General features: G+C 69.8%; 59 protein-coding genes and 2 tRNA genes (2 of these 61 only partly in view). 38 read left to right on the top strand and 23 right to left on the bottom strand.

All coding sequences use genetic code 11. The features are described from left to right. The 6 genes in view from cysT to AXK60_RS16020 are tightly spaced (at most 58 nt apart) and all read left to right on the top strand, a layout consistent with a single transcriptional unit that may run on beyond the window. Nucleotides 1–2, top strand: partial view of a sulfate ABC transporter permease subunit CysT gene (gene cysT, locus AXK60_RS15995; RefSeq protein ID WP_068572474.1) — a 2-nt sliver only. The gene continues 790 nt to the left of window position 1, outside the view; just 2 of its 792 coding nucleotides fall inside the window; the start codon falls outside the window, past its left edge; its stop codon straddles the left edge of the window (only 2 of its three bases are visible, at nucleotides 1–2). 58 nt (nucleotides 3–60) lie between these two features. Continuing rightward, nucleotides 61–879 (top strand): sulfate ABC transporter permease subunit CysW, encoded by an 819-nt coding sequence (cysW, locus tag AXK60_RS16000; protein ID WP_068572476.1) that lies wholly within the window; start codon nucleotides 61–63, stop codon nucleotides 877–879. Next, entirely contained in the window at nucleotides 869–1,870 is a 1,002-nt protein-coding gene (locus tag AXK60_RS16005) for a sulfate/molybdate ABC transporter ATP-binding protein (RefSeq protein ID WP_068572478.1), read from the top strand. Before cysW ends, AXK60_RS16005 begins: the two co-directional genes overlap by 11 nt. Nucleotides 1,871–1,921: 51 nt before the next feature. Beyond that, nucleotides 1,922–2,806 (top strand): DUF1707 SHOCT-like domain-containing protein, encoded by an 885-nt coding sequence (locus AXK60_RS16010; RefSeq protein ID WP_175400042.1) that lies wholly within the window; start codon nucleotides 1,922–1,924, stop codon nucleotides 2,804–2,806. A 33-nt stretch (nucleotides 2,807–2,839) separates the two neighbouring features. Continuing rightward, a complete protein-coding gene (locus AXK60_RS16015) occupies nucleotides 2,840–4,087 on the top strand; it encodes a GNAT family N-acetyltransferase (protein ID WP_068572484.1) in 1,248 nt (415 codons plus the stop codon). Next, nucleotides 4,087–4,494, top strand: a complete 408-nt coding sequence (locus AXK60_RS16020) for a hypothetical protein (RefSeq protein WP_068572486.1) — start codon at nucleotides 4,087–4,089, stop codon at nucleotides 4,492–4,494. The genes AXK60_RS16015 and AXK60_RS16020 overlap by 1 nt, the downstream gene beginning before the upstream one ends. A gap of 147 nt (nucleotides 4,495–4,641) precedes the next feature. Here AXK60_RS16020 and AXK60_RS16025 read toward each other — a convergent pair whose 3' ends face one another. Genes AXK60_RS16025 through AXK60_RS16040 form a run of 4 tightly spaced genes read right to left on the bottom strand, consistent with a single transcriptional unit; the run spans nucleotide 4,642 to nucleotide 9,282 of the window. Next, entirely contained in the window at nucleotides 4,642–5,919 is a 1,278-nt protein-coding gene (locus tag AXK60_RS16025) for a sulfate adenylyltransferase subunit 1 (protein WP_068572488.1), read from the bottom strand. After that, nucleotides 5,919–6,845: a sulfate adenylyltransferase subunit CysD gene (cysD, locus tag AXK60_RS16030; RefSeq protein WP_068572490.1), complete on the bottom strand. Its 927-nt coding sequence runs from the start codon at nucleotides 6,843–6,845 to the stop codon at nucleotides 5,919–5,921. Before cysD ends, AXK60_RS16025 begins: the two co-directional genes overlap by 1 nt. After that, the gene (locus tag AXK60_RS16035) at nucleotides 6,842–7,564 is read right to left on the bottom strand and encodes a phosphoadenylyl-sulfate reductase (RefSeq protein ID WP_068572492.1); all 723 of its coding nucleotides are present in this window, start codon (nucleotides 7,562–7,564) and stop codon (nucleotides 6,842–6,844) included. The genes cysD and AXK60_RS16035 overlap by 4 nt, the downstream gene beginning before the upstream one ends. Next, on the bottom strand, nucleotides 7,561–9,282 hold the full coding sequence (locus tag AXK60_RS16040) for a nitrite/sulfite reductase (RefSeq protein ID WP_068572494.1): 1,722 nt from the start codon (nucleotides 9,280–9,282) through the stop codon (nucleotides 7,561–7,563). The genes AXK60_RS16035 and AXK60_RS16040 overlap by 4 nt, the downstream gene beginning before the upstream one ends. A gap of 259 nt (nucleotides 9,283–9,541) precedes the next feature. Here AXK60_RS16040 and hemW point away from each other — a divergent pair, with 259 nt between their 5' ends. Continuing rightward, nucleotides 9,542–10,723: a radical SAM family heme chaperone HemW gene (gene hemW, locus AXK60_RS16045; RefSeq protein WP_068572496.1), complete on the top strand. Its 1,182-nt coding sequence runs from the start codon at nucleotides 9,542–9,544 to the stop codon at nucleotides 10,721–10,723. A 27-nt stretch (nucleotides 10,724–10,750) separates the two neighbouring features. Here the strand turns inward: hemW and AXK60_RS16050 are convergent, their stop codons facing one another. From AXK60_RS16050 to AXK60_RS16060, 3 genes are all read right to left on the bottom strand, one after another. Next, nucleotides 10,751–11,491, bottom strand: a complete 741-nt coding sequence (locus AXK60_RS16050) for an SIMPL domain-containing protein (protein ID WP_068572497.1) — start codon at nucleotides 11,489–11,491, stop codon at nucleotides 10,751–10,753. 67 nt (nucleotides 11,492–11,558) lie between these two features. Then, a complete protein-coding gene (locus AXK60_RS16055; RefSeq protein WP_068572499.1) occupies nucleotides 11,559–12,188 on the bottom strand; it encodes an SIMPL domain-containing protein in 630 nt (209 codons plus the stop codon). A gap of 11 nt (nucleotides 12,189–12,199) precedes the next feature. Continuing rightward, the gene (locus tag AXK60_RS16060) at nucleotides 12,200–12,553 is read right to left on the bottom strand and encodes a type II toxin-antitoxin system VapB family antitoxin (RefSeq protein ID WP_068572501.1); all 354 of its coding nucleotides are present in this window, start codon (nucleotides 12,551–12,553) and stop codon (nucleotides 12,200–12,202) included. A 60-nt stretch (nucleotides 12,554–12,613) separates the two neighbouring features. Here AXK60_RS16060 and hrcA point away from each other — a divergent pair, with 60 nt between their 5' ends. The 5 genes from hrcA to AXK60_RS16085 all read left to right on the top strand — a co-directional run bounded on the left by hrcA (nucleotide 12,614) and on the right by AXK60_RS16085 (nucleotide 17,675). Further along, nucleotides 12,614–13,648: a heat-inducible transcriptional repressor HrcA gene (gene hrcA / locus AXK60_RS16065; RefSeq protein ID WP_068572504.1), complete on the top strand. Its 1,035-nt coding sequence runs from the start codon at nucleotides 12,614–12,616 to the stop codon at nucleotides 13,646–13,648. A 125-nt stretch (nucleotides 13,649–13,773) separates the two neighbouring features. After that, complete coding sequence (gene dnaJ / locus AXK60_RS16070; RefSeq protein ID WP_068572506.1) at nucleotides 13,774–14,940, top strand: molecular chaperone DnaJ; 1,167 nt, start codon at nucleotides 13,774–13,776, stop codon at nucleotides 14,938–14,940. Nucleotides 14,941–14,946: 6 nt separating this feature from the next. Further along, nucleotides 14,947–15,735 (top strand): 16S rRNA (uracil(1498)-N(3))-methyltransferase, encoded by a 789-nt coding sequence (locus tag AXK60_RS16075; RefSeq protein ID WP_068572508.1) that lies wholly within the window; start codon nucleotides 14,947–14,949, stop codon nucleotides 15,733–15,735. Between the two features lie 56 nt (nucleotides 15,736–15,791). Continuing rightward, nucleotides 15,792–16,517 carry an alpha/beta hydrolase family protein gene (locus AXK60_RS16080; protein WP_175400043.1) on the top strand — a complete coding sequence of 242 codons (726 nt, stop codon included), beginning with the start codon at nucleotides 15,792–15,794 and terminating at the stop codon, nucleotides 16,515–16,517. Nucleotides 16,518–16,625: 108 nt separating this feature from the next. After that, nucleotides 16,626–17,675, top strand: coding sequence for a PhoH family protein (locus AXK60_RS16085; RefSeq protein ID WP_068572878.1), 1,050 nt, complete (start codon nucleotides 16,626–16,628; stop codon nucleotides 17,673–17,675). A gap of 4 nt (nucleotides 17,676–17,679) precedes the next feature. Here AXK60_RS16085 and AXK60_RS16090 read toward each other — a convergent pair whose 3' ends face one another. Then, nucleotides 17,680–19,455: a serine/threonine-protein kinase gene (locus AXK60_RS16090; RefSeq protein ID WP_068572513.1), complete on the bottom strand. Its 1,776-nt coding sequence runs from the start codon at nucleotides 19,453–19,455 to the stop codon at nucleotides 17,680–17,682. A 186-nt stretch (nucleotides 19,456–19,641) separates the two neighbouring features. On the opposite strand from AXK60_RS16090, the gene ybeY reads away from it, so the two are divergent. From ybeY to era, 4 genes are read left to right on the top strand one after another with little or no spacing between them, the layout of a single operon-like run. Next, complete coding sequence (gene ybeY, locus AXK60_RS16095; RefSeq protein WP_068572515.1) at nucleotides 19,642–20,181, top strand: rRNA maturation RNase YbeY; 540 nt, start codon at nucleotides 19,642–19,644, stop codon at nucleotides 20,179–20,181. A gap of 3 nt (nucleotides 20,182–20,184) precedes the next feature. Next, nucleotides 20,185–21,501 (top strand): hemolysin family protein, encoded by a 1,317-nt coding sequence (locus AXK60_RS16100; protein WP_068572517.1) that lies wholly within the window; start codon nucleotides 20,185–20,187, stop codon nucleotides 21,499–21,501. Beyond that, nucleotides 21,498–21,821 (top strand): cytidine deaminase, encoded by a 324-nt coding sequence (locus AXK60_RS16105; protein ID WP_068572519.1) that lies wholly within the window; start codon nucleotides 21,498–21,500, stop codon nucleotides 21,819–21,821. Before AXK60_RS16100 ends, AXK60_RS16105 begins: the two co-directional genes overlap by 4 nt. Continuing rightward, nucleotides 21,818–22,774, top strand: a complete 957-nt coding sequence (era, locus tag AXK60_RS16110) for a GTPase Era (protein WP_231855597.1) — start codon at nucleotides 21,818–21,820, stop codon at nucleotides 22,772–22,774. Before AXK60_RS16105 ends, era begins: the two co-directional genes overlap by 4 nt. 22 nt (nucleotides 22,775–22,796) lie before the next feature. On the opposite strand, the gene AXK60_RS16115 is transcribed toward era, so the two are convergent. Continuing rightward, complete coding sequence (locus tag AXK60_RS16115; RefSeq protein WP_068572521.1) at nucleotides 22,797–23,015, bottom strand: hypothetical protein; 219 nt, start codon at nucleotides 23,013–23,015, stop codon at nucleotides 22,797–22,799. A gap of 420 nt (nucleotides 23,016–23,435) precedes the next feature. On the opposite strand from AXK60_RS16115, the gene recO reads away from it, so the two are divergent. From recO to AXK60_RS16130, 3 genes are read left to right on the top strand one after another with little or no spacing between them, the layout of a single operon-like run. After that, entirely contained in the window at nucleotides 23,436–24,233 is a 798-nt protein-coding gene (recO, locus tag AXK60_RS16120) for a DNA repair protein RecO (RefSeq protein WP_068572882.1), read from the top strand. Beyond that, nucleotides 24,211–25,017 carry an isoprenyl transferase gene (locus tag AXK60_RS16125; protein WP_068572524.1) on the top strand — a complete coding sequence of 269 codons (807 nt, stop codon included), beginning with the start codon at nucleotides 24,211–24,213 and terminating at the stop codon, nucleotides 25,015–25,017. The genes recO and AXK60_RS16125 overlap by 23 nt, the downstream gene beginning before the upstream one ends. Further along, nucleotides 25,014–25,424, top strand: coding sequence for a hypothetical protein (locus AXK60_RS16130; protein ID WP_068572526.1), 411 nt, complete (start codon nucleotides 25,014–25,016; stop codon nucleotides 25,422–25,424). Before AXK60_RS16125 ends, AXK60_RS16130 begins: the two co-directional genes overlap by 4 nt. Nucleotides 25,425–25,529: 105 nt before the next feature. Here AXK60_RS16130 and AXK60_RS16135 read toward each other — a convergent pair whose 3' ends face one another. The 3 genes from AXK60_RS16135 to AXK60_RS16145 are packed head-to-tail and all read right to left on the bottom strand — an operon-like array spanning nucleotide 25,530 to nucleotide 27,445. Further along, entirely contained in the window at nucleotides 25,530–26,525 is a 996-nt protein-coding gene (locus AXK60_RS16135; protein WP_068572528.1) for a zinc-binding dehydrogenase, read from the bottom strand. Between the two features lie 34 nt (nucleotides 26,526–26,559). Then, a complete protein-coding gene (locus AXK60_RS16140; protein ID WP_068572531.1) occupies nucleotides 26,560–26,982 on the bottom strand; it encodes an organic hydroperoxide resistance protein in 423 nt (140 codons plus the stop codon). 34 nt (nucleotides 26,983–27,016) lie between these two features. Further along, on the bottom strand, nucleotides 27,017–27,445 hold the full coding sequence (locus AXK60_RS16145; RefSeq protein ID WP_068572533.1) for a MarR family winged helix-turn-helix transcriptional regulator: 429 nt from the start codon (nucleotides 27,443–27,445) through the stop codon (nucleotides 27,017–27,019). Between the two features lie 209 nt (nucleotides 27,446–27,654). Here AXK60_RS16145 and AXK60_RS16150 point away from each other — a divergent pair, with 209 nt between their 5' ends. The 5 genes from AXK60_RS16150 to AXK60_RS16170 are packed head-to-tail and all read left to right on the top strand — an operon-like array spanning nucleotide 27,655 to nucleotide 31,097. Then, complete coding sequence (locus AXK60_RS16150) at nucleotides 27,655–28,917, top strand: alkane 1-monooxygenase (RefSeq protein ID WP_068572535.1); 1,263 nt, start codon at nucleotides 27,655–27,657, stop codon at nucleotides 28,915–28,917. Then, nucleotides 28,914–29,075, top strand: coding sequence for a rubredoxin (locus AXK60_RS16155; protein ID WP_068572537.1), 162 nt, complete (start codon nucleotides 28,914–28,916; stop codon nucleotides 29,073–29,075). Before AXK60_RS16150 ends, AXK60_RS16155 begins: the two co-directional genes overlap by 4 nt. 50 nt (nucleotides 29,076–29,125) lie before the next feature. Further along, nucleotides 29,126–29,314 carry a rubredoxin gene (locus tag AXK60_RS16160; RefSeq protein WP_068521261.1) on the top strand — a complete coding sequence of 63 codons (189 nt, stop codon included), beginning with the start codon at nucleotides 29,126–29,128 and terminating at the stop codon, nucleotides 29,312–29,314. Beyond that, nucleotides 29,311–30,495, top strand: a complete 1,185-nt coding sequence (locus AXK60_RS16165; RefSeq protein ID WP_068572539.1) for an NAD(P)/FAD-dependent oxidoreductase — start codon at nucleotides 29,311–29,313, stop codon at nucleotides 30,493–30,495. The genes AXK60_RS16160 and AXK60_RS16165 overlap by 4 nt, the downstream gene beginning before the upstream one ends. After that, nucleotides 30,492–31,097: a TetR/AcrR family transcriptional regulator gene (locus AXK60_RS16170; RefSeq protein WP_068572541.1), complete on the top strand. Its 606-nt coding sequence runs from the start codon at nucleotides 30,492–30,494 to the stop codon at nucleotides 31,095–31,097. The genes AXK60_RS16165 and AXK60_RS16170 overlap by 4 nt, the downstream gene beginning before the upstream one ends. A 33-nt stretch (nucleotides 31,098–31,130) precedes the next feature. Here AXK60_RS16170 and AXK60_RS16175 read toward each other — a convergent pair whose 3' ends face one another. Further along, nucleotides 31,131–31,538 carry a Fur family transcriptional regulator gene (locus AXK60_RS16175; protein ID WP_068572543.1) on the bottom strand — a complete coding sequence of 136 codons (408 nt, stop codon included), beginning with the start codon at nucleotides 31,536–31,538 and terminating at the stop codon, nucleotides 31,131–31,133. Then, entirely contained in the window at nucleotides 31,535–31,882 is a 348-nt protein-coding gene (locus tag AXK60_RS16180) for an ArsR/SmtB family transcription factor (protein ID WP_068572884.1), read from the bottom strand. The genes AXK60_RS16175 and AXK60_RS16180 overlap by 4 nt, the downstream gene beginning before the upstream one ends. Nucleotides 31,883–32,054: 172 nt before the next feature. Between AXK60_RS16180 and AXK60_RS16185 the strand changes: the two genes are divergently transcribed. Next, complete coding sequence (locus tag AXK60_RS16185) at nucleotides 32,055–33,458, top strand: glycine--tRNA ligase (protein WP_068572886.1); 1,404 nt, start codon at nucleotides 32,055–32,057, stop codon at nucleotides 33,456–33,458. A gap of 55 nt (nucleotides 33,459–33,513) precedes the next feature. Here AXK60_RS16185 and AXK60_RS16190 read toward each other — a convergent pair whose 3' ends face one another. Beyond that, complete coding sequence (locus AXK60_RS16190; RefSeq protein WP_068572545.1) at nucleotides 33,514–33,924, bottom strand: lipoprotein LpqH; 411 nt, start codon at nucleotides 33,922–33,924, stop codon at nucleotides 33,514–33,516. 50 nt (nucleotides 33,925–33,974) lie between these two features. Here AXK60_RS16190 and AXK60_RS16195 point away from each other — a divergent pair, with 50 nt between their 5' ends. Genes AXK60_RS16195 through dnaG form a run of 3 tightly spaced genes read left to right on the top strand, consistent with a single transcriptional unit; the run spans nucleotide 33,975 to nucleotide 37,717 of the window. Further along, nucleotides 33,975–34,439: a cold-shock protein gene (locus AXK60_RS16195; protein ID WP_068572547.1), complete on the top strand. Its 465-nt coding sequence runs from the start codon at nucleotides 33,975–33,977 to the stop codon at nucleotides 34,437–34,439. Then, nucleotides 34,440–35,762, top strand: a complete 1,323-nt coding sequence (locus tag AXK60_RS16200) for a deoxyguanosinetriphosphate triphosphohydrolase (RefSeq protein ID WP_068572549.1) — start codon at nucleotides 34,440–34,442, stop codon at nucleotides 35,760–35,762. A 20-nt stretch (nucleotides 35,763–35,782) separates the two neighbouring features. Beyond that, nucleotides 35,783–37,717 (top strand): DNA primase, encoded by a 1,935-nt coding sequence (gene dnaG / locus AXK60_RS16205; protein ID WP_068572551.1) that lies wholly within the window; start codon nucleotides 35,783–35,785, stop codon nucleotides 37,715–37,717. Here dnaG and AXK60_RS16210 read toward each other — a convergent pair. Continuing rightward, nucleotides 37,714–37,956: a hypothetical protein gene (locus tag AXK60_RS16210; protein WP_068572888.1), complete on the bottom strand. Its 243-nt coding sequence runs from the start codon at nucleotides 37,954–37,956 to the stop codon at nucleotides 37,714–37,716. The genes dnaG and AXK60_RS16210 overlap by 4 nt on opposite strands. A gap of 63 nt (nucleotides 37,957–38,019) precedes the next feature. On the opposite strand from AXK60_RS16210, the gene AXK60_RS16215 reads away from it, so the two are divergent. Then, nucleotides 38,020–38,763, top strand: coding sequence for a YggS family pyridoxal phosphate-dependent enzyme (locus tag AXK60_RS16215; RefSeq protein ID WP_068572553.1), 744 nt, complete (start codon nucleotides 38,020–38,022; stop codon nucleotides 38,761–38,763). On the opposite strand, the gene AXK60_RS16220 is transcribed toward AXK60_RS16215, so the two are convergent. Continuing rightward, nucleotides 38,760–40,184, bottom strand: coding sequence for a cytochrome P450 (locus tag AXK60_RS16220; protein ID WP_068572555.1), 1,425 nt, complete (start codon nucleotides 40,182–40,184; stop codon nucleotides 38,760–38,762). The genes AXK60_RS16215 and AXK60_RS16220 overlap by 4 nt on opposite strands. A 67-nt stretch (nucleotides 40,185–40,251) precedes the next feature. Continuing rightward, nucleotides 40,252–40,614, bottom strand: a complete 363-nt coding sequence (locus AXK60_RS16225) for a hypothetical protein (RefSeq protein ID WP_068572557.1) — start codon at nucleotides 40,612–40,614, stop codon at nucleotides 40,252–40,254. A gap of 147 nt (nucleotides 40,615–40,761) precedes the next feature. On the opposite strand from AXK60_RS16225, the gene AXK60_RS16230 reads away from it, so the two are divergent. After that, nucleotides 40,762–43,338 (top strand): LuxR C-terminal-related transcriptional regulator, encoded by a 2,577-nt coding sequence (locus AXK60_RS16230; protein WP_139057997.1) that lies wholly within the window; start codon nucleotides 40,762–40,764, stop codon nucleotides 43,336–43,338. Nucleotides 43,339–43,422: 84 nt separating this feature from the next. Here the strand turns inward: AXK60_RS16230 and AXK60_RS16235 are convergent, their stop codons facing one another. Then, complete coding sequence (locus tag AXK60_RS16235; protein WP_068572561.1) at nucleotides 43,423–43,872, bottom strand: hypothetical protein; 450 nt, start codon at nucleotides 43,870–43,872, stop codon at nucleotides 43,423–43,425. A 182-nt stretch (nucleotides 43,873–44,054) separates the two neighbouring features. Here AXK60_RS16235 and AXK60_RS27420 point away from each other — a divergent pair, with 182 nt between their 5' ends. Together AXK60_RS27420 and AXK60_RS16245 are read left to right on the top strand one after the other, a co-directional pair. Next, on the top strand, nucleotides 44,055–44,597 hold the full coding sequence (locus AXK60_RS27420) for an Imm51 family immunity protein (protein ID WP_068572563.1): 543 nt from the start codon (nucleotides 44,055–44,057) through the stop codon (nucleotides 44,595–44,597). Nucleotides 44,598–44,655: 58 nt separating this feature from the next. Next, nucleotides 44,656–45,645, top strand: coding sequence for a DUF5685 family protein (locus AXK60_RS16245; RefSeq protein WP_068572566.1), 990 nt, complete (start codon nucleotides 44,656–44,658; stop codon nucleotides 45,643–45,645). 85 nt (nucleotides 45,646–45,730) lie between these two features. On the opposite strand, the gene AXK60_RS16250 is transcribed toward AXK60_RS16245, so the two are convergent. Continuing rightward, nucleotides 45,731–47,239 (bottom strand): glyceraldehyde-3-phosphate dehydrogenase, encoded by a 1,509-nt coding sequence (locus tag AXK60_RS16250; RefSeq protein WP_280512892.1) that lies wholly within the window; start codon nucleotides 47,237–47,239, stop codon nucleotides 45,731–45,733. 448 nt (nucleotides 47,240–47,687) lie between these two features. Between AXK60_RS16250 and AXK60_RS16255 the strand changes: the two genes are divergently transcribed. Continuing rightward, nucleotides 47,688–48,632 carry a WD40 repeat domain-containing protein gene (locus AXK60_RS16255; protein WP_139057998.1) on the top strand — a complete coding sequence of 315 codons (945 nt, stop codon included), beginning with the start codon at nucleotides 47,688–47,690 and terminating at the stop codon, nucleotides 48,630–48,632. A gap of 469 nt (nucleotides 48,633–49,101) precedes the next feature. Here AXK60_RS16255 and AXK60_RS16260 read toward each other — a convergent pair. Continuing rightward, nucleotides 49,102–49,175: transfer RNA gene (locus AXK60_RS16260), tRNA-Ile, on the bottom strand. Between the two features lie 185 nt (nucleotides 49,176–49,360). Here AXK60_RS16260 and AXK60_RS16265 point away from each other — a divergent pair. The 3 genes from AXK60_RS16265 (at nucleotide 49,361) to AXK60_RS16275 (ending at nucleotide 52,183) form a co-directional block, all read left to right on the top strand. Then, the gene (locus tag AXK60_RS16265; protein WP_139057999.1) at nucleotides 49,361–49,558 is read left to right on the top strand and encodes a hypothetical protein; all 198 of its coding nucleotides are present in this window, start codon (nucleotides 49,361–49,363) and stop codon (nucleotides 49,556–49,558) included. 30 nt (nucleotides 49,559–49,588) lie between these two features. Further along, entirely contained in the window at nucleotides 49,589–50,413 is an 825-nt protein-coding gene (locus tag AXK60_RS16270; protein WP_068572572.1) for an adenylate/guanylate cyclase domain-containing protein, read from the top strand. A 147-nt stretch (nucleotides 50,414–50,560) separates the two neighbouring features. After that, nucleotides 50,561–52,183 carry a hypothetical protein gene (locus AXK60_RS16275; RefSeq protein WP_068572574.1) on the top strand — a complete coding sequence of 541 codons (1,623 nt, stop codon included), beginning with the start codon at nucleotides 50,561–50,563 and terminating at the stop codon, nucleotides 52,181–52,183. An 88-nt stretch (nucleotides 52,184–52,271) separates the two neighbouring features. Here AXK60_RS16275 and AXK60_RS16280 read toward each other — a convergent pair whose 3' ends face one another. Further along, the gene (locus AXK60_RS16280; RefSeq protein ID WP_068572576.1) at nucleotides 52,272–53,246 is read right to left on the bottom strand and encodes a GlxA family transcriptional regulator; all 975 of its coding nucleotides are present in this window, start codon (nucleotides 53,244–53,246) and stop codon (nucleotides 52,272–52,274) included. A 113-nt stretch (nucleotides 53,247–53,359) separates the two neighbouring features. Here AXK60_RS16280 and AXK60_RS16285 point away from each other — a divergent pair, with 113 nt between their 5' ends. Next, entirely contained in the window at nucleotides 53,360–53,950 is a 591-nt protein-coding gene (locus AXK60_RS16285) for a cysteine hydrolase family protein (RefSeq protein WP_068572578.1), read from the top strand. Between the two features lie 139 nt (nucleotides 53,951–54,089). Continuing rightward, nucleotides 54,090–54,162: transfer RNA gene (locus AXK60_RS16290), tRNA-Asn, on the top strand. Nucleotides 54,163–54,211: 49 nt separating this feature from the next. Here AXK60_RS16290 and AXK60_RS16295 read toward each other — a convergent pair. After that, a protein-coding gene (locus tag AXK60_RS16295) for a tyrosine-type recombinase/integrase (RefSeq protein WP_175400045.1) crosses the window boundary here: on the bottom strand, nucleotides 54,212–54,384 show its final stretch. Its footprint extends 1,042 nt past the window's final position; only the last 173 of its 1,215 coding nucleotides appear in the window; its start codon lies beyond the right edge, outside the window — the gene reads right to left on this strand; it ends in the stop codon at nucleotides 54,212–54,214.

Genomic DNA, 54,384 nt, shown 5'->3' on the forward strand with positions numbered 1-54,384 from the left:
GATGACCGGATGCCAGACGGTCCCGTGCGGTGGTCCCGAGGGACGCAGGGAGGAGCAGGAGTGAATCTCTCCAGGAAGACGGTGCTGAGCCTGCGGTCCGTCGCGCTGCTGTACCTGCTGGTGCTGCTCGTCCTGCCGATCGGCGTGATCCTGTACCGCTCGTTCGAGCGCGGTCTCGGCGAATTCTGGGCCTGGATCACCACCCCGGCCGCGATCTCGGCGCTGCAGCTGTCGCTGCTCATCGTCGCGATCGTGGTGCCGCTCAACGTGATCTTCGGCGTCCTCGTGGCGCTGGCCCTCGCGCGCGGGAGGTTCCGCGGCAAAGCGGCGCTGCAGGCCGCCGTCGATCTGCCCTTCGCCGTCTCGCCCGTGGTCGTGGGCGTCGCGCTGATCATGCTGTGGGGCGTGGGCGGCTGGTTCGGCGGCATCGAATCGCTGGGCTTCCGCGTCATCTTCGGCCTACCCGGCATGGTGCTGGCCACCACCTTCGTGACACTGCCCTTCGTGGTGCGTGAGGTGGAACCGGTGCTGCACGAGATCGGGCAGGACCAGGAGCAGGCGGCGGCGACGCTCGGCGCGAACGCCTGGCAGACTTTCTGGCGGATCACGCTGCCCGCGATCCGGTGGGGCCTGACCTACGGCGTGGTGCTCACGATCGCCCGCGCCCTCGGCGAGTACGGCGCGGTGCTCATGGTCTCGTCGAACTTCCCCGGCATCTCGCAGACGCTCACCCTGCTCGTGAGCTCGCGCAACCACGACGACTACAACACCTTCGGGGCGTACGCCGCCGCGACACTGCTCATGCTGCTGGCGCTCATCGCGCTGGTGGTGATGTCCCTGCTCGAAGCGACCCGCAGGAGGAACCGCGATGACGATTAACGTGGTGGGGGCCAACAAGCGCTACGGCGACTTCGCGGCCCTCGACGATGTGTCCCTGGAGATCCCCGACGGCTCGCTCACCGCGCTGCTCGGCCCCTCGGGCTCCGGCAAGTCGACGCTGCTGCGCTCGATCGCCGGCCTCGACCGGCTGGACTCCGGCCTCGTCGAGATCAACGGGATCGACGTCACGCACGCCTCGCCGCAGCAGCGGGACATCGGCTTCGTGTTCCAGCACTACGCGGCGTTCAAGCACATGACGGTGCGGGAGAACGTCGCCTTCGGGCTGAAGATCCGCAAACGCCCTGCGGCCGAGGTCAAGGCGAAGGTCGACGACCTCCTCGAGGTGGTGGGGCTCACCGGCTTCCAGACCCGCTACCCGGCGCAGCTGTCGGGCGGCCAGCGCCAGCGCATGGCGCTCGCCCGCGCCCTGGCGGTGGATCCGCAGGTGCTGCTGCTCGACGAGCCCTTCGGCGCGCTCGACGCGAAGGTCCGCGACGAGCTGCGGTCCTGGCTCCGTCGCCTGCACGACGAGGTGCACGTGACCACCGTGATCGTGACCCACGACCAGCAGGAGGCGCTCGACATCGCCGACCGCATCGCGGTGCTCAACAAGGGGCGGATCGAGCAGGTGGGCACTCCGGCGGACGTCTACGACCGTCCCGAGACCGAGTTCGTCATGTCCTTCCTCGGCTCGGTGGCCAAGCTCAACGGGGTGCTGGTGCGGCCGCACGACATCCGGGTCGGCCGTACGCCGGAGCTGGCCCGGGCGGGCGGACAGACCTCCGAGGAAGCGGGCGTCCTGCGGGCCGAGGTCGAGCGCGTGGTGTACCTGGGCTTCGAGGTGCGCGTCGAGTTGAAGAACGCCGCCACCGGCGAGCGCTTCCACGCCCAGATCACCCGCGGCGATGCGTCGGCGCTGGAGCTCTCGGAAGGCGACGCGGTGTACGTACGCGCCACCCACGTCCCCGAGATCGCGGTGCAGAAGGCGTAGCCGCGCAGATGTAATGCCGGCGCGGCGCCCGTGCGATGTACGGTCATGAAGATGACGCCACGGAATGGGGAACTCCGGGCGCGCGACATCGACCGAGTGTGGGTGATGGCGCGGCTCGATGAGGCGTTCACCGACGGTCAGTTGTCGCCGGACGAGCACGAGGCGCGGGTCGGCAGCGCCCGCACCGCGCTCACCGTGCCCGACTTGGACGCGCTGTTGCGCGATCTCCAACTGCCGGCGACGGTGCCGACCGCGCGCTACCGGGCGCCGTGGTACGCCCGGCTCACCCGACGTGGACGAGTGGGCATCGCACTGACGGCGCTCGCCGTGATCGTTGCGATCGGGGCGGGGATCATCGTGTGGTTCGTACCGCCCTCCGGCGATCGCTCCGCAGCTGCCGCGCCACCCGGGGCCGCCGCACCGCCGGCCGCAGCCGCGGACAACGGCGTGACGGAGCGACTCGTGGGCGGGGAGATGTTCACCGAGGCGGGGATGAACGAGGTGGTGAGCGCGCTGCGCAAGCGGTTCGGCACCACCGTGATCGAGGGCGTGCACTTCTACCGGGACAGCGCGGTGGTCCGGGTTCCCGAGGCGGAGTCGCCGGTCGGAGCGGCGTGGTACACCTACTCGCTGGGCGGCGATTTCCACAGCCGTGAGGTGTACGGCGGGCTGTCGGTGTCGTCGGGCGCGGGACTGCGCGTGGACCTCGCGCACCTCGACACCGCTGAGATCGCGGCGGTCATCCGGACGGCCCCGGAGAAGCTGGGACTGACGACCGCCACGATGTCGCCGAACGAGCGCTTCCGTGTCACCGTCGGCGGTGACGGTGGCGGCGAGGTGTGGATGGGGATCAACGACATCGGCATCGATTCGCACCTCGTCACCGGTCTGGACGGCGCGATCAAGGGTGTGCACCGGTGCGGCTGGGGCTGCTGAAATCCGGTTGTGCGCATCGGTAATGTTGCCGCTATGACCGATTCGAGCGGTATCGAGTTCCAGCGTGTGCGTACCCCGGAGCAGTACGCCGGATTCCAGGAGTGCGCCTCCATCGGCTTCCAACAGCGGATGGAGAACGCCGAGGCCTGGACCGAGGCGATCCTCGCCGACCTCGACGCGCTCGATCACCGCGTCGCCGTCGCGGACGGGCGGACCGTCGGGACCTTCCTGTCCTTCGACCAGCGGCTCACCGCGGTCGGCGGGGCGACGGTGCCCGCTCGGGCCGTCTCCGCCGTCACGGTGCTGCCCACGCATCGGCGCCGCGGGATCCTCGGCAGGCACATGCGCGAGTCTCTTACCGCCGCTCGCGTGGACGGTGCGGCCGCGGCAACCCTCATCGCCGCGGAGTACGCGATCTACGCCAGGTACGGGTTCGGGCAGAGCACCGAGGTCGTCGACTACCGCATCGCGGTCGACCGCGCCCAGCTCCCCGAGCGGAGCTCGGACCAGCTCCGCTACGTCGGCGGTGACGAGTACCTGGCGGCCGCGGACGGCATCCGTGAGCGGGTGAGCGTCCCGGGCCGCGTGTCCCGGCTCGGCATCAACGGCCGGCAGTCCGCGGGCCTGCTCGGCAAGGACGACGACAAGCAGCGCCTGGTGCTGCGTCGCGACGGCGACGTGGCGGGCGTGCTCATCTACACCGTCGAGAACAAGTGGACCGACTCCCGTCCCGACTCGACGGTCACCGTCTCCGAGCTGCTGGGCATCGATGTGGCCGCCGAGCGGGAGCTGTGGGCGTTCGTGATGAGCATCGATTGGGTGAGCACGGTCCTTGCGCCGCAGCGGGCTCCCGACGACATCGTGAGCACTGTCCCCGTCGACCCGCGGACGGTCCAGGTGTCCAATCGCTGCGACATGCTGTGGATCCGGCCCCTCGATGTGCCCGCGCTGTTCGCGGCGCGCACCTACGCCGCCCCGGGCCGCATCGTGCTCGACGTGACCGATCCCGGGTACGACGGTGCGGGGCCCGGCCCGGCGCACGGACGGTTCCTGATCGAGAGTGCCGGCGCCGCAGGGGGAGCCGGCACCTGTGCGCCCACCGACGAGCCCGCGGACCTCGCCCTCGATGTGACGGACCTCGGGCGGCTCTGGCTCTCCGACGAGCCGGTGGCCCGTCGCGTCGCCGTCGGGTCCGTGCGGGAGCTCACCGACGGTGCCGCCGCCCGCGCCGACCTGATGCTGTTCAGTCCGCGTCGACCCTGGTCGGTCGAGCACTTCTGATGCGCGATCCGAGCACCTCGCTCGCGTTCCTCCGGGTGGAGCGGGACATGAATGTCAGCGGGATCCGATACGAGTTCCTGCCCGCGTCAACGGATCCGCTGCCGCAGTGGGCTCGCCTCGACCGGTCGTCGTGGGACGGGCTGTGGTTGCGGCTCGCCGACGCACACGTGGTCGGAATCGCGTTCGACCATGTGGGCGATGAGGAGGAGCGGACGCATCGGGTCGCAGATCAGGTCCAGGTGGCCGTGCTCGATTCCGCGCAGGTGATTCGGCCGGCTCGGACCTGGCCTCGCGCGACGCGCGGTGGCAGTCCGTTGTGGGCACTGATGCGCGACGGAATCGCGGTGTGGGAGAGCGTGGACGGGACGGAGCGGTACCGAATCGGTGAGTTGCCCGAGGGACGGTGACGAGTGTCACTCGTGCGCAGCCGTGACGTCTCGGGACTGTCACCGATGCCCTGTGACGTAACAGCCGCTCGTGCGCAAGCCATCGCCCCGGAACGGCGCCGGCCGCACCCCGACGAACGGAGTGCGGCCGGCGGACCGTCGAACTGCTTAGACCAGGTGGGCGAGGGCGTCCCCGACCAGGCCCGCGGCGAGGGTGTTGCCGCCGGCGGGGTCGATGAGCAGGAAGCTGCCCATCTCCCGGTTCTTGTCGTAGTCGTCGGCGACGATCGGCTCGGCCGTCTGCACCGTGATCCGGCCGATCTGGTTGAGCTCCAACGTGTCTCCGGAGACGATCTGCAGTTTCTGCTCGTCGAACACCGCGTCCAGCGCGCCCACGATGGCCTGCGTGGTCTTCGTGCCGTGCTTGAGCAGCAGACGCGCGCCGATGCGCAGCGGCTTCTCGGCCAGCCAGCACACGGTGGCCTCGAACTGCTGGCGCGGCTCGGGGGCGTCGGCGGCGGAGACGATCACGTCGCCGCGGCTCACGTCCACGTCGTCGGCGAGGATCACCGTCACGGAGCGGCCCGTGTGCGCGGACGCGAGCTCGCCGTCCGCGGTGTCGATCCGCTCGACCCGGCTGCGCGTGCCCGCGGGGAGCACGAGGACCTCGTCACCCACGTCGACGGTGCCCGCGGCCACCTGACCGGCGTAGCCGCGGTAATCGGGGTACTCGGGGGTGCGCGGCCGGATCACGTACTGCACGGGGAAGCGGAAGCCGATCGGCTTCGTGTCCGGGTCCGTCGGGACGGCCTCGAGGTGCTCGATCAGCGACGGGCCGTCGTAGTACGGCGTCGTCTCCGAGCGCGAGGCCACGTTGTCGCCGTGCAGAGCCGAGACGGGGATGGCGTGGACGGCATCGTCGGACCACCCCAGCGAGGAGGTGAGCTCCCGGAACTCCGCCGAGATCTCCTGGAACACCGACGCGGGGTCCTCGACGAGGTCGATCTTGTTCACCGCGAGCACCAGGCGCGGAACGCCGAGCAGCGACAGCACGGCCGCGTGCCGGCGGGTCTGCTCGATGACGCCCTTGCGGGCGTCGGTCAGCAGGATCACGACCTGCGCCGTGGACGCGCCGGACACCGTGTTGCGGGTGTACTGGACGTGGCCCGGGGTGTCGGCGAGGATGAACGACCGGTCGGGCGTCGCGAAGTAGCGGTAGGCCACGTCGATCGTGATGCCCTGTTCGCGCTCGGCGCGCAGGCCGTCCACGAGGAGCGACAGGTCCGGGGTGTCGAGGCCCTTGTCGACCGATGCGCGCGTGACGGCGTCGATCTGGTCGGCGAGCACCGACTTCGTGTCGTAGAGCAGGCGCCCGACGAGGGTCGACTTGCCGTCGTCGACGGAGCCGGCGGTGGCCAGGCGGAGGAGTGCAGGAGCCTGCGACATCAGAAGTAGCCCTCTTTCTTACGGTCCTCCATGGCGGCCTCGGAGACGCGGTCGTCGCCGCGGGTGGCGCCGCGCTCGGTGAGCCGCGACGCGGCGACCTCGGCCATGATCTGCTCGTTGGTCGACGCGGTCGACTCGATGGCGCCGGTGGTGGAGCCGTCGCCCACGGTGCGGTAGCGCACCGAGAGGGTCCGGACCTGCTCGCCCTCGCGGGCGCCGCCCCACACGCCGGAGGTCATGAGCATGCCGTCGCGATCGAACACCTCACGCTCGTGCGCGTAGTAGATCGAGGCCAGCTCGATGTCCTCGCGGGCGATGTAGCGCCAGATGTCGAGCTCGGTGAAGTTGCTGATGGGGAACACGCGCACGTGCTCGCCCGGCGCGTGCCGGCCGTTGTAGAGGTTCCACAGCTCGGGGCGCTGGCGCTTCGGGTCCCACTGGCCGAAGGCGTTGCGCAGCGAGAAGATCCGCTCCTTGGCGCGGGCACGCTCCTCGTCGCGACGGCCGCCGCCGAAGACGGCGTCGAACCGGTTCCCCGAGATGGCGTCCAGGAGCGGCACCGTCTGCAGCGGGTTGCGGATACCGTCGGCACGCTCTTCGAGCCGGCCGTCGGCGAGGTAGTCCTCGACCTTGGCCACGTGCAGGCGCAGGTTGTACTTCTCGACCATCCGGTCGCGGAAGTCCAACACCTCGGGCAGGTTGTGGCCCGTGTCGACGTGCAGCAGCGCGAAGGGGAGCGGGGCCGGCCAGAAGGCCTTCACCGCGAGGTGCAGCAGCACCGTCGAATCCTTGCCGCCCGAGAAGAGGATCACGGGGCGCTCGAACTCGCCCGCGACCTCGCGGAAGATGTGGATGGCCTCGGACTCGAGGGCGTCGAGCGTGCTGAAATCGCTCGTTGCGGGGGCTGTGGGCTCTGTGATTGTCATGAGGCGTGCAATCCGCATTCTGTCTTGGTCGAACCGGCCCAGCGGCCGCTGCGAGGATCGGTACCGGGGGCGGGCTTGTTGGTGCAGGGCTGGCAGCCGATCGACGGGTAGCCCTCGTCCACCAGCGGGTTGACCAGGATGCCGTTCTCCTCGATGAACTGCTGCATCCGCTCGTCGGACCAGTCGACGATCGGGTTCACCTTGAGCAGCCCGAAGCCCTCGTCGAAGGAGATGAACGGCGCGTTCGCGCGGGTGGGCGATTCGACGCGGCGGATGCCGGTGACCCAGGCGCGGTAGCCCTTGAGCGACTCTCGCAGAGGCACCACCTTGCGCAGGTTGCAGCACTGCGCGGGATCGCTCGCGAACAGGTCCTTGCCGATGGTGGCGTCCTGCTCGCCGACGCTCTGCTCGGGCGTGACGTTGAGCAGCTCCACCTCGTAGATCGCCTCGACCGCGTCGCGCATGCCGATCGTCTCGGGGAAGTGGTAGCCGGTGTCGAGGAAGAGCACCTTGGGGCGGTCCTGCACCTGCTTCGCGAGGTGCACCAGCACCCCGTCCTGCATGTTGGACGCGACGATGAAGTCCTCGCCGAAGGTGTCCAGGGTCCACTGCAGGAGCGTGAGCGCATCGGCGCCCTCCAGCTCCTTCGACGCGCGCTCCGCGAGCGCGCGCAGCTCGTCCGCGTCGCGTCCGGTCAGGGGGTTCGACGGTGCCGTCATCGCAGGTCCTCCTCCGCGGCGCGGGCCACCCACTGCGCGAACCGCTCCTCGCCCTCGCGCTGCTCGGCGAACTTCCGCACCACTCGTTCCACGTAGTCCACGACCTCGGTCGCGAGCACCTTGTGAGCCCGGAGCTTGCGCCCGAACCCGGTGTCCTCGCCGAGGCTGCCACCAAGATGAACCTGGAATCCCTCGACGTGATTCCCGTTGTGGTCGTCCACCAGCTGCCCCTTGAAGCCGATGTCGGCGATCTGGACGCGCGCGCAGCTGTTGGGGCAGCCGTTGACGTTGATGCTGATGTTCGTCTCGTGCAGCTGGTTCAGATCGGCGAGCCGCTTCTCCAGCTCGGGTACCAGCGACTGGCTGCGGCTGCGGGTCTCCGTGAAGGAGAGCTTGCAGTACTCGAGGCCGGTGCAGGCGATGAGGTTGCGGCGCCACCGCGAGGGCCGGGCCGTGAGGCCGACCTTCTCCAGTGCCGCCTCGAGCCCGGCGACCTTGTCGTCGGGGACGTCGACGACCACGATCTTCTGGTACGGGGTGGCGCGGACCCGATCGGTGCCGGCCTCCTCCATCGCATCGGCGATCGCGTCGAGGGCGTCGGCGGAGAGCCGGCCCGAGACGGCCGAGAAGCCGACGGCGTTGAGGCCGTTGCTCTGCTTGGTGACGCCGACGTGGTCGATGGTGGTCTTCGGCGCGATCGGGGCCGGACCGTCGATCAGCTTGCGGCCGAGGTACTCGTCCTCGAGCACCTGGCGGAACTTCTCCGGGCCCCAGTCCTTCACCAGGAACTTCAGCCGCGCCTTGCTCCGCAGGCGGCGGTAGCCGTAGTCGCGGAAGATCGCGACCACGCCCTCCCAGACGTCCGCGACCTCGTCGAGCGGCACCCAGACGCCGAGCCGCTGCGCGAACATCGGGTTGGTCGACAGGCCGCCGCCGACCCAGAGGTCCAGGCCGGGGCCGTGCTCGGGGTGGTGCACGCCGACGAAGCTCACGTCGTTGATCTCGTGCGCCACGTCCTGCAGGCCGGAGACCGCGGTCTTGAACTTGCGGGGCAGATTCGAGTACTCGGGGTTGCCGATGTAGCGGCGCTTGATCTCCGCGAGCGCAGGGGAGGCGTCGAGCACCTCGTCGGGTGAGAGACCGGCCAGCGGCGAGCCGAGCATGCCGCGGGGGCAGTCGCCGCAGGCCTCGGTGGTCTCCAGACCGGCCTCCTCGAGGCGGCGCCAGATCTCCGGGATCGACTCGATCTCCACCCAGTGGTACTGGATGTTCTGCCGGTCGGTGATGTCGGCGGTGCCGCGTGCGAAGTCGCGCGAGATCGACGCGAGGGTGCGCACGCCCTTGGTGGTGAGGTTCCCTCCGTCGGTGCGGACCCGCATCATGAAGTACGGCGCCTCGATGAGGTCGACGTGGTTGTCACCGCTGTAGCTGCCGTCGAATCCCTCGGCTCGCTGCGTGTACAGCCCCATCCACCGGAATCGCCCGCGCAGGTCGGCCTTGTCGATCGAATCGAACCCCGACTTGGAGTAGATGTCCAGGATGCGGCGCCGCACGTTGAGCGGGTTGTCGTCGCGCTTGGACTGCTCGTTCGCGTTCAGCGGGGTGCGGTAGCCCAGCTTCCACTGGCCCTCCGATTTGCGCTGTGCGGGGCGCTTGCGAGCCGGTCGCGTGGGCGCGGCGTCGGCGGAGGGGGCAGGGGCGTCGGTGATCGACGTCATGAAGGCTCCTGGGATTCATGGGATGGCGCGCCAGGGCTGGTGGCGCTCAGGGGACTCGACGCGGAAGAGGGCGCCGGGAATCAGGCCCGACAGCCGCTGCTGCAGACCCGCAGGTAATCGATGTGCCGGCGCGACGCCAGCAGCTCACCCTGTCCATCCATCGAGATCATTGTGCCACCGGATGGGCGCAGAAGTGGAATCGGGTTTCGCTCAGCGATGCGTGAAATCATGCGAGCCGCGCACCTGCAAGACTGGGCGGATGTCCGCGCCCTCGATCCCCGAGCTCAGCAGGCTCAGCAGGCTCGACGGTGCCGCGACGCCGTTCGGGCTGTATCTACACGTCCCGTTCTGTGCGACGCGCTGCGGCTACTGCGACTTCAACACCTACACCGCCGGCGAGTTGGGCGCGTCCACGTCACCGCAGGCCTGGGCCGAGGCCGTCGACGGGGAGCTCGCGATGGCGCGGCGCACCGTCGGCGACGTACCGGTGTCGACGGTGTTCGTCGGGGGCGGGACACCGTCGCTCCTGGGCGGCGACGGGCTCGCCGCCCTGCTGGACACGGCAAGGCGACACTTCACCTTCGCCGACGACGCGGAGGTGACCACCGAGTCCAACCCCGAGTCGACCTCGCCGGAGTTCTTCACTCGGCTGCGTGAGGCGGGCTTCACCCGGGTCTCGCTGGGCATGCAGTCGGCGGCGCCGCACGTGCTGCGCGTGCTGGACCGCACGCACACCCCGGGCCGCGCCGTGGCCGCCGCGAAGGAGGCCCGCGCGGCGGGCTTCGACCACGTCAACCTGGACCTCATCTACGGCACACCGGGGGAGTCCGACGACGATCTGCGGGCGTCCCTGGACGCGGTGCTCGACGCGGGCGTCGACCACGTCTCCGCGTACGCGCTCATCGTCGAGGACGGGACGGCGCTGGCCCGCCGGATCCGTCGCGGCGAGCTCCCCGACACCGACGACGACGTGCTCGCCCACCGCTACGAGATGCTCGACGGTGCGCTCCGAGCTGCCGGGTTCGACTGGTACGAGGTCTCCAACTGGGCCCGGTCGGACGCCGGTCGGTGCCGGCATAACGAGCTGTACTGGGAGGGCGCGGACTGGTGGGGCGTCGGCCCCGGCGCGCACGGCCACGTCGGCGGCACCCGCGTCTGGAACGTCAAGCACCCCGCCCGGTACGCCGACGCCGTCGGCCGCGGCGAGCTGCCGATCGCGGGGCACGAGGTGCTCACCGACGAGGACCGGCACGTCGAGGAGGTCATGCTCCGGGTCCGCATGCGGTCCGGGATCCCCGTCGAGGTACTGAGGTCGGAGGAGGTCGGCCGCGCCGATGTCGAGGTCGCGACGGGCGCGCTGCGTCGTGAGGGCGACGCGTACGTGCTCACCGACGCCGGGCGGCTGCTGGCCGACGGAGTCGTGCGGCGCATCCTCGACTGAGCGTCGCGCCCGGCCGGATCACACGGCTCAGGACAGTTTCCACACCACCGTGACGGTCACCGTCAGTGACTGCTCGCCGCTCTCGATCGGGACCGGGGAGGCCGCGACGCCGGCGGTGTCGGGCGTGTACTGCCGGGTCGTGGTCGGGCGGGCGGATGCGCCCTCCGACACCGTGCGGACCTCGCCGAGCTCGCCCCCGGAGAGTTTGGCGTACTGCTCAGCGCGGCTCTTGGCCTCCGCGAAGGCCTTGTCGCGGGCGGTCGCCTTGAGCGCCGAGTCGTTCTCGATGTCGAAGCCGACGGAGCTGATCCGCGTGGCGTCGCCGCCGGCGGTCGCGAGATCGCCCAGGAGCTTCGAGGCGGTGTCCAGCTTGCGGACCTTGACGGTGAGTGACTGCGTGGCCTCGTAGGACGTGATCTGCCGGTCGGTGCCGTAGCGCGGATTCACCCGCACGTTCGCGGTCTGGACGTCCTTCTTGTCCACGCCGTTCGCGGCGGCCGCGTCGATCACCTTCTGCGCGCTCGCGGAGGCGTCGTTGAGCGCGGTCGTCACGTCCCCGGCCTGGTGCTGCACCGCCAACTGCACGGTGAGGACGTCGGGCTTCCCCGAGGCCTCGCCGGTGCCGACCGCGGTGATCTCCCGCGGGGAGTCGTTGGAGGTGCTGGACGAGCCGCAGGCGGACACCGAGCCCGCCGTCGCGACCGCCACCAGGAGCGCGATGCCGGTGACGCGCCAGTTCCGTGCCGTGCTGAATGTCCGATTCGTCATGGTGTCAGCGTGGCAGGGGCGGAGCGTCGCCGCAGCGGATCGGTCGTTACGGCAACGTTCCTGCCGGTTAGACCAACTCCCATTCGACGACGACCTGTGCGGTCACGACGCGCTCGCCGGCCTCCATCGCGGGACCCGACCCGGGCGCCGCGGCGGCCCTGGCCGCGAACATCACCTGCGGCCGCGGAGCGGACGACGGGTCGTCGGCGATGCTGAGCACGGCTCCCAGCGCGTCGCCGGACAGGCGGGCGTACTGCTCGGCCTTGGCCCGCGCGTCGGCGAACGCGGCGTCGCGGGCCGCGGCCGCCGGGGCGGCACCGTCGGACAGCGCGAAGGTGACGGAGTCGATCCGGGTGGCGTCGCGCGCCGCGGCTGCGGCCGCCTGCAGCACCCACGCGGCGTTGGCCACGTCCCGGACGGTCACCACGAGCGACTCGGACGCCGAGTAGCCCTCGAGCCTGCGGTCCTCCCAGGGCCCCGTCTCCACGGTCTGCAGGCCGACGTCGGAGGTGGCGACGTCACCGTCGGCGACCCCGGCGGCGCGGACGGCCGCGACGACGGCCCGTGCCGCATCGCCGGCGCCGGAGAACGCGGCGACGACGTCCTTCGCGCGGTGCTCGACCCCGATCCGGGCGATCACGACGTCGGGGATCGCGGCGGCGGATCCGGTGCCGGTCTGGCGGATGGTGCGGGTCATGGGCTTACCTCTCAGTCCTGGCGCGCGTGCTTGCCGTGCCTCCCCGAGGATGCCGGACGCGCGGGGGTGCCGGGCGGCAGCGAGTACACGCGGCAGTGCAGCACCTCGCGTCCGCGCAGCGCGGACCGTACGGCTCGGTGCAGGCCGTCCTCGAGATACAGGTCGCCGTTCCACGCCACCGCGTGCGGGAACAGGTCGCCGTAGAAGGTCGAGTCCTCGGAGAGCAGCCGATCGAGTGCGAGCACGGTGGTCGTGGTCACCAGGGCGCTCAGGCGGACCTGCTGCGGCGGGATCTGCGACCACTCGCGCGCGCTGAGGCCGTGCTCCGGGTACGGCTTCCCGTCGAGTACGCCCTTGAAGATCACGGGTCGACTCTAGCCCGCGTAAGCTGGACGTTCGAAGTTCACAGGCGAAAGGGCCACACGATGTCGAGCACGGAGGACCGGCGGTTCGAGGTGCTCCGGGCGATCGTGGCGGACTACGTCGAGACGCACGAGCCCGTCGGATCGAAGGCGCTCGTCGACCGACACCAGCTCGGCGTGTCCAGCGCGACGGTCCGCAACGACATGGCGGTCCTCGAGGCCGAGGGCTACATCACGCAGCAGCACACCAGCTCCGGGCGCATCCCGACTGAGAAGGGCTACCGGCAGTTCGTCGACCGGATCGCGCAGATCAAGCCGCTGTCGGCGGCGGAGCGCCGGGCGATCGTGCAGTTCCTCGAGACGGGGGTGGACCTCGACGACGTGCTGCAGCGCTCGGTCCGGTTGCTGGCGCAGCTCACCCGGCAGGTCGCGGTGATCCAGTACCCGGTGATCAGCTCGGCGCGGGTGCGGCACCTCGAGGTCGTGGCCCTGGCGCCCACGCGGCTGCTGCTCGTGGTGATCCTGGACTCGGGCCGCGTCGAGCAGCGGCTCGTGGAGCTGGGCGGCCCGGCGTCCGACGACGACCTCTCCCGCCTGCGGGAGCTGTTCGGTGCGGCGGTGCACGGCAAGCTCATCCCGGACGCGTCGATGGGCGTGGCAGACCTCGCGCCGCTCGCGCCCCGGGACCTGCGCGACGCGGTGATCCGGGTGTCGACGGTGCTCGTCGAGACCCTGGTCGAGCGCGCCGACGACCGGCTGGTGCTCGGCGGCACCGCCAACCTGACCCGCAACGCCGCCGATTTCGACGCGGTGTCCGGCTCGCTGCGCAGCGTGCTCGAGACGCTGGAGGAGCAGGTCGTGGTGCTCAAGCTGCTCACCGCGCGGCAGCAGCCCGGCACGGTGTCGGTCGCGATCGGGTCGGAGACGCAGGACGAGAACCTGCGCGGCGCGTCGGTGATCTCCACCGGTTACGGGGCGCCCGGCGCGGTGTTCGGCGGCGTCGGGGTGCTCGGTCCCACCCGGATGGACTATCCGGGCACGATCGCGTCCGTGGCAGCGGTCGCGCGCTACGTCGGCGAGGTGCTCGGTGAGCGCTGACGGCGCTCGGCCGCCGGGCTGACCTGTGCGAATGGTCCGAATCGGCCCCGTGGTGGAATCATGGGTTGAGCGCGGTCCGAGCAGGTCCGCTGATTGTCGTCCACGAGTTAGAGGGATTCGCCGCTGTGGCACGTGATTACTACCGCATCCTCGGAGTCGATTCGAAGGCTTCCGACCAGGAGATCAAGCGCGCGTACCGCAAGCTGGCCCGCGAGCTGCACCCGGACGTGAACCCGGACGACGCCGCGCAGGAGAAGTTCCGCGACGTCTCCGACGCCTACGAGGTGCTCAGCGACCCGGAGAAGCGCCGCGTCGTCGACATGGGCGGCGATCCGCTCGACAGCTCGCCGGGTGCCGGCGGTTTCGGCGGCGGCGGATTCAGCGGTTTCGGCGGTGGTGGTCTGGGCGATGTCTTCGAGGCCTTCTTCGGCGGCGGCATGGGCGGCGGCGGTCGCGGCCCCCGGGGCCGCGTGCGCGAGGGCAACGACGCGCTGATCCGCATGGAGCTGGACCTCGACGAGTGCGCGAACGGCGTGAGCCGGGAGCTCACCGTCGACACCGCGATCCTGTGCGACAAGTGCCAGGGCTCGGGCACCGAGGGCGACAGTAAGCCCTCGACCTGCCCCACCTGCCGTGGCGCGGGCGAGGTGCAGTCGGTGCAGCGCTCCTTCCTAGGCCAGGTCATGACCTCGCGGCCGTGCCCCACCTGCGCGGGCGTCGGCGAGATCATCGAGAACCCCTGCAGCAAGTGCAGCGGCGACGGCCGGGTCCGCACCCGCCGCAACCTCACCGTGAAGATCCCCGCCGGCGTCGGCGACGGCATGCGCGTGCGCCTGGCCGGCCAGGGCGAGGTCGGCCCCGGCGGCGGCCCCGCGGGCGACCTGTACGTCGAGGTCACCGAACGCGAGCACGAGTTCCTCACCCGCGACGGCAGCACGCTGCACGTCACCGCGCGGGTCCCGATGTTCGACGCGGCGCTGGGCGCCGAGGTGACGGTGCCCACCGTGATCGACGGCGAGCTCACCGTCGAGGTGCCGCCGGGCACCCAGACCGGCGACAGCAAGGTCCTGCGCGGCCACGGCATGCCGCAGGTCAACTCGCAGGTCCGCGGGAACCTCGTCGTCCACTTCGACGTGGCGGTCCCGTCGCGACTGGACAAGAAGCAGACCGACAAGCTGCGCGAGCTCAAGGCGCTGTTCCCGGGCGAGGGCCCGCACGCGGCGCGCCGCGGTGGCCAGGACCAGGGCGGCGGCATCTTCTCGCGCCTGCGCGACACCTTCGCCGGACGGTAGCCGCAGGTGGCGGCCACCGTCTTCCTCGCGGACCGGCTCCCGGCCGAGGGACAGGAGCACCTGCTCGACGGTGAGGAGGGCCGGCACGCCGCGGCGGTGCGGCGCGTCCGGGTGGGCGAGGAACTCGTCCTGTCCGACGGTGCCGGGGGGTTCGCCCGGTGCACCACGACCGCTGTCGGCAAGGCCGACGTGACGGTGCGCTGCTCGCAGTCGTGGACGGTGCCTCCCGCGTCCCCGCGGGTCGTGCTGGTGCAGGCGCTGCCCAAGTCCGAGCGCTCCGAGCTCGCGGTGGAGTTGGCGACCGAGGCCGGCATCGACGCGATCATCCCGTGGCAGGCCGCGCGTTGCGTCTCCCGCTGGGACGGCGGAGGGGCCGGTGGGAAGGGCTCCGGCAAGGGCTCGGCGAAGGCCGAGAAGGGGATCGCCCGGTGGCGCGCGGTGGCCCGGTCGGCCGCGAAACAGGCTCGGCGAGCGTACGTTCCGGAGATCCACGACCTCGTGACCACACGAGAACTCGTTCCACTACTCACCAGTATGGATGCGAATGTAGTTGTCCTACATGAGGGTTCGGCGGTCCCACTGGGCGAGGTTGACTTCTCAGTAACCGGAACCATCGTTATCGTGGTGGGGCCGGAGGGCGGAATCAGCCCCGAGGAACTGGATGCCCTGGTCGGGATGGGCGCGCAGCCCGCGCTCCTCGGCCCGACGGTGCTGCGGACTTCCACCGCGGCCGCCGTCGCCCTGGGTGCTCTGGGAGTAATGACCGACAGATGGTCCGGCACGCCGCCGGACTGACGGCCGGACCGGCGGGATGCCGGTGCGGCGGGGTGGCTCAGGAGGGCTCGGACACGATGGCGCGTCGCATCTTCTACGGCAGCGAGGACTCGCAGCACGGCCACTTCTACCCGGGCGATGCGGACAAGCCGCTGATCACCCTGGTGCACGGTGGATTCTGGCGCAGCCTCTACACCATGAAGATGGAGGCGAAGGTCGCCAAGGACCTCAACGACCGCGGCTACCCCGTGTGGAACGTCGAGTACCGGCGTGTCGGTGAGCCCGGCGTGACCTGGCCGATCCTCAGCCAGGACGTGCTCGCCGCCATCGACTACGGCACCGCGAAGCTCGCGAAGGGCGCCGGGCACATCGTCGCCGCGCACAGCGCCGGCGCCACGCTCGCGGTGTGGGCCGCCGCGCAGCGCCCCGACGACCTGCTCGGCGTCATCTCCCGCGGCGGGGTCCTCGACCTGATCGAGCGCGGCGACGGCGACCAGTCCATGCGGCTGCTCTTCGACCTCGGTCCGAACGCGAACCCGCGGCTGCTCAAGCGCACCTTCGCGGAGGCCAGCCCCGTCGGGCAGATGCCCTTCGCGACCCCCGTGCGCGTACTGCACGGGCGCCTCGACGAGCAGGTGCCCTACCAGCTCTCCGAGTGGTTCCTGCAGCGCGCGCAGGAGAACGGCATGGGCGATGTGACCCTGACCATGATCGAGCGCGAGGGGCACGACGACTTCCTCGAGCCGGGCTCGAAGGGGCACGCCGCCACTGTCGCCGCGATCGAGGAACTCTCCGCGAAGTAGCGGCTGTCCGAATCTCGGAGGCGGCGGCACCCGGTGGGGGACTAAACTGGAGGCATCCGCCCCGACGGGGTGGTGCCCCGCCTCACCGACGAAGGATCGACGCACCGCGTGCCAGAGAGCAACAGTTCCGATATCCGCGCCCGGGCAGTGACCCCGGCGCGGTCCACCATCGAGATCCCCATCGAGCTGACCTTCGGACTCCTCGGCCCCGCGGACGCGAATCTCCGCGCCCTGGAAGGTGTGCTCGCCGCTGACGTCCACGCCCGCGGCAATGTCATCACCCTGGCGGGCACCCCGGCCGATGTGGCGCTCGCCGAGCGCGTCGTCGCCGAGCTGCTCGCCGCCGTCCGCAGCGGCGTCGCGGTGAGCCCGGAGGAGGTGCGCCGCTCCGTCGCGATGATGACCGACGGTTCCGGTGAGTCGCCCGCCGAGGTGCTCACGCTCGACATCATCTCGCGCCGCGGCAAGACGGTGCGCCCGAAGACGGTCAACCAGAAGAACTACGTCGACGCGATCGACGAGCACACCATCGTCTTCGGCGTCGGCCCCGCCGGCACCGGCAAGACCTACCTCGCGATGGCGAAGGCGGTGCAGGCGCTGCAGACCAAGCAGGTCAGCCGCATCATCCTGACCCGTCCGGCCGTGGAGGCGGGGGAGCGGCTGGGCTTCCTGCCGGGGACCCTCAACGACAAGATCGATCCCTACCTGCGGCCGCTGTACGACGCGCTGCACGACATGATGGATCCCGAGGCGATCCCGAAGCTGATGGAGGCCGGGGTCATCGAGGTGGCGCCACTGGCCTTCATGCGCGGCCGGTCGCTCAACGACGCCTTCATCATCCTCGACGAGGCGCAGAACACCACCGCCGAGCAGATGAAGATGTTCCTCACCCGCCTCGGCTTCGGCTCCAAGATCGTGGTCACCGGCGACGCCTCCCAGGTGGACCTGCCGGGTGGCGCCACCAGCGGCATGCGGGCCGCCGTCGACATCCTGCGCGGTATCGACGACATCCACATCGCCGAGCTCACCAGCGCCGACGTGGTGCGACACCGCCTCGTCGCCGAGATCGTGGACGCCTACGCGCAGTTCGAGGCGCAGCTGGCGGAGACCAAGCGGCCGCAGATCGGCGGCGCACGACGGATCCCGGGGCGGCGCTAGATTCTCAGCACCGCGCCGGGTAGCTCGGCTCGACACCGTCGACCGACGTCGGGTATGCGACTGTCTTCTCGACGGTGAACGGTCCGGCGGTCTTGGCGAACGACATTGCCTCGAACGATCGAGGCTCGCCGTTTCGCACGCAGTCGACCACCACCGAGGAGACGACCGATCCCGCAGGCGTCGAGACGAACGACTGCACCATCACATTGGCCGGGCTCCCGCCTTGCAATGAGAGTCGTCCGACGACCGTCGGGCCGTAGGTCGACGTCGGGTCCTTGATCGAGGGGGATGTGACGGATACGCCCGGTGCGTTGATCGATCCCCAGTCGTGCCATTTGCCGAGGATCGTCAGCTCCACCGAGTCGACCTTCTTTCCGGCAGGGGCATCGGCGGTGATCCCGTAGTCGGCATTCGGTGGAAGCTGATAGACGGTGTTGAGAACGGTGCCGGCTACGCCTCCCTGCCCCTGTGTCGCGATGACGGATCCGGAGCTGTCGAGGAGAGTCAGCTCGTACCCACTGCGCACCAGGCCGACCGACGGATTCGGATTGTGGATCCGGACGCTTACGTCGGTTCCGACCTGCGTGAAACCGATCACCTCGACCTGCTTGACCCCTGCTGTTCCCGCGCTGCGTGAAGCTGTTGTCTTGGTCGGCGGCCTTGAGCCGGGTGACGCGACAGACTCCTGAGTCGTCGACGTCGGGGCCGCCACGGTTGTGCTGGTGCGATCCGATGCGGCGAATGAATAGACGCCGCCTGCGGTGATCACTGCGCCGGCAACACCGATCGCAACGGCCATGTTGCGCTTGGATGCCTTTTTCGGCTCGGGCCTTCGAGGATCTGAAGGTCGAGGGACTGATGTCGTGGTGACCGCGTAGTCGGACCTGAGCACGGTGGGTGCATCGCTCGCCGAAGACACATCGGTGGGATCGGCATCGATCGATGAGGAATTCGGCTCGCCGATGAGCGCAGCGCTTGCGGCGGCCGCCAATTCTCCGGCTGTCTCGAATCGATCCTCCGGTATCTTGGCCATGCCGCGCACAACGACTGCGTCGAACGGAGCAGGAAGACCTGGGACGAGTGCGGTCGGTTGCGGAGGCGGAAAGTGCAAGTGCCCGGCTATTTGCTGCTCGACGTTCTTTCCCGGGAACGGGGTAGTACCGGTCAGCAGCTCGTACAGAACGCATGCGAGTGAGTACACGTCAGCCCGATGGTCCGACTCGCCGCCACCGAATCGTTCAGGTGCCATGTACGCGAATGTGCCGATGGTCAAGCCGGTGCTCGTCAGACCGGTTTCGCCTGCAGCTCGCGCGATGCCGAAATCGATGAGGTAGACGAAGTCGCGATCGGCGACGAGGATGTTCGCCGGCTTGACGTCGCGGTGCTCGAGACCGACCGCATGCGCGGCGTCCAAAGCCGCCGCGACCTGGTCGATGATCGCGATGGCTCGGTGCGGTGACAGTGGACCCTCGGACAAGAGAATCGTACGTGCGTCGACGCCGTCGATGAGCCTCATGTCGAGGAAGAGCTGCCCGTTGATATCGCCGAAATCGTGAATCGGGATGATGTGAGGTTCGCGAAGTCCTGCAACCAGATTAGATTCGCGTTGAAACCGCTCGCGAAACTCCGGGCTGGTGGCGAAATCCGCGGGGAGGACCTTCAGGGCGACTTCCCGGTTCGTTTGCGTATCGAACGCCCGGAAGACCTGGCCCATTCCGCCTGCCCCGATCTTCGAGATGATCCGGTAGCGGCCGAAGTCGGAACCGTCAGTGATCGTCATGACGTGTGGCACCCGCGGCGAATGAGCATGGCGGAATCATAGTGAGTCATGGGTCCGAGGAATCTTCGGGCCGTGTCGCGAACGTGCGATCGATCCGAGGCGATCCGTCGGCGAACCGCGCGGTACACTGGGATAGCAACTGACCAGCAATTTCGTCCGCGCCTCGCTGGTGCGAAGGGATCAGGATTGAGCATCGAATTCGCCAACGAGTCCGGTTTCGACGTCGACGAGGCGGAGGTCGTGGCGGTGGCCGCGTTCGCCATCGCCGCGATGGACGTGCACCCGGGCGCCGAGCTGAACATGCTCGCCGTCGACCTGGACACCATGGCCGACCTGCACGTGAAGTGGATGGACCTGCCCGGCCCCACCGACGTGATGAGCTTCCCGATGGACGAGCTCACGCCGGGCGGCCGGCCGGACATGGTGGACGCGGGCCCCGCGACCCTCGGCGACATCGTGCTGTGCCCGCAGTTCGCGGCGGAGCAGGCCGAGGCCGCCGGACATTCGACGGGCCATGAGCTCAATGTGCTCACCGTGCACGGCGTGCTGCACCTGCTCGGCTTCGATCACGCCGAGCCGGAGGAGGAGCGGGAGATGTTCGCGCTCCAGGACGGCATCCTCGCCGACTACTACGCGCAGCAGCGCGAGCGCGACCGCCTGGCCCGGCAGTCGGCGCGCGACGACAAGCTGCTGGGCCGCACGGGCTTCCTGGGGCGGCGGGACTGACGCGTGTTCTCGTCGATCCTGCTGATCGTCGGCGTCGTCGGGCTCGTCCTCCTGGGCGGACTGTTCGCGGCGCTCGACTCGGCGCTGCTGACGGTGTCCCCGGCTCGGGTGGAGGACCTCGTCGAGGACGGCCGTCCGGGCGCGCGGCGCCTGCAGCGCGTGCTGATCAACCGCCCGATGTACGTCAACCTGGTGGTGCTGCTGCGCACGGCGTGCGAGGTGCTCGCCACCGTGCTGGTCTTCCTCGTCCTCGATCGCTACCTGACGGTGGTGTGGACCGCGGTGCTCACCGCAACGCTGATGACGGTGATCAGCTACGTCCTGATCGGCGTCGGGCCCCGCACCCTCGGCCGGCAACACGCGTACACGCTGGGCTGCACCGCGGCCGTGGTGCTGCAGGCGATCGCGATCCTCATGGGGCCGATCACCCGGCTGCTCATCCTCCTCGGTAACGCCATCACGCCGGGTCGCGGCTACCGCAACGGCCCGTTCGCGACGGAGGTCGAGCTGCGTGAGCTCGTGGACCTCGCGCAGCAGCGCGGCGTGGTCGCCGAGGACGAGGGCAAGATGATCCAGTCCGTCTTCGAGCTCGGGGACACCGCTGCCCGCGAGGTCATGGTCCCGCGCCCCGAGATCGTGTGGATCGAGGCGGACAAGTCCGTCTCGCAGGCCACGCGCCTCGCGGTGCGCTCGGGTCACTCGCGCATCCCCGTCATCGGGGAGAACGTCGACGACGTGCGGGGCGTGGTCTACCTCAAGGACCTCGTCGCCCTGCCCGACGGTGCCGACCGGCACGCGATCGAGGTGGGCCGGATGGCCCGGCCGGCGGTCTTCGTGCCCGACTCGAAGCCGGTCGACGCCCTGCTCCGCGAGATGCAGCACACGAACAATCACATGGCCGTGCTGGTCAACGAGTACGGCTCGATCGCCGGCCTCGTCACGATCGAGGACGTCCTCGAGGAGATCGTCGGCGAGATCACCGACGAGTACGACGCCGGCGAGATCGCGCCCGTCGAAGAGCTCGGCGACGGGCTCTTCCGGGTGTCCGCGCGCCTCGATCTCGAGACCCTCGGGGAGCTGTTCGGCGAGGACATCGAGGAGGACGAGGTCGACACCGTCGGCGGACTACTCGGCCTCGCTCTCGGTCGCGTGCCCCTGCCGGGTTCCGAGGCCCGCGCGCACGGGCTGATGCTCGAGGCGGAGGGCACCACGAACCGGCGTGGGAGGATGCGGATCACCACGGTGCTCGTGCACCGAGCAGTGACCGAGCCGGAGTCGTCCGACGACGGCTCCACCACCGACGAGAAGGAATCCGCGTGATCGACGTCTCCGACGAGGACCGCAAGCTGGTGACTCTGGCGCGCGGCGCGATGGGCCGGGCCGGGGCCGCGCACGGCGCGGCGGTCCGGGATCTCGACGGCCGCACGTACTCCGGGGCGCCCGTCGCCCTGCGGTCCCTGGCGCTGACGGGGCTGCAGGTCGCGGTTGCGACCGCGCTGGGGTCCGGGGCGGAGGGCTTCGAGGCCGCTGTGCTCGTGGGGGAGGCCGACGGTGCCGACGCCGGAGCCGTGGCAGTGCACGAGATGTCGCCGGCGGCGCCGATTCTGTTGTTCGACGAGCGCGGGGAGGCCCGACGGTGACCGAGGAGATCCAGGTGGACGGCGATGGAGGCGAGGACTTCCGATCCGGATTCGTGTGTTTCGTGGGACGGCCCAACACGGGCAAGTCCACGCTGACCAACGCCCTGGTCGGGACCAAGGTGGCCATCACGAGTTCGCGGCCGCAGACGACCCGCTCGACGATCCGCGGCATCGTCAACCGGCCCGACTGCCAGCTGGTGCTGGTGGACACGCCCGGCCTGCACCGCCCGCGGACCCTGCTGGGGCAGCGGCTCAACGACTTGGTCCGCGACACCTACTCCGAGGTCGACCTCATCTGCCTGACCATCCCGGTGGACGAGAAGATCGGCCCCGGCGACAAGTACATCCTCGATCAGGTGCGGCACATGGCGCCGCGCACGCAGCTGATGGGCGTGGTCACGAAGATCGACAAGGTGGGCCGGGACAGGGTCGCCGAACAGCTGCTGGCGGTGTCGAAGTTCCTGGGGGAGGACTGCGACGTGATCCCGGTGTCGGCGACGTCGGGCCAGCAGGTCGAGGAGCTGGTGCAGCTGGTCGCCTCGAAGATGAAGCCGGGTCCCGCGTTCTACCCGGACGGCGAGGTCACCGACACCGACGACGACACGATGATGGCCGAGCTGATCCGTGAGGCGGCGCTCGAGGGCGTGCGCGACGAGCTTCCGCACTCGCTGGCCGTGGTCATCGAGGAGGTGGTCGAGCGGGAGAAGACGGAGGCGCAGGAGAAGTCCGGCAAGCCCGCCCTGCTCGAGGTGCACGCGCTGCTGTACGTGGAGCGGTCGTCGCAGAAGGCGATCATCATCGGCAAGGGCGGCTCGCGCCTGAAGTCGGTGGGTACCGCGGCACGCGAGGAGATCGAGAAGCTCCTGGGCCGCAAGGTGTACCTCTCACTGCACGTGAAGATCGCGAAGGACTGGCAGCGCGACCCGAAGCAGCTGGGGCGGCTGGGCTTCTAGAGTTCTCTTCTAGAGTTCGCCGCTACCGACCCAGGAGCCGCTGCCACCAGCGGGGCTTGATGTCACGGAGCCGGAGGAGGCTCTCCGGCGACGGCAGCGGGCCGGGATCGTCGACTTTTCCGTCGACGAAGTCCTGCATCTGCTGCGACACCGGCCGGCCGTACTTGTGCAGCCCTGAGACGATCACGCGGATCATCGCGCGCCGTTCCTCCAGCGTCACGGGCTCCTTGATCGATGTCATCGCTCACCTCCTGTGGACCGAGAGCTACCACCATTATCGCCTCGGTATCGCGTCAGTGTCATGTACATCGCCACCCCGTTCTCCGTCGTGGTGATGAGCGGCGATACGACGAGATCGTCGAGGATCGCCCAGGCGTCGCGGCGCCGGTCGCCTTCTGCGGCGTACGTGGCGTCGAGTGCCCACTGGAACCGCGTCCACCACTCCTTACGATTGTCCGCGAGTCCGCTTCTGGCCGATCGTCACGATCGCCATCACGACGGCCGCCGTGCCGACGATGATCGTGGCCCATCCCGGTGTCATGTTTTCTCCCCCCGAAGAAATCCGATGCTGCTCGCCATCATGGACCCGGCCACCGACATGTTCCGGGCGCGCCGCGCGGCACGGGCGCATCTGTCGGCGCGGGGTGGGATGATGGAGGGTATGAGGTCGTACCGGGACAGCGCTGTGGTGCTGCGGCAGCACAAGCTGGGGGAGGCCGACTACATCCTCACGCTGCTGACCCGGGAGAACGGACTGGTCCGCGCGGTGGCGAAGGGGGTGCGCCGGCCGCGGTCGCGGTTCGGTGCCCGGCTGGAGCTGTTCGCCCACGTGGACCTGCAGCTGCATCCCGGTCGCAGCCTGGACGTGGTGACGCAGGTGCACTCCATCGCCGCCTACTCGGGCGATCTGGCGGGCGACTACGGCCGGTACACCACCGCCTGCACGGTGATCGAGACCGCGGAGCGGCTCGCGGGCGAGGAGCGGGCCCCCGCGCCGGAGCTGCACCGGCTCACCGTCGGGGCCCTGCGGGCGATCGCGGCGGGCGTGCGCGACCGCGACCTCGTGCTGATCTCGTTCCTGTTGCGCGCCATGGATTCCGCGGGCTGGGCGCCCGCGCTCACGCTGTGTGCCCGGTGCGGCGACGAGGGGCCGCACCGCGCCTTCCACGTGGCCGCGGGCGGCGCTGTCTGCGTGCACTGTCGCCCGTCGGGGTCGGCGGTGCCGGGGCAGGGCGTGCTGGACCTGATGGCCGCGCTGGCCCGGGCCGATTTCGACTTCGCCGAGACGATGGGCGACCGGGTGCGCAGGCAGGGCGCGGGCCTGGCAGCCGCGCACCTACAGTGGCACGTGGGACGGCAGCTGCGATCGCTGCCGATGATCGAGCGGCACGCGCCGCACAGTCCGGCCCTCGCGGCCGGTGAGAGGGAGGTCGACGGTGCCGGGACTGCGGCGGGGTAGGTCGAAGACACCACCGGCACCGGTCACCGTCAGGCCACCGGACCCGCACCCCTCCGGCGCGACGCCCCCGGAGATCCCCGCGGAGCTGGTCCCGAACCACGTCGCCCTCGTGATGGACGGCAACGGCCGGTGGGCCAAGGAACGCGGAATGGCCCGCACCGAGGGCCACAAGCGCGGCGAGGCCGTGCTCATGGACACCGTCTGCGGGTGCATCGAGATCGGCGTGAAACAGCTGTCGGCGTACGCCTTCTCGACCGAGAACTGGTCGCGCAGCCCCGAGGAGGTGCGCTTCCTCATGGGCTTCAACCGCGATGTGATCCGGCGCCGCCGCGACGAGATGCACGAGATGGGTGTGCGGGTGAAGTGGGCCGGTCGTCGGCCGCGCCTGTGGGCCAGCGTGATCAAGGAGCTCGAGGTCGCCGAAGAGCTCACGAAGAACAACACCGTCATGACCCTGACGATGTGCGTCAACTACGGCGGCCGCGCCGAGATCGTCGACGCCGCACGGGAGATCGCGCGGCGGGCGGCGGCGGGGGAGATCAACCCGGAGCGCATCACCGAGCAGTCCTTCCAGCAGTACCTGTACCAGCCGGACATGCCAGACGTGGACCTGTTCCTCCGCCCGTCCGGCGAGAAGCGGAGCTCGAACTTCCTGCTGTGGGAGAGTGCCTACGCCGAATACGTCTACCAGGACACGCTTTTCCCGGACTTCGACCGCCGCAACCTCTGGGCCGCGTGCCTCGAGTACGCCAAGCGCGACCGCCGGTTCGGGGGCGCGCAGTGACGGCACAGGACCCCCGCCTCGACGCGCTGCGGTCGCGCCTCGAGTCCGCGCTGGCCGACGGTGTCGCGCTGCGCCGCGACGAGAGTCAGGCGGTGCTCATCGATTTCGGGGATACGCCCGCCTCGGTCCAGGTGTTCGAGCTCGCCCGTGACGTGGACGTGTATTCGCTCACCCAGGTCGTGGCCTGGGACCTCCCGCTCAGCGAGGACCTGCGCGCCGACGTCCGGTCCGTCGCGGAGACGGTGCAGTTCGGCTCGCTGCGGCTCATGGAGCGGGAGGTGTCGGCCGATCTGGTGCTGCACTACTCGTTCCCCGCCGGCACGCTCGCGGGGCATGCGCTCCGCGAGTTCGTGCTGTTCGTGCTGGCCCAGGGCCTCGACGCGCGCCGGCGGCTGGTCGCCGAGTAGCGGCTGGGGCACCTCCGACCGCACGCCTCTCCGCAGACGGCCCCGTCGTCCGGATACGCCGAGGCCCGACGGTGCCGAGCACCGTCGGGCCTCGATCGGCAGCGGTCAGGGACGCAGCAGGACCTTGCCGACGCGGCCGGCGCGGCCGCTCGCGGCGGCAGCGGCGGAGATCTCGTCGATGCCGAAAACGCCGTCGACCGGGAGCGCGAGCGTGCCCGCGGCGACGCCCTGGACGACCTCGCCCATCAGCTCGGCCCGCTTCGCGGGATCCATCTCCTGGCTCACGGTGCGGCCCCAGAAGCCCTTGACGACGATCTCCTTGAAGATCGCGACGTTGACGGGGATCTCCAGCATCGCGCCCTCGCCGGGGTTGGTGGCACTCATCGCGCCGAACGAGACGAGAGTGCCGCGCTGGCCGAGGAGCAGGGCGAGCTGGGTGCTCGCCGCGCCGCCGATCGAGTCGACGGCGGCCGCGTAGCCGGCCTCGCCCGCAAGCTCTTTGGCGCGTGCGCGCCAGCCCTCGGTGTCGGTGGCGATCACGTTCGTCACGCCGAAGGTCGCGAGCTCGTCGATGGCGGCGGACCGTCGGACCAGGCCCGTGACGTTGATCCCGCGGGCGGTGGCGAGCTGCGCCAGCATGCGACCGACCATGCCGTTCGCGGTGTTCTGCACGATCCACTGGCCGGGCTGGACGTTCAGGTAGTCGAGCAGGCTGATCGCGCTGAAGGGCATCGAGAACAGCTGCGCGGCGGCCTCGTCCGGGATCGTGTCGGGGACGGGCATCAGGCCTGCGGCTCCGGCGACGAAGTACTCCGCCCAGGTGCCGAACGCCGAACCGGTGGCGACGCGCTGGCCGACGGTGAACCCCTCGACCCCCTCGCCGAGGGCGTCGATGACGCCGACGGCCTCGGAGCCGGCGGCGGCGGGCATCGTGGGCTTGTAGCCGTAGTCGCCCTTCACGGTCCAGAGATCGTGATTGTGGATGGGGGAGAGCAGGGTCCGGATCCGGACCTGGCCGGGGCGGGGCTCGGGGAGCGGGACCTCGCGGACGGACAGGACGCTCGCGGGGTCGCCGAACTGGTCCTGGATCAAAGCGCGCATGGGGGATGTCTCCTTCGTGGGGTGGTGAAGCGGATCAGTCGTCGGCCACGGTCACGGTGACGTCGACGTTACCGCGCACCGCGTTCGAGTAGGGGCAGACCTGGTGGGCCGCATCGGCGAGCGCCTGGGCGGCGTCGTGCTCGATCTCGGGGATGATGACCTCGAGGGCCACGGTGAGGCCGAAGCCACCGGATCCGTTGGGGCCGATGCCGACCCGGGCTCCGACGCTCGAGTCGCCCAGGTCGACCTTCTGCGACCGCGCGACCATTTGGAGGGCGGAGTGGAAGCACGCGGCGTAGCCCGCGGCGAAGAGCTGCTCGGGGTTCGATCCCTGGCCGGAGCCGCCCATCTCCTTCGGGATGGCCAGCTGCAGGTCGACCCGCCCGTCGTCGGTACGGGTGCGCCCGTCGCGGCCGGCTCCGGTGGCGATGGCCTCGGCTGTGTAGACGGCGTCCATGTCTGATCTCCTGTTCGTGAGGGGTCTGTGGGTTCTATCGGGTGTGCGCTTCGCTGAAGCGGATGGCGAGATCGCGGAGCCGGACGGCGTCCTCGACGGGGAAGTCGAAGCCCTCGTACACGCGCCGCCGGGCGGCCGCGACCGCGGGCTGGAGGGCGCGGCCGGCGTCGGTGACGTGGACCGTGACCAGGCGTTCGTCCGACCTGTCGCGGCGGCGCTCCACGTAGCCCATCCCCTCCAGACGCTTGAGGAGGGGCGAGAGTGTGCCGCTGTCGAGTTGGAGGCGTTCGCCGAGCGCGCGCACCGTGACGGCGTCCTGCTCCCAGAGGGCGAGCAGGGTCACGTACTGGGTGTACGTGAGCCCGAGTGCCGCGAGCTCCTCGCGGTACGCGTTGGAGGCCACCTTCGCCGCCGAGTACAGGGCGAAGCACAGCTGCGAGTCGAGTGTCTGGTCCGCATCCACCCGAGAATGATTGCACGCAATTCGATTGTGCGCAACTGAAAGGCGGCCCATCGACAAACCGGACTGCGCTGTCTACCTGCAGGTTTACAACAGATCGAAAACTGTCCAGAGAGCGCTTGACAAATGTGGCTCAGCTGTCAAATACTCGTCCCAGAGCGTATGACATCAGTCACAGCCCCGCCCGGGGCGCCAACGATAGGGAGGGCACCATGAAGGGCCTGGCTTATATCGACGCGGACGGCAACCCCGCAGTCTGGACGGACCACAAGAAGCGTCTGTGGCTGTGGGGCCTGTTCGTTCCCACCGCACTGTTCTTCGCCGTCGGGCTCATAGTTCTGCTGGGCATCGGCAGCACCCCGCTGATGTACCTCGCGCCGGTGCTCTGGTGGATCGGCCCGCTCCTGCTGTACGTGATCCTCCCGATCGTCGACATCAAGGCCGGCGACGACGGGGAGAACCCGCCGGAGGAGGTGATGGAGGCGCTGGAGAACTCCATGTACTACCGCTGGCTCACCTACATCTTCCTGCCCTTCCAGCTCCTGTCGCTGGTGGCGATGTGCTACTTCATCACCGCCGATGACCTCAGCTGGCTCGGCGGCGTCTACGCCGACGGCGGCGGGCTCAGCCTGATCAGCCAGATCGGCATCACCCTCAGCCTGGGCGTCGTCGCGGGGATCGCGATCAACACCGGCCACGAGCTCGGCCACAAGAAGCCCGAGAACGAGCGGTGGATCGCCAAGCTCACCCTCGCGCCGGCCATGTACGGCCACTTCTTCATCGAGCACAACCGCGGCCACCACGTCCGTGTCGCCACCCCGGAGGATCCGGCCAGCGGCCGCTTCGGCGAGACCTTCTGGGAGTTCCTGCCGCGCAGCGTGTGGGGCAGCCTGAAGTCCTCGTGGAACCTCGAGAAGACCCGCCTGGAGCGTCTCGGCAAGAGCCCGTGGACCCTGAAGAACGACGTGCTCAACGCCTGGCTCATGACCGTCGTCCTGTTCGGCGCCCTGGTCGCGGTCTTCGGCTGGTACGTGCTGCCCTTCCTGATCATCCAGGGCGTGTACGGATTCAGTCTGCTGGAGTCGGTGAACTACCTCGAGCACTACGGACTGCTGCGCCAGAAGCTGGCCTCCGGCCGGTACGAGCGCTGCGCCCCCAAGCACTCCTGGAACTCCGACCGCATCATCACCAATGTCTTCCTGTACCACCTGCAGCGGCACAGTGATCACCACGCGAACCCCACGCGCCGCTACCAGACCCTCCGGTCGTTCGAGGAGGCTCCGTCGCTGCCCCAGGGCTACGCCACGCTGATCGGCGTGACCTACTTCCCGCCCCTGTGGCGCCGGCTGATGGACCACCGCGTCCTCGACCACTACGACGGTGACATCACCAAGGTCAACATCCATCCCCGTGTCCGGGACAAGGTGTTGGCCCGGTACGGCGCCCCCGCGGGCGGAGAGCAGGCCGCGGCATGAGCGCCTTCAAGTGCCCCGTGTGCGGTTACGTCTACGACGAGGCCGCCGGTGCCCCCAGGGAGGGCTGGCCCGCCGGCACCGCCTGGGCCGCCATCCCCGACGACTGGAACTGCCCCGACTGCGGCGTCCGCGACAAGATCGACTTCGAGCCGGTCTGAACGAGCGCGACCGCACGAACGAATCAGGAAGAACGAGAAAGGAATCCATCATGAGTGACGCACCCTTCAAGCTGTTCCGCTGCCTCCAGTGCGGGTTCGAGTACGACGAGGCCGAGGGCTGGCCCGAGGACGGCATCGAGCCCGGCACCCGCTGGGACGACATCCCCGACGACTGGTCCTGCCCCGACTGCGGTGCCGCCAAGGCCGACTTCGAGATGGTCGAGGTTTCCCGAGCATGAGCACCGACGGTGTGGTGATCGTCGGTACGGGCGTCGCCGGCGCCACCGCGGCCCTGGCGCTGCGGACCGGCGGATACGACGGGGACGTGACCCTCATCGGGCGCGATCCGCACCTCCCGTACCGGCGCCCCACGCTGTCGAAAGACGTGCTGCTCGCGGGCATGCCGGTCGAGAAGGCCCTCATCAAGCCCGCAGCGCACTGGTCCGACATCGACGTCGAGGTCCGCACCGGGGTCACCGTGACCGGTGGTGAGACCGGCCCGCGCACGCTGGAACTGTCTGACGGTGCCGCCCTCACCTACGGCTCGCTCGTGCTGGCCACCGGCGGCGCGTCCCGGCGCCTGCCGGGCCTGCCGCCCGGGCCGCGCGTGCGGTACCTCCGCGACTTCGCCGACGCCGTCGGGCTGCGCGACGAGCTGGGCCGGGCCGGCAGCGTGATCGTGCTCGGCGCGGGTCTGATCGGCTCGGAGGTGGCCTCGGCCGCCGCGAAGCTGGGCGCCTCGGTCGCCGTCATCGAACCCGCGCCCCTGCCCCTGGTGCGCGTCGTGCCCCCGTCGATCGGGGAGCGACTGGCCGGCCTGCAGCGCGACGCCGGGATCGATCTGCTGCTCGGCGTCCGGCCGGGCGAGATCACCGTCGAGACCGACCAGGTCGCGGTCGCGCTGCCCGACGGTGCGGCCCTGGTCGCGGATCTGCTCGTCGTCGCGGTGGGCTCCGTCGCCGACACCGGGCTCGCCGAGCGGCTGGCACTGCGGGTGGACGACGGTATCCTGGTCGATGAGCGGTACCGCACATCCGCCGAGGGCGTGTACGCCATCGGCGACTGCGCCCGGGTGCCCCATCCGCTGGACGGCGGCAGCTACCGGGCCGAGAACTGGTCGGCGGCACAGGACCAGGGCACGGCCGTCGCGCAGGTGCTCCTCGGCGAGTCGTCGGCGCCCACGGTCCCGTGGGGCTGGTCGGCCCAGTTCGGTGCGGTGCTGCAGTTCGCGGGGTGGCCCGCGGCGGACGACGCGCTGGAGGTGGACGGTTCGATGGACACGAATTCGGGTGGTGCCTTCTTCGCCCGCTGCAACCGCGGCGGCGCACTCGTCGGTGCCATCGCGATGGGCCGCCCCAAGGAACTGCGCGCGGTGCGCGGCGAGCTGTCCGAGCAGATCGCGGCGGCGGTCGCGCGATGACGGTCCTCGCCGGGCGTGACGCCGACGCCGCCCCCAAGCAGTCCGTGCGCGATCAGGCGCTCGACGCCGTGAGCGGCTTCCTGCGGGGGCGCGAGTGGTCGGCCGTCACCATGGCGGCCGTCGCCCGTGAGGCCGGCGTCAGCAGGCAGACGCTCTACAACGAGTTCGGCTCCCGCAAGGGCATGGCCGTGGCCTACGTGACCCGATTCGTCGATGGACTGCTGGCCTTCGTGCAGGAGCGGATCGACGCGAACCCCGGCCGGATCGGCGAGGCCGTCGAGGACGCGATGCGCGGGGTGTTCCAGATCGGCATGGGTGACCCGGTGGTGCTCAACATCGTGGGCCCGAACCCGCACCGCGACCTCATGGGCATCGTGACGGTCGACGGTACGCCCATCATGCAGCGGGCCACCGAGGGGCTCGCGGAGATCCTCGCGATGAGCTGGGCGCAGGTCCGGCGGTCCGAGGCGCAGGTCGCCGCGGGGGTGCTGGTGCGCCTGGCCTTCAGTCACCTGACGATGCCGATCGAGGGGCCGGACGAGGCCGCGCGCGAGGTCTCCCAGGTGCTCTCGCCGTTCCTCACCCAGGCCGTCCGGGCCTGACGCCCGGGGCGCCCCGTCGGGCCGCCGGGGCCGCTACGCCGAGCAGTCGGCGCACCGCCCGAAGATCTCCAGCGTGTGGGTGACCTCCGTGAAGCCGTGGGCGGCGGCCGTCCGGGCGGACCACGCCTCCACGGACCGGTCCGTGACCTCGACGGTGCGCCCGCACTCCCGGCACACCAGGTGGTGATGGTGCTCGTCGGAGCACAGGCGGAACAGGGCCTCGCCGCTGTCGGTGCGCAGGGTGTCGACGGCGCCCGCGTCGGCCATCGCCTGCAGGTTCCGATACACCGTGGTCAGGCCGATCGACTCCCCGTCGGTGCGCAACTGCTCGTGCAGCTCCTGCGCCGACTTGAACTCCGACACCGACCGCAGCGCGTGGGTGATGGCGCCCCGCTGCTTGGTTGCGCGGACGCCCGTGCCGCGTGACGTCTCGCCGGTCATGCGCTCGCCCGTTCGGCGGCGTGGGCCACGGCGTCGACCACGATGTGCGCCAGGTGGTCGTCGACGAGGCGGTAGATGATCTCCCGGCCGTTGCGCTCGCCGCGCACCACGCCCGCGGACTTGAGGACGCGCAGGTGCTGGCTGACCAGCGGCTGGGTCACGCCGAGCGCGTCGACCAGTTGGTGCACGCACAGCTCGGAGTGCATCAGCTCGAGCACGATCGAGATCCGGACCGGCGCGGCCAGGGCGCGCAGCAGGTCGCCGGTGGCGGTGAGCACCTCGGGATCGGGCTGCGCGGTCCGCGCGAACTCGGGATCGACGGGACACTCGGCGACGATGTCGATGTCGGTGGGAATGGGAACACCTCCTGTTATCAACAATCATTTTCATATGCGGGATCGACTACGTCAAGCTCGTCGGCGCAGGCGTCCCATCGCGCCGCGGGTGGGGGAGCGAACGGTAGAGTCGATCCGTACGTTTTTCCTTTTCACAACCTTCTCGGAGATGAAGCGCGCCGTGGCCAAAGCAACCAAAGTCGATATCGTCGCCAACCTGTGCAAGCGCAGGGGGCTGGTCTTCCAGTCGGGTGAGATCTACGGCGGCACGAAGTCGGCCTGGGACTACGGGCCGCTGGGTGTGGAGCTCAAGGAGAACATCAAGAAGCAGTGGTGGCGCAACATGGTCACCTCGCGCGACGACGTGGTGGGCCTCGACAGCGCGATCATCCTGCCCCGCCAGGTCTGGGTCGCCTCGGGCCACGTCTCCGTCTTCAACGATCCGCTGGTGGAGTGCCTGAACTGCCACAAGCGGCACCGTCAGGACCACCTGCAGGAGGCGTACGCCGAGAAGCGCGCCGCCAAGGGCGAAGAGGTCAACCCGGACGACGTGCCGATGACGGAGATCGTCTGCCCGGACTGCGGCACCAAGGGCCAGTGGACCGAGCCCCGCGACTTCAACATGATGCTCAAGACCTACCTCGGCCCGATCGAGTCCGAGGAGGGCCTGCACTACCTCCGCCCGGAGACGGCGCAGGGCATCTTCGTGAACTTCAAGAACGTGATGACCACGGCGCGCAAGAAGCCCCCGTTCGGCATCGGCCAGATCGGCAAGAGCTTCCGCAACGAGATCACGCCCGGCAACTTCATCTTCCGGACCCGCGAGTTCGAGCAGATGGAGATGGAGTTCTTCGTCAAGCCCGGTGACGACGACCAGTGGCACCAGTACTGGATCGACTACCGGCTCAAGTGGTACACGGACCTGGGTATCAACCCGGAGAACCTGCGCCTGTTCACGCACCCGCAGGAGAAGCTGAGCCACTACAGCAAGGGCACCGTCGACATCGAGTACCGCTTCGAGTTCGCGGGCAGCGAGTTCGGCGAGCTCGAGGGCATCGCGAACCGCACCGATTTCGACCTGGGCACCCACTCGAAGCACTCGGGCGAGTCGCTGGAGTTCTTCGACCAGCAGAGCGGCGAGCGGTACACGCCGTACGTCATCGAGCCCGCAGCCGGCCTCACGCGCTCGTTGATGGCCTTCCTCGTGGACGCGTACACCGAGGAGGAGGTGCCGAAGGCGAACGGCGGCACCGACACCCGCGTCGTGCTCAAGCTGGACCGTCGCCTGGCGCCGGTGAAGGCCGCCGTGCTGCCGCTCTCGCGCGACGAGAAGCTGTCGCCGAAGGCGCGCGAGCTGGCCGCGCAGCTGCGCCAGTACTGGAACGTCGAGTTCGACGACGCTCAGGGCATCGGCAAGCGCTACCGCCGCCAGGACGAGATCGGCACGCCGTTCTGCATCACCGTCGACTTCGACACCCTCGAGGACGACGCCGTGACCGTGCGCGAGCGCGACACGATGGAGCAGGAGCGCGTGCCGCTCGCGGAGATCCAGCAGTACCTGGCCGCGCGTCTCGCCGGCTGCTGATCAGACGCTGACGCCGCCGCCCGTCCCGCAGCTCGCGGGGCGGGCGGCGGCGTTTCTAGCTGCAGGTGATCTCGACGCGGAACTTCTTGGTGCTCAGGTTCGCCGCGCGGGCCTCACCCGTGATGGTGTACCGGTTGCCGGCCTTCGACGCCTTCGCCGAACCGACCTGCCCCACGGGCGTGTTCAGCACCGTCATCACGTTGCCGCCGGTGGCGATGAACAGGCTCGACACGGTGGGCGGGTTGCCCTCGGTGAGCATGGCGCCGATGCCCCGCGCCGTCTGCACGCTGCCGGATCCGATGGTGATCGAATCGCCGGTGCGGGTGCAGCCCGCATTGACGAATTCGGCTGCGCTCTCGGCCTTGCCGTCGATCTCGACCACGGTGCTGGAGTCGGTGTTGGGGGAGGTGCAGGCCGCGAGGGCGACCAGGACGCCGCCCGCGAGGACGACTGGCGCGATTTTCATAGACACACCGTACCGGCCGGATCGCGGCAGGCCGTGGGATACTCGACGGCATGACGAACGGCAAGGTGGTCCACTTCGACACGCAGCGCGGCTTCGGCTTCCTCGCGCCCGATGCGGGCGGCGAGGACGTCTTCCTCCACGTGAACGACATCGACTTCGACGAGTCGGCCCTGCGGCCCGGCACGGCGGTGACCTTCGACGTCGAGAAGGGCGACAAGGGACTCAAGGCCGTGAACGTGGCGGTCGTGGGCGGCGCGCCTGCGGCATCGTCGGCGCCCCGGCGCGACAACCGCGACCAGCGCGACAACCGGGGCGATCGGCGTGAGCACGCGCCCCGTCGGGACTCCGCGCCGCGCGCGGCCGCCGTCGCCGGCGCGCTCGACATGCAGTCCTTCGTCGACGAGCTGACCGAGCTGCTGCTCGACTCCTCGGACGATCTCACCGCCGGTCAGATCATCGAGATCCGCCAGCGCATCGCGGACTTCGCCTTCGCGCGCGGTTGGGTCACCGAGTAGGTGCCGCTGCTGCCCGGGCCGGCGGCCTACCAGCCGGCCGATGTCGAGAGGCTCGTCGCCGAGCGACCCAAAACGGCGGGCCTCGAGGCGGATTCCGAACCGACGCTGTTCTCGGGGCCGCAGTGGGAGGCGCTGCGCTGGGAGGGGCACAGCTCTGCCTTCGCCCGCGACCGCGCGCGTGTGCTGCACAGCGCCGCCCTGCGCCGCCTCGCGGATAAGACGCAGGTCGTGGGCCCGCGCGAGGGTGATACGCCGCGCACCCGGCTGACCCACTCGCTCGAGGTGAGCCAGATCGGCCGAGGCATCGCGCTGGGCATCGGCTGCGATCCGGACCTCGTCGACCTCGCCGGGCTCGCGCACGACATCGGCCACCCGCCCTACGGCCACAACGGCGAGCGTGCGCTCGACGAGGTGGCCCGGCACATCGGCGGCTTCGAGGGCAACGCGCAGAACCTGCGCATCCTCACCCGGCTCGAACCCAAGGTGCTCGACGACCAGGGACGTTCCGTGGGCCTCAACCTCACGCGCGCCGCCCTCGATGCGGCGACGAAGTACCCGTGGTTGCGCCGCGAGCCCGGCGGCAAGTTCGGGGTGTACGACGACGACGCGCACGTCCTCGACTGGATGCGCGGCGGCGAGAACGGGCCGCACGGGACCCGTCAGAGCCTGGAGTCGCAGGTCATGGACTGGTCCGACGACGTCGCGTACTCCGTGCACGACGTGGAGGACGGCGTCCTGTCGGGCCGGCTGGACCTGCGCGCGCTCTCCTCGCGGGAGGAGGTGCGCAGCCTGTCCGGCTTCGGCGCCGACAGCTTCCGCGGCGCGGAGGCCGCCGAGCTCGAGGAGGCCGGCGCCCGCCTCGCCTCCTTCGAGGTCGTCGCCGCTGCTGCGCAGTACGACGGTGGCCTCGCCTCGTCCGTCGCCCTCAAGCGGATGACGAGTGAGCTGGTGGGCCGGTTCGCGTCCGCCGCGATCGACGCGACCCGCGCCGCCACGGGCAACGAGCCGGTGTGCCGGTACGAGGCCGATGTCGCGGTGCCGCCGTCGGTGCGCGCCGAAGTGATCCTGCTGAAAACCATGGCGCTGCAGTACATCTACTCGAATCAGCTGCACCTGGCCGTCCAGCAGGGGCAACGGGACCGGATCCACCGGGCGGCGGACTACCTGATGGGTGGGTCGCCGTCGCACATCGACCCGCTGTATTCGCCCGCCTACCTGGCCGCCGAGACCGACGCCGTCCGGCTGCGCGTGGTGATCGATCAGATCGCGTCGATGACGGAGACCCGGCTCGAGCGGCTGGACCAGAAGGTCCTCGAGGGCTGAGCGGCAGTACACTCGAACTCGTGGTCGGCAGAATCCCGGAGCGTGACATCGCGGCGATCCGCGACCGTGCGCGCATCGAGGACGTCGTCGGCGAGTACGTGGCACTGCGGCCCGCCGGCGTGGGGTCGATGAAGGGCCTGTGCCCGTTCCACGACGAGAAGACCCCCAGCTTCCACGTGCGGCCCACGCAGGGCTTCTTCCACTGCTTCGGCTGCGGCGAGGGCGGCGACGTCATCTCCTTCCTGCAGAAGATCGAGCACGTCCCGTTCGTGGAGGCGGTCGAACAGCTGGCCGACAAGGTCGGCATCCAGATCAGCTACGAGGGCGGCGGCCCCGGCCCGAAGCAGGACCGTGGGACCCGCATGCGCCTCGTGGCCGCCAACGCGGCCGCGCAGAAGTTCTACGCGGAGCAGCTCCGCACGCCGGAGGCCGAGACCGCGCGCACGTATCTCCGGGACCGGGAGTTCACCGAGGAGGACGCGCAGTTCTACGGTTGCGGGTACGCCCCGTCGGGCTGGGACACGATGACGAAGGCGCTGCTGCGCCAGGGCTTCGACGTCAAGGAGCTCGAGGCCGCGGGACTGTCCAAGCAGGGGCAGCGCGGCCCGATCGACCGGTTCCACCGCCGGCTGCTGTGGCCGATCAAGAACCTCGGCGGCGACGTGATCGGGTTCGGCGCGCGCAAGCTGTTCGACGACGACAATCTCGGCAAGTACATGAACACGCCGGAGACCATGCTCTACAAGAAGTCCCAGGTGCTGTTCGGGCTCGACCATGCGAAGAAGCACATCGCCAAGGGGCATCAGGTGGTGGTCGTCGAGGGCTACACCGATGTCATGGCGATGCACGCCTCGGGCGTGGAGACCGCCGTCGCCTCCTGCGGTACCGCGTTCGGCGAGGACCACGTCTCGCTCGTGCGTCGACTCATGATGGACGACAGCTACTTCCGTGGCGAGGTGATCTACACCTTCGACGGTGACGCCGCCGGCCGGGCCGCCGCGATGAAAGCCTTCGACGGCGACCAGAAGATCGCCGGGCAGACCTTCGTCGCCGTCGCCCCCGACGGGATGGACCCGTGCGAGCTGCGGCAGAAGCACGGCGACGAGGCCGTCCGCGACCTCATCGCGCAGCGCGTCCCGATGTTCGAGTTCGCCGTGAAGACGCTGATCACCGAGTTCGACCTCGACACCGCCGAGGGACGCGTACACGCACTGCGTCGCTCGGTGCCCGTCGTCGCCCGGATCAAGGACATGGCGTTGCGGGACGAGTACGCCCGCCAGCTGGCCGGGTGGGTCGGCTGGGACGACGTGACGCAGGTGCTGCGTCGCGTGCGCGAGGAGTCCGCGCGGATCCGTCGCGGCGAGGGGCGTCCCGGGCCGGGGGCGCCGGCACCGTCGAACACGAGGCTGCGCGAGCCCGTGGCGCCGTTCCCGGAGACTCCCGCCCCTCGCCCGACGGGGCCGCAGCGTCCGGACCCGAGCGACCCGGTGCTGTGGGTGCAGCGCGAGGTGCTCAAGGCCGCGCTGCAGGTTCCCGCGCTGGCGGGAATGGTGTTCGACGCGCTGTCCGACGACATGTTCACCGATCCCGCGTACCGCGCGGTGCGCCTGGCGATCGAGGCCGCGGGCGGGATCGCCGCGGGTCTCGGCGGCCCGGAGTGGGTCGACACCGTGGTGCGCAGCGTCGACGGCCCGGTGTTGGAACCGCTGGTCACGGAACTGGCGGTGGAGCCCCTGCAGGTGGCCGGCGATCCGTCGCCGCGGTACGTGGAGTCCGTGATGGCGCGGCTGCAGGAGGTGTGGGTCGGTGCCCAGGTGGCCGACCTCAAGTCCAAGCTGCGGCGCATGTCGCCCGGCGCCGACGGTGACTACAACCGCCTGTTCGGCGACCTCGTGGCGCTCGAGAGCTACCGGCAGAGCCTGCTCAAGATGGCCGTGGGCGACAGCGCCTTCTAGTCCAGGTCGGTCTTGGGGGAGTAGATCACCGTCTGCGCGTCGATCTCGCGCATCGTCCGCATCTTCGGGTCCGGGTTGAGCTGCTCGGCGAGCTTGCGGCGGCCGATCTCCACGGCCTTCTTCGTGGCGGGGCTGGTGGCGATGGCCTTCGCGGTGCGATTGATCTGCTCGTAGCGGCGGCGTCCGGCCTTGGTGCCCAGCACGTACCCCGCACCTGCGGCGATAACCAGTCGGATCATGAGGCCACTGTACCGGCCGCGGGCCGGGACCATGGCGGTCCGCCCGGCCGATAGGCTCGACCCATGAGCTCGTACCCGCCCCCGCAGACCGTCGAAGAGTTCGAGACGAACATCGCGGAGGTCCTGCGCCGCATCGACGCGGCCGCGGTCCGGGCGGGGCGGTCACCGTCGGACGTGCGACTGCTGCCCGTCAGCAAGACGGTGCCCCAGGAGCGGCTGCGCCTCGCTGTCGCGGCGGGCTGCCGGGAGCTCGGCGAGAACAAGCCGCAGGAGGCCAAGCGCAAGAGCGCCGAGATGGCGGACCTCGACGTGTCGTGGTCGGTGATCGGGCACCTGCAGACGAACAAGGCGAAGGACGTCGCGGCCGTCGCCGCGGAGTTCCAGGCCCTCGACAGCCTGCGGGTGGCGGAGGCGCTCGACCGTCGGCTGCAGGCCCTGGGCCGGGGACTCGACGTGTACGTGCAGGTGAACACGTCGGCGGAGGAGCAGAAGTACGGCTTGCCGCCCGCCGAGGTGCCGGCGTTCCTCGAGGCGCTGCCCACGTTCACATCGCTGCGCGTGCGGGGGTTCATGACCCTCGCGGAGTTCTCCTCCGACGAGGCCCGGGTGCGTGAGTGCTTCCGGGTGCTGCGCGGGGTGCGCGACCGGTCGCTGGACAAGTGGCCCGAGTTCACCGAGCTCTCGATGGGCATGTCCGGCGATTACGAGCTGGCCGTCGAGGAGGGCTCGACCTGCGTGCGGGTGGGCCAGGCGATCTTCGGCTCGCGCGCGCTGCCCGACAGCCACTACTGGCCCGCCGAGCGCTAACGCACCGAGAGCACCTGAACTCTGGCGCCGGCCGCGGGAACCATGGTGACATTGCGGTGCCGTGCGGGCTCGCCTGGGCGATCGTGGGTGCGGAGCTCGGTTCGGCGCAGAATCTCTCGCACGAGATAGGTGATCTCGGCGTTCGCGAGCGGGGCGCCGAGGCATCGTCGATGTCCTCCGCCGAACGGGAGCAAGGTGAACGGGGCTGGTCGAGCGTCGTGAAATCGCTCCGGGGTGAAGGCGAACGGCCTGGGGTAGAGGTCATCTCGGTGATGGAGCAGCAGCACGCTGATCTCGGCGACCGTGCCCGCCGGCACGATGTGGTCACCGAATCGCCACGGCACCATGAGTTCCCGCGTGATATAGGGGACAACCGGCCGGCTCCGGAGCGACTCGAGGACGGCGGATTGCACGACATCGTCCTCGCCGGCCAATGCGGCGTCGCGTACGGCGTGATATGCCCGGCGGTGTCGCGTCAGCCGCTCGAATGTCCAGGCCACCGCGTTGCCAGTGGTCTCGTGTCCGCCCAGGAGCAGCGTGAGCAATTCGTCGGAGATCTCGGCGTCGGTCAGGGCGGAACCGTCAGGGGCGTGCGCCCGCAAGAGGAGTCCGAGGACGTCGTCGCCTGGGTCCGGCGAGCGGCGGCGTTCGGAGATCACGTGTCGAAGGTTGCGGTGCCAGAGCCACATCGGTGGCCGGTTGAGTAGCTGGGCGTCGCGCCACGGAGAGTTGACCATCTGGGCGACCCTGGCGATGTGGCGGCCGGATGCCCACAGGAGGAACTCGGAGACACCGCGCAGGTGGGTCTCGGCGTCGGTCAGCTGCTCCCTGGGCCCCAGCAGCGACGTCAGGATCACGTCGAGGGCGACCGACTCGGCGATCCGTGCCAATCGGGCGGTGCCGATCGGAAGTGTGGACAGGGCTCTGTCGGTTGCGGTCTCCAGCGCCGCGCGATGTCCCGCGAGGGAGACGCCGTGGAAACGTGGTAGCAGCAGGTCGCGCTGGTGCGCATGCCACGGCCCGACCGAGGTGAGGACGGAGCTGCGACCCACCACGGGCCGAATCGGATACAACCGCGCCGCAGTGTCGGCGAACCTGGGGTTCGCAGTCAGGAGGGCCCGCACGTGCGCTGGATTGCTGATCACGACCGTCTGGCCCGGGTTTGCGGGGTAGCGGTACCGAACCACCTCGCCGAGCCGGGCGGCATCGTCGAACATGGCGTCCGCGTGGTGCCAGGTATGCCGGAAGAGTGTGCCGACGGTGCGGGGCGTGACCCGCCCGCCGGTCCCGACCGGGGCCGGGTCGCGGTCGGTGCCGTGTGACGCGGTGGGCTCGTTCAGCGGCTCCGCGGCGTCGGCGTCCGCGCCGAGACTACGGAGTCCGCTGGCCGCGCTCGCGGCCCTGCGGTGCCACCCGCCCATCGAGGTACCTCCATCGAACGGTTCGACGGTACGCCCGGGTGGCGCCCGGCGCCGCGGTTCCGGACGGTCAGTAGATCGTTTCGCGGCTGTGCGGCGCGGCGTTGGTGCAGTCCACGCCGATGATGTAGTGCTTGCCCGTCGGCCGCGCTCCGTACACGTAGACGTCGTACCGGCCGGCCGAGGGCAGACGGAACCCGATCCGCACGTCGTCGAAACTCGCCCCCTTGGGGCGGGAGTGGTACGTGCACCAGCCGGCGTCGCCGTAGCCCCAGTTGCGGACGAAGATCTTCGCGCCGACGGGGGTGGCGACGGGCTCGTCGAATCCGACGTTCGCCGGTTCGGCGGAACTGGCGCCGCTGCCGAGGAAGGTCAGCGGAATCGCGCCGAGAATGCCGAGTAGTGCGGCCGTGACCTTGTGATTGAGCGTCATGAGGGCTCCTTCAGTGGATGAGGGATTGTGCGCTTTGAACAATGGCGCGATAGTCCGTGGAGCACACGAGTGGTCCGCTACTCGAAAACGGTGGTGCGAGCGCTCGGAACCGGGGATTCGTACGAAGTACGGATATAGAATTCTGCCGTGGATGCGGGGGAGTCGGCGATCGTCGGGCGGGGTGTGGAAACGTCCGAGGCAATGCTCGCGGTATCCGGGGCCAACGGCGGCGCGCTGATCGTGGGCGAGCCGGGGACGGGCAAGACGGTGCTCGCGCGCACCGTCGCCCGGAGATTCGCGCCCTCGGTCGATGCACGATGGGTGGCCGGCACGGAGTCGACGCGAGCCATTCCGCTGGGCGCATTGGGGCACCTCGTCGCTGTTCGCGCGGAGATGGATCCCATCGGGCTGCTCGCCGCGGCTCACCGGTCGCTCGCCGACGAGGCGCACCGATTGCTCGTGGTCGACGATGCGCACCTGCTGGACGCGCTCACCGCTATCGTCGTCCAGCAGTACGTCCTCGCCCGTCGAGGGCCGGTCATCGTCACCGCCAGGGCGGGTGAACAGCTTCCCGACCCGATCGCGCGGCTGTGGAAGGACGGGCATCTCCGGCGGATCACGCTGCAGCGCTTCGATCGCGATCAGAGTGAGGAGCTCGTGTGCGCTCTCCTGGGCGGCCGTGTCGAGCCTGAAGCCGTCGAGGCACTGCACCGCTACGCGCAGGGCGTTCCCCTCATCGTGAGCAACCTGGTCCGGGTCTGCATGGATACGGGAGCGGTGGTGGCACACCACGGGACATGGCGTTTGGATGGCGCGCTCGAAATGGGATCCGATCTCGCGGAACTGTTCGCTCAGCGGCTGACGGGGCTGTCCGCCGAAGCGTCCGATACGCTCGCCATGATCGCGCTCGCAGAGGAACTGGCCCTCGATGCGGTCGTCGCCGCGGGAGGCACCGCCGCCATGGCGGAACTGGAATCCCGCAGGCTGGTGATCATCGATTCAGCGGGCTCCGGACACGTCGTTCGGGTCGAACATCCGCTCCTCGGCGACGTCGTCCGGGCACGGACCGGCGTGACTCGCGCGCGATCGTTGCGGGGCCGGCTCGCCGAGCAATTGGGACGACGAGGCCCCGGCGGTGCCGCGCCCGACGCCCGGACGCTCGTGCGCGCCGCGCGGCTGCGGATCCAGTCCGACCTTCCCGTCGACCTCGAACAGGTCTGCACCGCCGCCGGTCGGGCGACGGCGATGGCGGCACTCGAGGTTGGCGAGGAACTCGCGAGGTGGGCTGTGGCGAACGGAGGCGGTGTGTCCGCAGCGCTGGTCCTGGGTGATGCGCTGACCTGGCAGGGGCGCGGCGGCGACGTCGAGGCCCTGATGGCACCGTACGTCGAGCAGGACCTCGGGGAGTTGCTCGCGATCCGGGTCGCAGTCCTGCGGGTGGTGAGTCTGTACTGGAACGAGGCCCGCCCCGACTCGGCGCTCAAGGTGCTCGACGGCGCCCGGTCGATCGCCACCCTGCCGCCCGTTCTGGACGTGATCGAGGGGATCGAGGCGCAGATGCGTTTCTTCCTCGGCGACGGATCGTCGCTCGCCGAGGCCGCCCCCAGGCTGCTAGCGGCCCCGAACGGCCTCCCTGAGGCGGCCGTGAGCCTGGCGGGAACAGCGGCGATCTACTTCGGCCTGGCGGGGGAATCGGCGTCGCTCCGAGCAGTGGTCAAGCGCGGGGAGGGCTTCGCCGCGCAGTCGGCGACGGGTCTGGTGCAGTTCAACATCGCCGTGGGGCAGGTTTTCGGGGACGTGCTCGAGGGCTCCCTGGACGAGGCCGACACGGTCATCGCGAGGTGGCGGATCCGTGCGGGCGGCGAGCCGTCGGCCGAAGCCATCGTCGACATGCTGGAAGGACGAGTGTCATTGGCGCGCGGCGAGCTCGACGATGCGGTGCGGCTGCTGCGCATGTCGCTGGCGCAGCCCGTCCATTCGGGGTGGCACCTGCTCGCGGCTCACATCCTGGCGTCCGCCGAATTCGAGCGCGGAGACGCCGAGGCGGCGGGTGCCGCGTGCGAACTCGTCGAAGCAGCGGTACTGCCCAACCTTGTCTGTTATCAGCCCTCGCTCGAGCTCACCCGCGCGTTCGTCGCGGCGGCGCGCGGCAACATCACGGGAGCGCGCGATGTGGCGATGCGCGCCGCTGCCGTCTACCGGTCCCAGCAGTCGTACGCAGGTGAGGTGCTGGCGCTGCACCTCGCCGTGCGGTTGGGGGATCGAAATCTCGCGGACCGACTTGCGGCATTGGACCGGCGACTGCGCAGTCGCTACAGCGGGGCCGTCCTCCTGCACGCGCGCGGTCTGGCGGGACACGCATCGAGTCGGCTCCGGGATGCGGCGGACGCGTTCGAGACCTTGGGACTGCTCTGCGCGGCAGCGGACGCTGCGGCGCACGCCGTCATGGAGTCGGACGCGCCCGAGGCCGATTCGCATCGCGCTCGGCTCAACCGCCTCGTAGCCGCAACCGGGCAGAGTACGCCGGCGGTGCGCGCGGCCAGGCGCACCCTCACGCTCACAACGCGGGAGGAAGACGTGACCGCGCTGGTCGTGGCGGGCCTGAGCAACAAGGACATCGCGCGTGAGTTGGGCGTGTCCGTGCGCACCGTCGAGGGACATCTGTACCGGATCTTCGCGAAGGCCGGAGTCTCCGATCGATCCGCCTTGCGTACATTTCTGTGATGGATCGCGTCGCGTCGTCGAGTCGGTAGGCGCGCCGACGACGACCGGTGCCCCGACGCGGGGTGCCGGCCGGCGACGGGGAGGTCAGCCGCAGGTCTTCGCGACGGCCTGGGAGAAGCCGCCGGCGAACTCGATCGTTCCCGACCTCACGATCGGCTTAGGGGTGTTGGCCAGATTCAGGATCGGCGTGCTGGTCGCCGTGCACGAGAGTGCGATTCCTGCGAGGCCGGCACTCTCGACGGACACCTTCAGTGTGGGGTAGGTGCCGATCGGCGCCCGTGCCGTACGCGTCCAGCTGTACCCCGCGCCGACGAAGACCTTGTTCTCGTCGACGACTCGGCCGTCGTCGCCGATGTAGCTGATATTGATGATCGACGCGGGGAATCCCTTGGCGGTCAGCGTGTAGCGAAGGGTGCTCTTGAGTTCGGTCGTGATCGGACCGGGGAGAGCGGAGCTGACGCCCGATCCGGCCAGCAGTATCGCGGGGGTCAGGCATGCTGCCGCAATCGCGGAACGAGTCTGGTTGGTGGTCATGGTGACTCCTGTCGCGTGTTGTTCGGTGGTGATCCCACGATGACCCGTGAACGGTGAGAACTCGCGAGTACCGGGCTACTCGATTTCCGTCGGCTGTGTGCTCGCGGAGGTCAGGTACGGCACACGCGCCGACGGTATGGCCGCCGGGCGTCCGAGCGCAGCGGCTCGGTAGTGTTCGGGACGTGCTGACCGACGACGAGGATCGCCAGTTCACCCCCTGGGACATCGTGGAGTTCGTCGCCGTGATCGTGGCCCTCGGCGTGCTGTTCTGGCTGCTGGAGCCGCTGAACCCGTGGCTGCGCTATCCGGCGACCCTGGTCGGGGCCTTCGCCGTGCTGATGGCGTGGCGCGGCGTGCGCAAGCTCCTCGAGCTGCGCTCGGGCGGCGACGCCACCCGGATCGCTCCGCTCACGTTGGTCGAGACGCCGTCCGGCGCGCACTCGCTCCTGCTCGTTGTCGGCGGCACCCCGTCCGACGGTGCCGTGGTCGAGTCGGGGCACAAGCCGAATGGCTACTTCTGGCAGGGCGTCGCCGAGCGGGTGGCACCGCAACTCGTGGAGCGGGTGAGCCTGCACAGTGAGTCCGGCATGTTCTGCGCCCGGGCGGACGACCGCGATGTGCTCGTGCTGCTCGGGGCGAAGCTGGCCCCGGTGGTCAACAATCCCGCGCGGCTCCGAGAGGTGGTCGCCGCCGCCGAGGCCGACGGATTCGAGTTCGACGACTGACCATTGCAGCACAATGGGTGGTACTGACCCGGTTGTAGCCACTGATCGGAGACCGCCCGTGCTCGGACTCGTACGCCCGTGTGTCGCCCACCTCGAGCCGGAGCTGCGCGCCCGCTGGCGCGCTCACCTGTGCGGGCTGTGCCTGAAGCTGAGGGAAACCGGCGGGCAGCCCGCCCGCGTGGCGACCAATACGGATGCGGCGATGCTGTCCGCGCTGGTCGAGGCGCAGCAGGGCGTTCCCGCGTCCACCCGGTCGGCCGGACCGTGCGTACTGCGGGGCATGCGGGGCGCCGAGGTGATCGCGCCGTCGGAACTCGGTGTGCGGCTGGCGAGTACGGCCTCGTTGACGTTGGCCGCCGCCAAGCTGGGTGACCGGGTCGCGGAGCAGGAGTTCGGCCTCGCGGGGAGGACGTCGGTGGTGGGGCGGCGTACCGTCGAGCTCGTTCGGAGAGCCGAGCGGCGGCTGGCCGGAGGCGCGGTGGCGGACGCTGCGGTCGCAGAGGCCGCGCGTGTGTCGGATTCGCTGCGCGGCCTGGCGGACCAGGCGCGGATCGAGGCCCGGGCGACCTCCCTGGCCGACGTGACGGCGCCGACCGCGCAGGCCGTGGGGGAGATGTTCGCCGCGTCGGCGACGCTGGCCGGACGCCCGGAGAACGTCGTTCCCCTGTCCGAACTGGGACGCGCCTACGGGGAGTTCGCGCACCTCGCCGATGCCGTGGAGGACCTTCCAGGGGATCGAGCCCGGGGCGACTACAACCCGCTCGATGCGACGGGCACGACCGTCGAGCAGGCGGTCGATCGCCTGAAGGTGTTGCAGGGCATCGTGATCGACCGGTTGGGTCGGGTACGGATGCGCGACGATCGGCTGGTCCGGCCGCTGCTGCTGACCGCGATGGCGACAGTGCTCGCGGCCAACGGCGTGTCGCTGGACAAGAAGGCGAAGAAGAAGGAGGGCCGGCGGTCGGCGGGCGCGGGCGAGAACGCGGGGGACTGCTGCTGCGATGGCGACTGCTGCTGCGGCGACGGGTGCTGCTGCGACTGCTCCTGAGACGACTCCGCCCCGGTGGAAGCGGGAGCTTCCACCGGGGCGGTGACGGGTTCTACTGGGGGCCTTGGCCTATCGGGCCCGGTTGTCAGGCCTCGACGCGGACGTCGGCGCGGGCCGGGATGACCACCGGGTGCACGCCGGACATGCGCTCGAGCACGCGGACCACCTGGCAGGAGTAGCCGTACTCGTTGTCGTACCAGACGTAGAGCACGAGGTCCTTGCCGTCGGCGATGGTCGCGAGACCGTCGACGATGCCGGCGCGGTGCGAGCCGACGAAGTCGCTGGAGACGACCTCGGGCGACTCGATGTAGTCGATCTGCTGGCGCACCTTCGAGTGCAGCGACACCCGGCGGAGGTAGTCGTTGACCTCGTCCTTGGTGGTGGGCTTCTCGAGGGTGATGTTGAGGATCGCCAGCGAGACGTCGGGGGTGGGGACGCGGATGCTCGACCCCGTGAGCTTGCCTTCGAGCTGCGGCAGCGCCTTCGAGACGGCCTTGGCCGCACCGGTCTCGGTGATCACCATGTTCAGCACCGCCGAGCGGCCGCGGCGGTCGCCCTTGTGGAGGTTGTCGATCAGGTTCTGATCGTTGGTGAACGAGTGCACGGTCTCGACGTGGCCGCGCTGGATGCCGTACGCCTCGTCGAGGGCCGCGAGCACGGGGGTGATCGCGTTCGTGGTGCAGGAGGCGGCCGAGAGGATCGTGTCGGTGTCCTCGATCGTGCTGTCGTTGATGCCGTGCACGATGTTCTTCAGCGGCGCCTTGCCGGGCGCGGTGAGCAGCACGCGGGCGGCGCCGGTGCTCTTGAGGTGCTGGCCGAGGCCCTCCTCGTCGCGCCAGCGGCCGGTGTTGTCGACGATCAGCGCGTCCTTGATGCCGTACGCGGTGTAGTCGATGGTCGCCGGATCGTCCGAGTAGATGACCTGGATCCGGGTGCCGTTGGCGATGATCACGTCGTTCTCGGCGTCGATCGAGACCGAGCCGGCGAACGGGCCGTGCACCGAGTCGCGGGCCAGCAGGCTGGCGCGCTTCTCGAGGTCGTTCTTGACGCTGCGGCGCACGACGATGGCGCGCAGGCGCAGGCCGTGGCCGTTGCCGGCGTGGCTGATCAGGATGCGGGCCAGCAGGCGGCCGATGCGGCCGAAGCCGTACAGCACCACGTCGGCGCCGCCGTCCTCGCCGTGCACGGGGACGTTGCGCTTGGCGATCTCGGCGCGGAGCAGCTCCTGGATCGCCTCGTCGGTGTCGAGGTCGCCCGCCAGCTTCGCCAGCCGCGCGATGTCGATGGACGCCGGTTCGGGCTCGATCGCGAGCAGGCCGCGCAGCACCTTCTCCGTCTGCTCCAGGGTGAGGGCCTGGTGGCCCAGCTCCTCGGCGCGCTCGTGCGCCGAGATCACCGCGGAGGTGGAGAGGTTGATCAGACGGTGCCCGTGGATCGACGACACCACGCCGAACTGCCGGTACAGGCGACCGATGATCGGGATCAGGCGCTCGGCCTGCTCCTCGCGCGCCACCCAGGCGTCGCGGTGGCTGTCGTACGCGCCGCGGGCGTTGGCGTCGTACGAAGGGGAATCCGAATCCAGCTGTTGCGTCACGCTCCACATTATGCAACGGTGCGCCGGAGCACGGGCGAAGTGGGCCGTTCCTGGGCGGACGATGCGGGTGAGTAGTTCGTTCGGATGATCTTCGTCGCCAACGTGCGCAGTGCAGTGCCGAAGGAGGGAAACTCCGACGATGACCGAACGGTATCCCGGCCCTTTGCCTCCCAACCAGCCCGGTCGGATTCCTCAGTACGGTGGCCCGGCCCCTCAGTACGGTGGCCCGGCCCCTCAGTACGGTGGCCCGGCCCCTCAGTACGGTGGCCCGGTCCCTCAGCACGGTGGCCCCGATCATGTGGATCGCTGGTCTGCTCCGATTGGATTGAATCCGCTCCCGCCCGGTCCTCCGCGGAATCGGAAGGCGACGTACTGGGCGCTCGGCGCGGTCGGAGTCCTCGTAGCAGCGGTGTTGGTCGTCGCAGTGGTCTGGCGACCATGGAAGGACGTGACTGCAACGGCGGCGAACGGCAGTGACACGCATGTGGTGAAAGTCCCCGGCGGACTGATCGGGTATGCGCCGAACGGCGAGTTGCTGGTCCTCGCGTCCGGCGGGGTTGAGCGTTGGAGTGCCGACGGTCGTACGCGGACACACGGTGTGGTCCGCCCCGATTTCGCCCAGGGCACGATTACTGCGGCGCTGTCGCCGGACGGACGCACGCTTGCGACGATCGGCACCGTCAGTAGCGGAAGCGAAGCATTGGTGGTCCTCGATGCGGACTCGGGGGCGCAACTGTGCCGGACGGGTGACGCCGATGGTGCCGGTACTCCGCTGATCTTCTCTCCCGACGGGGCGGAGTTGGTTACCGAGCAGATGGGGGGCTACCTGTCGGTCTGGGAGCCCCGTAGCTGCGCGCGGCAGCGGCAGCTGAAGATCAATGACACGCTCGGTCCGACATCATCGATGTGGACAGCGGCGGCCTACTCGCCGGATGGCCGGCGTCTGCTCGGCGCGGAGGGCGGTAGCCCGCTGCGTGAGTTCACTCGCCCGTTCGGTAGTTCCAGGGATGTCGTGAGCGCGGACATCGCGAATCTGTGGTTCTCGTCGACCGGCTCGGTCGCGCTCATTACGTCGTCGCGCCCAGAAGGCACGATGGTGTCGGGGCTGGACGCAAGTACGTGGGACGGCGTCAGTTGGACCAGGCTCGGGGCCCAGGTCGGCCGCGTCGAAGGAGCGGCACTCGCTCCTGACGGGCGTAGCTTCGCCGTGTCTTTGCCCGACTCGGTCGAGATCCGTGACAGTCGGTCCGGGGCAGTGACGCGAACTCTCACCGTGGGAATCTCGTCACCCGGTGTGCTGGCGTACAGCCGCGATGGCGCACGGTTGGCGGTACAGCAGGATTCGAGAGGGGGCGTGGCGTCGGTGTCGGTGGTCACCTTGGGGGACGAGTGAGCTCCTGTGACCTGTCGTGCGCGCATGCCACGAAATCCTTCGGACACGGATTGTGACCCTTCGGTAGCCGCGCGGCGGCGCCTCGTCGTTTGTCGGGTCGCATAGCGGTCGGCTCGCGTCCTCGGGGCCGACGGTGCGCTCCGGCACACCGTGTCGGTTCATGAGGTTGCCCACCCAGGTCGTCGTTGCGCCGGAACTCGATGTGCAGGTCGCTCCGTTCTCACGCGAGGATGCAGACGAGTTGTTCGAGGCGCTCGACTGGGCGCAGGTGTGGGAGCGCATCCCACGTGCGCGCCCCGCCGTACCGTACCGTCCGACCTCGCGGCGCAGTTGGAAGCCGACGTGCCCAACCGGAGAGCATTCGTCGTGAGGTCTCATCGCACGGTCGTCGGCACGTCGTCTTACTGTCTGGATCCCGCGGCCCCACAGGACATCGAGATCTCCCTGGAGCACTCTGTGGCTCGGGATGTGGGGCGAGTGGGGCTCGAACCCACGACCTACGGATTATGAGTCCGCGGCTCTAACCGACTGAGCTATCGCCCCCGACGCGCGGGCGGGGCCCGCAGCGGCTCGATAGTACCCGCGCACCGTCGAACCCGATCCCGGCGGACGGGTGCCGGGGCGGGCAACGGCGCACCGTCGGGCTACGGCCCGGCGCGTCGTGGGCCGTTTCGATCCAGAACGGGGGAACTCGTTCTAACGTGTGATGCGGATCACCCGAAACGGACATGGGGGTACGAGTGCTCGACCACTACGACGTGCGCAGCGGTTACTTCAACCTGGGGATCCGGCCGCCGGCGGGCCGCCGGGAGAGCCTCGGGCTGTGGCGCGTGGTCAAGGCGGTGCTCAACTCGGCGGCCGAGCTCGACGTCTACGTGTGCGCGGCGCGCTACGGCGCGCGGCGTGAGGGCTGGGCATCGTCGTAGGTCGCGGACCGGACGGCTACGCTCGATCGCATGGTCGACGACGCTCTCGCGCTGCCCGACGATGCAGCCGGGCCCGAGCCCCGCAAGGGGCGGAAGATGCTGGCCAAGGGGGCAGCGGCGGCGCACGCCGCGAACCGCAGCAAGGCGATGACGGGGCTGGTCCGCGCGGCCCGGGAGAACATGCCCGGCGGCCCCAAGAAGGAACTGTTCCAGCCCGACGCGGAGTCGACGGAACGGCTGTCGAAGCTGGTGGACCGGATCGTGGGCGACGAGCCGACGGTCACCCGCGAGCTCGGCACCCTCGCGACGGCCACCTGGCAGGCGATGATCAGCCGTCGCGACCGCGACTACCTGCCGCCGAAGCCGATCACCATCCTGTTCACCGATCTGGTGGCCTTCTCGACGTGGGCGCTGGAGCGCTCTGACGACGACATCGTGCGACTGCTGCACGCGGTCAACAAGACCACCAAGGAGATCGTCGAGCGGCACGGCGGCGTCATCGTCAAGACCATGGGCGACGGTGCCCTGGCCGCCTTCGACGGCGACAGTGCGATCGAGGCCGCGTACGAGGTGATCGAGGCCGTCGGCATGATCGACCTCGCCGAGGACTACCGCCCGACATTGCGCGCGGGCCTGCACACGGGCACGCCGCGGCGGGTCAAGGGCGACCTGATCGGGGTCGACGTGAACATCGCCGCCCGGGTCGCGGAGGCAGCGAACGGGGGAGAGGTGCTCGCGTCCGAGACGGTCTTCTCCATCGCGGAAAGGGATCGCTACCAGGTGCGACCCCGCCGGTTCAAGGCCAAGGGCGCGCCGCAGAAGCTACAGGTCTTCTCTGTGCGCCCGCTGTACTGAACCTCCGGGACAACCCTGAACTTCTCGAAATACTTACCGCGGGCTGTAACGATCCGTGGCAAGGTCCGTATAGAGCGTGTGAATCGAGTCCGAGAGTCCAGCGGGGCGCGACAGCGCACCGTCGAATCACCCAAGGATGGGAACCACATGAATACGAAGAAGATCGGAGCCGCGTCGTTCGCCGTCGTGGCCGTGGCGGGCCTCCTCGCCGGGTGTGGCAAGTCGACCGGCGGAGACAGCCCCGTCGCTTTCCAGCCCGTGACCGGTGACCAGTTCACCGCGAACCCCGGCGCCTTCCAGACCGACGGTGTCGCCGTGCCGCCCAAGGGCGTCACGATGGTCGGCAACGCGGTCGCCGCGCAGGCCGTCGCGAACTCGGGTCTGCCGCAGGGCACGATCACCTCGACCAGCAACAACACCACGGTCTACTACCCGGCCGCGCCCAAGATCCCGGGCATCCGCGTCGCGCCCCAGCCCGCACCCCCGGCGCCGATGGTCCGCCCGGCGAACTACAAGCCGTGGAACTACACCCGCGACGAGATCGCGATCTACCAGCAGATCTGTGAGACCGGCTCGTGGAAGCAGACCTCCACCACTCCGGGTGGCAGCGTCAGCACCGAGGTCCAGACCCAGACCTGCTACACCCTGTACGGCCGTCAGCTCGGCGTGAAGCCGTGGCACCCGGGCCAGCCCCGTCCGTGGGAGAAGCCCAGCTACCCGAAGCCGTGGTTCGAGGCCGACTTCCACGTCGACGTGCCCGTGTTCTGGGTCTACCCCAAGAGCTGGACCCAGCCGAAGCCGCAGCCGCTGATCTCGGTGTCCATCGGCATCAACCTGGGCAACAACCCGTACCGCCACGCGAACCCGAAGTTCAACGACCCGTACTACCCCGTGTGGGCGGTCACCCCGGGTCGCGTCGTCGAGGTCCGTGACCAGGACCGGATCACCGCTCCGATCTACACCTCCACGACCACGACGTCGACCACCACGACCACCACCGTGACGGCGCCCGTCGCCCCCGGTGTCGTGCTGCAGCCGCTGCCGACCTCGGCGAAGGTGGAGCCCGTTCTCGCGCTCCCCGGCGCCAAGGTGACCGGCAACGTCAACCTCGACGCCAGCGTCGTCGCGCCGCTGCCCGTCGCCCTGCAGGGTGCGACGATCCAGGCCGGCACCACCGCGTCGCTGAACGAGGCGATCGGTACGTCGGTCCAGGCGACCGTCGCGAAGCCCAGCTCGGACAACGCCAACCGCGTCGAGGTCCAGGGCAACGCGGGTGCCACCGTCAACGGTGGCGCGGGTAACGGCACCGTCACCGGTGGTGCGGGCGCCAACGTGACCGGCGGCGCCGGTGCGGGCAACGGCACCGTCTCCGGTGGTGCGGGTGGCAACGTGACCGGCGGCGCCGGTGCGGGCAACGGCACCGTGACCGGTGGTGCGGGTGGCAGCGTGACCGGCGGTGCCGGTGCCACCACGACCACCACCAAGCCGGCGGAGCGTCCGGCTGCGCCGACGCAGGCGCAGACCACGACGCAGGCTCCGGAGACCACGGTGACGAAGCCTCAGGCGCCTGAGACCACGCAGGCTCAGGAGACCACCCAGGCTCCGGCCGCCACGACCACGACCACGGCCCCGGCCGTGACCCCGCAGGCCGCGACCCGCACGCAGGCGACCCAGAAGCCCGCTGTGAGCGCCGGTGTCACCGCTGGTGCCGACGCGACCGTGTGCACGCCGGCTCAGGTCAAGGCAGGCACCTGCTCGACCGGTTCCTAACAGTCGGATCGCATGACTCCCTCGGGGAGGCCCTCGGAGCGCCACAGGCGCCTCGGAGGCCTCCCCGAGGGCGTTCGTGTGTCCGGGGTCAGCGGATCCGGAACCGTTCGCGGTACTGCGCGGGGGTGATGCTCAGGGTCCGGCGGAACGCTCGGGCCAGGGTGTCGACGGTGCCGAACCCGCACGTCGCGGCGACACGGGCGACGGTGTCGTCGGTGGTCTCGAGCAGATTGCGGGCGGCCTCCACCCGCGCCGCCTCGACGTAGGCCGCGGGCGTCGTCCCGAGCTCGGTCCTGAACACCCGCGTGAGTTGGCGCTCGCTGAGGTGCAGGTGCGCCGCGAGCTCGCCCACTGACAGCGGGCGATCCAGGTGGGTGAGGATGTGGTGCCGCAGTTCGTCGACGCGTCGCGACGCCCCGCCCTGCTCGAGCGGCACACTGAATTGGCTCTGACCGCTGGGACGCTTGAGGTAGACCACCAATTGCCGGGCGACCCGCTGCGCCGCCTCGTCACCGAAGTCGTCGGCGACGAGCGCGAGCGCGAGATCCAGGCAGGCGCTGAGGCCGGCGCCCGTCCAGATGTCACCGTCGCGGATGAAGATCGGATCCGGGTCGACCGTGATCTCCGGATGCTCGTCGGCCAGTTGCTGCGCCGTCGACCAGTGCGTGGTGGCGCGCCGACCGTCGAGGAGGCCGGCGGCGGCCAGGATGTGGGCGCCCACGCACACCGACGCCACCCGCCGGCACCGCGGGGCCGTGCGCGCGACGAACGCGGCGGCGTCCGGGTCGACGAGGGCCGCGATCCGTCGGTCCTGCCCGACGGTGACCGCGCCCGGCACGATCAGCGTGTCCACCGTGCGCGGTACGTCGTCGAAGGTGACATCGGGGAGCACGCGCACGCCCGCGGAGGTGGTCACGGGGTCGATGGAGGCCGCAGCCAGGAGTACCCGGTAGCCGGTGGGCCGGTCGAGTTCGCGTTGCAGCAACGAGAACACCTCCGGGGGTCCCGTGACGTCGAGCAGGTCGACCTGGTCGAAGATCACGACGACGATCAGCCGGTTCATCCGCGCCCTCCTTCGATGTCTGGATCTGCAGCATACGTGTCATTGCGACATCGCCGTGCGCTTCGTAGCGTTGATCGGGTCATCGCGATTCCACGACATGTGAAGGAGAATTCATGGCGCGCAGTACATTGCGAGAGCTCAACGGTTTCGGGAACGATCCCGCCACGCTCGCCGAGGCGACGCTGATCCTCGTCGACTACCAGAACACCTACACGCGTGGCGTGATGGAGCTCGAGGGCTGGGAGGGCGCGCTGACGGCCGCGGAGGCGCTGCTGCGCCGTGCCCGGGCCGCGGGGGCCACCGTCATCCACGTCGTCAACGACGGTGGCCCTGGGACGCCCTACGACGTCCGCGAGGACATCGGCGCGATCCACCCGCGCGTCGCGCCGGTCGACGGTGAGCGGGTGGTCGTCAAGACCGCACCGAACGCCTTCGTCGGCACGGAGCTGGGCGACCTCGTGGACGCCGCGGGCAACGAGCAGGTGGTGATCGCCGGCTTCATGACCCACATGTGCGTGGCGTACACCGCCGAGGGTGCGTTCCTCCACGGGAGTCGGCCGACGGTCGTCGCCGATGCCTGCGCGACCCGGCCGCTCCTCTCGCCCGCCGGCGCCGTCTCGGCCCGTCAGCTGCACGACAGCGCCCTCGCCGGCATCGGGGACCTGTTCGCCGTCGTGGTGCCCTCTGCTGCTGCTCTCGGATGAGAGTGCGCGCCCGGGCCTTGTCGACGGTGCCGGCGGTGCTGATGATGTTGGCCCGGGCGCGGGTGAGGTAGGGCTCTGACCAGGCGATTGGCATCCTCGCGCGCACATGCGCTAGAGTCTCTTCTCGGTCAAAGTTCAATCCCCCATAGCTCAATTGGCAGAGCATTCGACTGTTAATCGAAGGGTTACTGGTTCGAGTCCAGTTGGGGGAGCAGGAAATAGCAGGTGAGGCGGGGTCTTCGGACCCCGCCTGATTTCGTTTCAGTCGCCTACGGCGCGAATACGGCGTGAAAACTCCGTCAGAGCCTCTGTGTGATCGGGCACAATCTGGTTCCTTTCCACGTAGTGACGGCGTGTGACCTCGGTGCCTGCGTGCCCTGCCTGACGTGCCGCCGCTTCGAGCCCCAGGTGCCGCTCTACGGCTGTTACGACGG

It is taken from the genome of Tsukamurella pseudospumae, assembly GCF_001575195.1.
Taxonomy (GTDB): domain Bacteria; phylum Actinomycetota; class Actinomycetes; order Mycobacteriales; family Mycobacteriaceae; genus Tsukamurella; species Tsukamurella pseudospumae.

Coding starts and splice junctions, on each gene's coding strand:
- AXK60_RS16080 (WP_175400043.1), top strand. CDS start 15,792: ATGGCGCGTCGCATCTTCTACGGCAGCGAGGACTCGCAGCACGGCCAC.
- AXK60_RS16210 (WP_068572888.1), bottom strand. CDS start 37,956: ATGATCCGACTGGTTATCGCCGCAGGTGCGGGGTACGTGCTGGGCACC.
- AXK60_RS16160 (WP_068521261.1), top strand. CDS start 29,126: ATGAGTGACGCACCCTTCAAGCTGTTCCGCTGCCTCCAGTGCGGGTTC.
- cysD (WP_068572490.1), bottom strand. CDS start 6,845: ATGACAATCACAGAGCCCACAGCCCCCGCAACGAGCGATTTCAGCACG.
- AXK60_RS16140 (WP_068572531.1), bottom strand. CDS start 26,982: ATGGACGCCGTCTACACAGCCGAGGCCATCGCCACCGGAGCCGGCCGC.
- AXK60_RS16150 (WP_068572535.1), top strand. CDS start 27,655: ATGAAGGGCCTGGCTTATATCGACGCGGACGGCAACCCCGCAGTCTGG.
- AXK60_RS16115 (WP_068572521.1), bottom strand. CDS start 23,015: ATGACATCGATCAAGGAGCCCGTGACGCTGGAGGAACGGCGCGCGATG.
- hemW (WP_068572496.1), top strand. CDS start 9,542: ATGTCCGCGCCCTCGATCCCCGAGCTCAGCAGGCTCAGCAGGCTCGAC.
- AXK60_RS16220 (WP_068572555.1), bottom strand. CDS start 40,184: ATGGGCGGGTGGCACCGCAGGGCCGCGAGCGCGGCCAGCGGACTCCGT.
- hrcA (WP_068572504.1), top strand. CDS start 12,614: ATGTCGAGCACGGAGGACCGGCGGTTCGAGGTGCTCCGGGCGATCGTG.
- AXK60_RS16090 (WP_068572513.1), bottom strand. CDS start 19,455: ATGACGATCACTGACGGTTCCGACTTCGGCCGCTACCGGATCATCTCG.
- AXK60_RS16170 (WP_068572541.1), top strand. CDS start 30,492: ATGACGGTCCTCGCCGGGCGTGACGCCGACGCCGCCCCCAAGCAGTCC.
- AXK60_RS16175 (WP_068572543.1), bottom strand. CDS start 31,538: ATGACCGGCGAGACGTCACGCGGCACGGGCGTCCGCGCAACCAAGCAG.
- AXK60_RS16190 (WP_068572545.1), bottom strand. CDS start 33,924: ATGAAAATCGCGCCAGTCGTCCTCGCGGGCGGCGTCCTGGTCGCCCTC.
- AXK60_RS16275 (WP_068572574.1), top strand. CDS start 50,561: ATGAATACGAAGAAGATCGGAGCCGCGTCGTTCGCCGTCGTGGCCGTG.
- AXK60_RS16035 (WP_068572492.1), bottom strand. CDS start 7,564: ATGACGGCACCGTCGAACCCCCTGACCGGACGCGACGCGGACGAGCTG.
- AXK60_RS16165 (WP_068572539.1), top strand. CDS start 29,311: ATGAGCACCGACGGTGTGGTGATCGTCGGTACGGGCGTCGCCGGCGCC.
- AXK60_RS16010 (WP_175400042.1), top strand. CDS start 1,922: ATGACGCCACGGAATGGGGAACTCCGGGCGCGCGACATCGACCGAGTG.
- AXK60_RS16025 (WP_068572488.1), bottom strand. CDS start 5,919: ATGTCGCAGGCTCCTGCACTCCTCCGCCTGGCCACCGCCGGCTCCGTC.
- recO (WP_068572882.1), top strand. CDS start 23,436: ATGAGGTCGTACCGGGACAGCGCTGTGGTGCTGCGGCAGCACAAGCTG.
- AXK60_RS16285 (WP_068572578.1), top strand. CDS start 53,360: ATGGCGCGCAGTACATTGCGAGAGCTCAACGGTTTCGGGAACGATCCC.
- AXK60_RS16055 (WP_068572499.1), bottom strand. CDS start 12,188: ATGACCCGCACCATCCGCCAGACCGGCACCGGATCCGCCGCCGCGATC.
- AXK60_RS16155 (WP_068572537.1), top strand. CDS start 28,914: ATGAGCGCCTTCAAGTGCCCCGTGTGCGGTTACGTCTACGACGAGGCC.
- AXK60_RS16270 (WP_068572572.1), top strand. CDS start 49,589: ATGGTCGACGACGCTCTCGCGCTGCCCGACGATGCAGCCGGGCCCGAG.
- AXK60_RS16020 (WP_068572486.1), top strand. CDS start 4,087: ATGCGCGATCCGAGCACCTCGCTCGCGTTCCTCCGGGTGGAGCGGGAC.
- AXK60_RS16005 (WP_068572478.1), top strand. CDS start 869: ATGACGATTAACGTGGTGGGGGCCAACAAGCGCTACGGCGACTTCGCG.
- AXK60_RS16015 (WP_068572484.1), top strand. CDS start 2,840: ATGACCGATTCGAGCGGTATCGAGTTCCAGCGTGTGCGTACCCCGGAG.
- AXK60_RS16215 (WP_068572553.1), top strand. CDS start 38,020: ATGAGCTCGTACCCGCCCCCGCAGACCGTCGAAGAGTTCGAGACGAAC.
- AXK60_RS16040 (WP_068572494.1), bottom strand. CDS start 9,282: ATGACGTCGATCACCGACGCCCCTGCCCCCTCCGCCGACGCCGCGCCC.
- AXK60_RS16265 (WP_139057999.1), top strand. CDS start 49,361: ATGGGGGTACGAGTGCTCGACCACTACGACGTGCGCAGCGGTTACTTC.
- AXK60_RS16235 (WP_068572561.1), bottom strand. CDS start 43,872: ATGACCACCAACCAGACTCGTTCCGCGATTGCGGCAGCATGCCTGACC.
- AXK60_RS16195 (WP_068572547.1), top strand. CDS start 33,975: ATGACGAACGGCAAGGTGGTCCACTTCGACACGCAGCGCGGCTTCGGC.
- AXK60_RS16280 (WP_068572576.1), bottom strand. CDS start 53,246: ATGAACCGGCTGATCGTCGTCGTGATCTTCGACCAGGTCGACCTGCTC.
- AXK60_RS16135 (WP_068572528.1), bottom strand. CDS start 26,525: ATGCGCGCTTTGATCCAGGACCAGTTCGGCGACCCCGCGAGCGTCCTG.
- AXK60_RS16050 (WP_068572497.1), bottom strand. CDS start 11,491: ATGACGAATCGGACATTCAGCACGGCACGGAACTGGCGCGTCACCGGC.
- AXK60_RS16225 (WP_068572557.1), bottom strand. CDS start 40,614: ATGACGCTCAATCACAAGGTCACGGCCGCACTACTCGGCATTCTCGGC.